Raw genomic sequence first — 57,316 nt, 5'->3', positions numbered from 1 at the left:
CTGGTCCACTGGACGCTGGTCGGGCACGCCCTCGAACGCCTGGAACCGGCCGAGGAGTTCAGGACCCCGCGGCACGACTGCGGTGTCTGGGCGCCCTCGCTCCGGCACCACGACGACCGTTTCTGGATCTTCTGGGGCGACCCCGACCAGGGCATCTTCCAGGTCAACGCGCCCGAGATCAGGGGCTCTTGGAGCCGTCCGCACCTGGTGAAGGCGGGCAAGGGGCTCATCGACCCCTGCCCGCTGTGGGACGAGGAGAGCGGCGAGGCCTACCTGGTGCACGCCTGGGCGAAGTCCCGGGCCGGCGTCAAGAACCGGCTCACCGGGCACCGGATGCACCCGGAGGGAACGGCCGTCCTCGACGAGGGCAAGCTGATCGTCGAAGGCGACCGGATCCCCGGCTGGTTCACCCTCGAAGGGCCGAAGCTCTACCGCCACGACGGCTGGTACTGGATCCTCGCGCCCGCCGGGGGAGTGGAGACCGGCTGGCAGGGCGCGCTGCGCGCACGGGACTTCTTCGGCCCCTACGAGGAGCGGATCGTCCTGGCACAGAAGGACACCGAGGTCAACGGCCCCCACCAGGGCGGCTGGGTGCGCACCGCGTCCGGCGAGGACTGGTTCGTGCACTTCCAGCAGCGCGGCGCCTACGGCCGGGTCGTCCACCTCCAGCCCATGCGCTGGGGGACGGACAGCTGGCCGGTCATCGGCGACGAGGGCGCCCCCGTCCTGGCGCACCGGCGGCCCGACCTGCCCGCCGCGCCGCCGGTGGCGCCCGCGACCGACGACGACTTCCCCGGTGGACGCTTCGGCCGCCAGTGGTCGTGGACGGCCAATCCGCAGGACGGCTGGGCCACCCAGCACTCCGCCGACGGACTGCGCCTGACCTGCGTACGGACGGCCGACGCGCACGATCTGCGCACCCTGCCGAACGTCCTCACCCAGCGCCTGCCCGGGCTGCCGTCCGCCGTCGAGGTGGAGCTGCGGCTGCACAGCGAGGAGCCGGGAGCACGCGCCGGTCTTGCGGTCCTCGGGGACGCCTTCGGCTGGATCGGCCTCCAGCGGGGAGCCGACGGCGCCGTCCACCTCGTGCATCGCTTTGCGGAACCGGTTGCGGAAACGGAGCGGGACGCGGCCCATCCACGGCTCGCCCCCGAGGGCCGGGCGCGACTGCGCATAGAAATCGGTTCCGGAGCCCGTTGCCGATTCGCCTACGACGTCGGCGACGGCGAGGGCCTGCGCTATTCAGGTCCCGTCTTCGCCGCGACCCCGTGGCGCTGGGTCGGCGCCCTGCTCGGCCTCTTCGCCCTCGCGCCCGTCGGGATGGGCCACGCCGGGGCGGCCTCGTTCGACGCGTTCCGGATCAGACCTCTCTGACTCACTTTCCCTGTACGCCTGTTGGGAGCCGCAATGTCGCACTTCCCTAGCAAGCGCTTGCCGAGACCGGGTGCGGTCCTGGCGGCCGTCGTCGGCCTGGTGGCGGCTCTGTGCCTGGGCGCCGTCGGCGAGACCGAAGCCACCGCCGCGCCGAACGCTGTTGCCGTGCCGAACACCGCCGCTGCGCCGCATGCCGCCGACGGGGCGGAGGCCGCCGATGGGGCGGAAGCCGCTGGCGGGGCGGAGGCCGGGGTGGCTTCCGCCGGTGCGGCGGACCGTTGGACCGACCGGGCCCATGGCTTCGCCTCGCTCGCCGGCGGCACCACCGGAGGCGCCGGCGGCAAGGTCGTCACGGTCGCCGACCAGGCCTCGCTGGCGCGGTACGCGGCCGCCGAGGAGCCGTACGTCATCCGGGTCAAGGGCGCGGTGGCCGTCGAGCCCTTCGGCTCCGACATCGTCGTGACCTCGAACAAGACGATCATCGGCGTCGGCGACACCGGCGAGATCGTGCACGGCGAACTGCATCTGAACCCCGGCACGCACAACGTGATCATCCGCAACCTGACGATCCGCGACTCCTACGTCGAGGGCGACTGGGACGGCAAGACGACCGACTTCGACGCGATCCAGCTGGACACCGTCGACCACGTCTGGATCGATCACAACCGCTTCACGCACATGGGCGACGGACTGCTCGACATCCGCAAGGACAGTCAGTACGTCACCGTTTCCTACAACCGGTTCACGAACCACAACAAGGCGTTCGGCATCGGCTGGACGACCAATGCCCTCACCCAGATCACCATCGACCACAACTGGTTCACCGGCACCAAGCAGCGCAATCCCTCGGCGGACAACTGCGCCTACGCCCACCTGTACAACAACTACGTCTCCGCGCAGGTCGTCGACGGGGACCCGGTGTGGACGTACGGGAACTGGTCGCGGGGCCGCACGAAGATGGTCATCGAGAACGGTTACTACGACGGTGTCCAGCACCCCTACCAGGCGGACGCGACCGCCGAGCTGGTGCAGCGCGGGTCGATCCTGAAGAACACCAGTGGACGCACCGACGCATGGGGCGCGGCCTTCGATCCGCGGGAGTTCTACGCCTACCGGCTGGATCCCGCGGCCGCGGTTCCCGCGCTGGTCACCCGCTACTCCGGACCGCAGAAGCGGATCGGCGCCGCCGTGACGCTGCACGTTCCGGCCGATTACCCGACCGTCCAGTCCGCCGTCGACGCCGTGCCCGAGGGCAACGCCGACGCCGTGACCGTGGCCGTCGCGCCGGGCACGTACCGCGAGAAGGTCCTCGTCCCGGCGACCAAGCCGAACCTCCTGCTCCTGGGGACCGGCCGCGATCGCTCGGACACCGTCATCGTCCACGACACGCCCGCCGCGTACGGGGGCTCGACGGGAAGCGCCACCGTCCGGATCGCCGCGAACGACGTCACCGCCCGCAACCTGACCTTCAGCAACGACTTCGACGAGGCCGCGGTCGAGCTGAACGGCGAGCAGGCGCTCGCGATGAAGACGACCGGCGACCGGATCGTCTTCGAGAACACCGCCTTCCTGGGCAACCAGGACACGCTGATGACCGACAGCCCCAAGCTGACCACCGTCAGCCGGGTCTACCTCCGCGACTCCTACATCGAGGGCGACGTCGACTTCGTCTACGGGCGGGCCACGACCGTGATCGACCGCTCGGTCATCCGGCTGCTGAGCCGCGGATCGACCACCAACAACGGTTACCTGACGGCGGCTTCGACCTGGACCGGCAACCCCTACGGGTTCCTGATCACCCGGTCGAAGGTCGTCAGCGACGCCCCGGCCGACTCCTTCCATCTGGGACGGCCGTGGCATCCGGGCGGGGAGCCGGCGGCGGTCGCGCAGGTGCTGATCCGGGACACCGTGCTGCCGGCGGCGGTCAAGTCCACGCCGTGGACCGACATGAGCGGGTTCTCGTGGCGCGACGCGCGGTTCGCCGAGTACCGCAACCACGGGCCCGGCGCGACCGCCTCGGCCGACCGGCCGCAGCTGACCGACGCCGACGCGAAGGCGTACACCGTCGCGAACTACCTCAAGGGCACGGACGGCTGGGCGCCGTACGCCCGCACCGGCACCGCCGCCCACTGACCCCGGTCCCCGGGGGCGCCACTCACCGACCCCCCACAACTTCATATCTCCGTCGGGATCCAGAAGAAGAGAGCCGATCACATGAAGAGCAGCATCCGCAGAAGCAGGCGCGCCGCCCTGGCCGTCGCCCTGGGCTCCGTGCTCGCGCTGACCGCCACCGCCTGCGGCGACGACGGCAGCGGCGCGGCGGGGGACAAGGGGGGCGACGGCTCCGGCAAGGGCGAGATCACGTTCTGGGACAACAACGGCGGTGTCCGCACCGACATCTGGAAGGAGATCATCGCCGACTTCGAGAAGGCGAACCCGGACATCAAGGTCAAGTACGTCGGGGTGCCCGCCGACAGCGTCCAGTCCAAGTACGACACCGCCATCCAGGGCGGCGGACTGCCCGACGTCGGCGGCGTGGGCACCGCCATGCTCGCCGAGGTCGCCGCCCAGGGCGCGCTCGAACCGCTGGACGACCGGATCGCGAAGAGCCCGCTGAACAGCCAGCTCAACGCCAAGTTCCTCGACGGCGTCAAGGCGGCCGGCATCGACGGCAAGGCGTACACCGTGCCGACCTCCGCCAACAACGGCACCCTGTGGTACCGCACCGACCTGTTCCAGACGGCGGGTCTGGACGCGCCGACCACCTGGACGAATTTCTACGCGGCCGCCGACAAGCTGACGAACAAGGACAAGAACGCGTTCGGCTACACCATCCGCGGCGGCGCCGGATCCATTGCCCAGGCGCTCGACGCCACCTACGGGCAGAGCGGCATCACCACGTTCTGGAACGGCGACAAGACCACGCTCAACGACCCCAAGAACGTGGCCGCGCTGGAGAAGTACGTCGGTCTGTACAAGAAGGACACCCCGTCCGCCGACGTCAACAACGACTTCACCAAGATGGTCGCCCAGTGGGACTCCGGCACCATCGGCATGCTGAGCCACAACCTCGGCTCCTACGGCGACCACCAGAAGGCGCTGGCCGGCAAGTTCAAGGGCATTCCCGCGCCGACGCAGGACGACGGCACGCGCGTGCAGGTCTCCAACCCGGTCGACGGACTCGGGCTGTTCAAGTCCAGCAAGAACAAGACGGCCGCCTGGAAGTTCATCGAGTTCGCCGCGTCGCACGAGTCGAACAGCAAGTGGAACAAGACCGCGGGACAGGTGCCGGCGAACCTGGAGGCGGCGCAGGACAGCTGGGTGCAGGAGTCCGAGCCGACGAAGCTGGCCGCCGAGGCGCTGGCGGGCACCACCACGAAGATCGTGCAGCTGCCCTACTACCTGCCCGACTGGAACACGATCTCGAAGGCCGACAACGAGCCGAACTTCCAGAAGGTGCTGCTCGGGAAGATGAGCGCGAAGGACTTCCTGGACACGGTGGCCGAGCAGTTGAACACGGCGCAGGCCGACTGGAAGAAGAACCACGCGTAGTCGCACGGCTTCGATCGCGGGGGGCTGCGGGTCCGTTGTGGCCGGTCGCGCAGCCCCCCGCGCCCCAGGGAATTTCACCGAACCCTCGTCGAGAGGTGCACCCTCGTGTCTCTTACCCGCAGGCAGGTCACCTCGGCGGCGCTTGCCGCCCTCCCTCTCGGTGCGGTCGCCGCCGCACCTGCCCGGGCCGGCGCCGATCGGCCGCGCACGCTCTACATCGCCGGTGACTCCACCGCCGCCCAGAAGTACGCCGACGCCGCGCCCGAGACCGGGTGGGGCATGGCGCTGCCCTTCTTCCTCCGGGCCGACCGGCCCGTCGCCAACCATGCGGTGAACGGGCGCAGTTCCAAGAGCTTCGTCGACGAAGGCCGGCTGGACGCCGTCCTCGCGGCCATCCGGCCGGGGGACTTCCTGCTGATCCAGTTCGCGCACAATGACGAGAAGACCACCGATCCGACCCGCTACACCGAGCCCTGGACGACGTACCAGGACTACCTGCGCCGCTATATCGGCGGCGCCCGTGCCAAGGGCGCGCGGCCGGTGCTCGCGACGCCCGTCGAGCGGCGCAGGTTCGACGCGGACGGGAACGCCCTGCCGACGCACGGCGAGTACCCCGCCGCCATGCGCGCGCTCGCCGCGGCGGAAGGCGTGGCGCTGCTGGACGTCCAGGCCCTGTCCCTCGCGCTGTGGCAGGAGCTCGGGGTCGAGGAGACCAAGACGTACTTCAACTGGACCGCGACCGAGCAGGACAACACGCACTTCAATCCGCCGGGCGCGATCGCCGTGGCGCGGCTCGTCACACGGGAGTTGCTGCGGACGCGGGTGCTCGCGCCGTGTGACGTCCGCAGGCTGCACGACGAGATCCCCACGTCCTGGATCAGCTGGCCCGAGTCGCTGTCGTAACCGCTTCCGCAACCGTTCGCACCACCGCTGTCGTAACCGTTCTCGCAACAAAGAGGAGACCCGCACAGTGCGTACACAGATATGTCATGCACGCGTCATTGGTGCGCTGGTGGGGTGCACCGCGCTGGTGCTGTCCGTCACCGGCACGGCGTCCGCCGCCCAGGTGGAATCCACCTCCCGCTCCGCCTCCGCCTCCCCCTCCGCCGTCCGCGACCTCGGCCGGCAGGTCCTCGCCGCGAACGACGGCTGGGCGGCGTACGGGACCGGGACCACCGGCGGCTCGGCCGCCGACGCCGACCACGTCTACACCGTCACCACCTGGGCCGAGTTCAAGGCGGCCCTCGCCGCCGCCGGCTCGGCCCCGAAGATCATCAAGGTGAAGGGCGTCATCGACGCCGTCGCGGAGGGCTGTGACGCCTTCGCCGCAACCGGTTACGACTTCGACGCCTACCTCGCCCGGTACTCGCCCGAGGCCTGGGGCCTGGACACCGACCTCAGCGCCGAGCCCGACGACAGCCCCGAGGGGCTGCGGCGCGCCTCCGCCGCCGCCCAGGACAAGGCCATCAAGGCGAACATCCCCGCCAACACCACCATCGTCGGCGTCGGGAGAAACGCCGGGTTCAAGGGTGTCAGCCTGCAGATCAAGGCCGTCGACAACGTGATCATCCGGAACCTCGCCTTCGAGTCGCCCCTCGACTGCTTCCCGCAGTGGGACCCGACCGACGGGGCCACCGGCAACTGGAACTCCGAGTACGACACCGCCGTCGTCTACGGCTCCACGCATGTGTGGCTGGACCACAACACGTTCACCGACGGCTCGCACCCGGACAGCGCCGCGCCCACCTACTTCGGGATGCTCTACCAGCAGCACGACGGCGAGCTGGACGTGGTGCGGGGCGCCGACTACGTAACCGCTTCCTGGAACGTCTTCACCGAGCACGACAAGACGATCCTCGTCGGCAACAGCGACAGCGAGTCCACGGCCGTCGGCGACCGGGGGCATCTGAAGGTGACCTTCCACCACAACCTGTTCTCGAACCTGGTCGAGCGCGCGCCCCGGGTCCGCTTCGGACAGGTCGACTCCTACAACAACCACTTCGTCGCGAACGGCGACTTCGCCTACAGCTTCGGCATCGGCAAGGAGTCCCAGCTCGTCGCCGAGCACAACGCGTTCACGCTGCCGACCGGGGTCAGCGCGGCCAAGGTGCTGAAGCGGTGGAACGTGGCGCCGCTCACCGCCGCCGACAACTACGTCAACGGCACGCTCACCGACCTCATCGCCGTGCACAACGCGGAGATCCCCGCCGAGACCCTCGAGTCCGGCGCGGGCTGGACGCCGACCCTGCGCACCAAGGTCGACCCCGCCAGGTCGGTCCCCGGCATCGTCGACTGCGGCGCGGGCGCGGGACGCCTGGGCTGATCCGCCGGGCCGATCCCCGTCCCCCACGGCTGCCGGGGCGGCGCCTCGCTCCGCCCCGGCCACCTCAAGCCCGCCACCAAGGAGCACCCGCATGCATCCCGTTTCAAGAAGGCGGTTCCTCGCCGCATCCGCGGGGGCGGCCGCCGCGCTCGGCCTCGCCGCACCGCCAGCCGGGGCCGCCGGGGCCGCTGGGGCCGCTGGGGCCGCCGGGGCCGCCGGGGCCGCGACGACCGCCGCCGGCAGGCGCCCGTTCGGCCGCTACGGTTCCCCGGCCGCCCGCCGCACCCCGCAGACCCTGTACGTCGACCCGCTCGGCCGGGGCGACTTCACCGGCGTCAAGGACGCCGTCGCCGCCACCACCGGCAGCGGCTGGACCCTCGTCCTCGCGCCGGGCGTGTACCGCGAGACGGTCGCCCTCGACGTCACCCGCCCCGAAGCCACCTGGATCGGCGCCGCCGAGAACGCGAAAGACGTAGTAATCGTCTACGACAACGCCGCCGGCACGCCCAAGCCGGGCGGCGGCACCTACGGCACCACCGGGTCGGCCACCACGACCGTGCAGGCCGACGGCTTCAGCGCCCGCTGGATCACCTTCGCCAACGACTGGCTGCGCGCCGACCACCCCGACATCGCCGGCACCCAGGCCGTCGCCATCAAGGTCCAGGGCGACCGCTCCGCCTTCCACCATTGCCGCTTCCTCGGCCACCAGGACACCCTGTACGCCGACTCCCGCGCCCTGACCGTCTTCGCCCGCCAGTACTTCCACCGCTGCTACATCGAGGGCGACGTCGACTTCGTCTTCGGCCGGGCGACCGCGGTGTACGAGGACTGCCACTTCCGCACCCTGAACCGCACCGACCTGACGGCCGCCCCGTACGGGTTCGTCTTCGCCCCCTCCACGGCGGGCGCCAACCCGCTCGGCCACCTGGTGACGCGCAGCCGGGTGAGCAGCGCCGCCCCCGACGCCTTCTACAAGCTGGCCCGCCCCTGGGTGCCCAGCTCCGACACCACCGCCCGACCCGCACTCACTGTGCGGGACACCCACCTCGGCCCCGGCATCGACGCGATCGCCCCCTACACCAACATGTCGGACGCCTTCCCCTGGCAGAGCCAGCGCTTCGCCGAGTACCGCAACACCGGCCCGGGCGCGATCGTCACCGTCCCCGAGAACCGGCCCCAACTCACCCGGGAGCAAGCTGAGTCGGCGACCCGCGAAACCTACCTCGGCGACTGGCGACCGTGGAAGGACGTGTGCTGACATGCGCCGACGCACCCTGCTCACGAACATGGCCGGGATGGCCGGCATGGCCGCGACGGCCGGGGGCCTGATCGCCGCCGGGGCGGCCCCCGCCCTCGCCACCGGATCCCGCCGTGTCCTGCACGTCCGCCGCGGCGACTCCCTCCAGCGGGCCGTCGACGCGGTCACCGGCCCCGGCTGGACGATCGTCGTCCACCCCGGCACTTACCGCGAGGTCGTCAACATCCCTGCGAGCAAAGCAGAGTTGACCCTGCGCGGCGCCGACCGCGACCCCCGGGCCGCCGTTCTCGTCCACGACAACGCCAACGGGACGCAGAAGCCAGACGGTTCGGGCACCTACGGCACCGCGGGCTCCGCCACCTTCACCTCCGCCGCGCCCGGACTCACCGTCCGCGACCTCACCCTCGCCAACGACTGGCTGCGCGCCGACCACCCCGAGATCACCGGCACCCAGGCGGTGGCCGCCTATGTCACCGGCGACCGCACGCACTTCGACAACGTCCGCCTCCTCGCCCACCAGGACACCCTCTTCGCGGACACCACCGCGCTGGACGCCTTCGACCGGCAGTACTTCCACCGCTGCTACATCGAGGGCGACGTCGACTTCGTCTTCGGGCGGGGCCGGGCGGTCTTCGACGCCTGCCACTTCCACACGCTCCAGCGGGACGTGGCCTTCACCCCCAAGGGCATGGTCTTCGCCCCGGCCACCGCCCGCGCCAACCCCTACGGGTTTCTCGCCCTGCGCGGCCGGATCACCTCCGGTGCCGAGGACGCGGCATACAAGATCGCCCGGCCCTGGGTGCCGTCGTACGAGACGACCGCCTGGCCCTCGCTGGTCGTGCGGGACACCTGGATCGGCCCCGGGATCGACGCCGTAACCCCTTACGTCAACATGCGCGACGCCTACCCCTGGCAGACCATGCGATTCAGGGAGTACGCCAACTCCGGGCCGGGCGCGGTGACAACGGTTCCCGAAAACCGTCCGCAACTGACCGCCGCGGAGGCGGCCACGCACACCCGGCGCACCTATCTCGGGGACTGGAAGCCCTATGGGCGCCCGTGACCCGGCGGCGCTGGGGCGCAGGGCGTTCGTGGCGGGGACCGGGGCCACGCTGCTGACAGGAGGAGCGGCAGCCACACCCGCGCAGGCCACCACACCCGCGCAGGCCGCCGCCACGCCCGTACAGGAGGCTGCCACAGCCGCCGCCGTCGTGGACGGGCCTCTGCCCGACTTCCACCCCGCCCTCAAAGCCGCGCTGACCTTCCCCCTGGCCTGGGGAAACTCCCCGATCCGCGACTTCCGCAGCTGGCGCCGGACCGCCCGCGCCAAGGTCGAGGAACTGCTGATCGTCGGCAGGGAGGACCCGGACCGGACCCCGTACGCCCCCGAGTTCAGCGATCGACATCAACAGGACGGCTACAGCGGCGAGTTGGTGACCGTCTCCCTCACCCGCCACGAACGCGTCCGTGCCGTGCTCCTCACCCCGGACGGCCCCGGCCCCTTCCCGGCCGTGCTCCTGCTGCACGACCACGGGGCGAAGTTCGACATCGGCAAGGAGAAGTTGGTCCGGCCCTGGTACGACGACACCCGGCTCGCCTCGGCGCAAGCCTGGTCGCAGCGTTACTTCAGCGGACGGTTCGTCGGCGACGAACTGGCCCGGCGCGGATACGTCGTGCTCTGCGCGGACGCCCTCGGCTGGGGCGATCGCGGCCCCCTCGGCTACGACCAACAGCAGTCCCTCGCCTCCAACTTCTTCAACCTCGGCTCCTCGCTCGCCGGACTCATGGCCCGCGAGGACGTCAGCGCCGCCGGATTCCTGGCCGGCCTCGACCGGGTCGACCCGGGCAGGATCGCGGCCGTCGGGTTCTCGATGGGCGCCTTCCGCGCCTGGCAGACGGCCGCGCTCAGCGACGACCTCGCCGCCGCGGCGGCCGTCTGCTGGATGACCGGCCTCAAGGAAATGATGGTGCTCGGCAACAACACCCTGCGCGGGCAGTCCTCTTACTACCTGCTCCACCCCGGGCTTCCCCGGTACCTCGACTTCCCCGACGTGGCGAGCATCGCCGCACCCGGGCCGATGCTGTTCTTCGACGGCGGACTCGATCCGCTGTTCCCCGCCGACGGCGTCCGTGTCGCCCACGAGAAGCTGCGCGCCGTCTGGCGCTCCCGCCACGCCGAGGAGCGGTTGCACCTGAAGACCTGGCCCGATCTCGGCCATGTCTTCGTCGACCGCATGCAGGACGAGGTCTTCACATGGCTCGACTCCGTCCTGTCGTGAACCACCGTCATCACCTTCACCACCGTCACCACCCTCACCACCGTCACCACCCTCCCCATCCGCACGAGAAAGGACCGCACTCCATGTCTCGTCGTACCGCTCTCAGCGCCCTCGCCGCCCTCACCCTGGGCGCCGGGCTCGCCGTCGTCCTGCCCACCCAGGCCCAGGCCGCGACCGTGGTCGTCAGCAACTCGACCGACCTGTCCAACGCCATCAAGAACGCCACCGCCGGCACCGTCATCCAGGTCCGCGCCGGCACCTACTACCCGACGGCCACCCTCCAGTCCACGGCCAACGGCACCTCCTCCGCGCCGATCACGCTCACCGCGTACGGCTCGGAGACGGTGAAGATCGACGGCTCGTCGCTCCCCGACGGCGACTGGATCTTCAAGCTGACCGCCGACTACTGGAACGTCTCCAACCTGACCTTCCAGAACTCCCCGGACAGCGCGGTCGTCTGCCAGTCCTGCACCGGCACCAACTGGAACAACATCAAGACCATCAACGGCGGCGACTCCGGCTTCACCCTCACCGGAGACGGGACCGTGAACAACACGGTCAAGAACATCGACTCCTACGGTCACTACGACGCCGCGAACCACGGCGAGAACGCCGACGGCATCGCCGTGAAGTACGGCTCCGGCTCCGGCAACCTCATCACCGGCGCCCGCCTCTACAACAACTCGGACGACGGACTGGACTTCTGGTCCTTCTCGTCGCCCGTCACCGTCGAGCACACCTGGGCCTTCGGAAACGGCGTCAACCGCTGGTCGGACTCGGCCTTCGCGGGCGACGGCAACGGCTACAAACTGGGCGGCGACGGCGAGGTCGTCGCGCACGTCGTCAACAATTCGGCCGCCTGGGGCAACGCCGGAAACGGTTTCACCGAGAACTCCAACACCGGGGCGATCGTCATCAACCGCACCACCGCCTACGCCAACAGCAAGTGGGGCTACTACTTCGCCACCGGCTCCGCCAAGCTCGGCAAGAACCTGGCGGTGAGCAACGGCGGCGGCTCGGTCAACAAGGGCTCGGCCGTCACCTCGGCCGGCAACAACTGGGACTCCGGCATCGCGACGCCCGCATTCAGGTCCACGGACGCGAGCACCACGTACAACGCCCGCAGTTCCAGCGGCACTCTGCCCGCGACCACGTTCCTCACGACCGGCTCGACGACCATCGGCGCAACGATGAACTGATCGTCGAGACGTCGAGGGCGTCTCTCTAGGAGTCGCCCTCGTCGCTCTCGTCGCTCTCGTGGGAGGCGAAGTCGCCGCCCACGGACCCCTGTTGCTTCTGCGATGCGCCGGTGACCGCGTAGGTGTCGTCCTTCGCGTCGCGACCGCCGCGGTCGTGGTCGTACTGCCCGGCGAACACCCACTCGCCCACGGGGACCGTACGGCCGTCCTTGAGCACCCAGGTGTAGACCAGGAAGCCGTCCCGCTCGGCCGCCGTGAACGTGAAGTCGCCCTCGGGCAGCGAACGCCAGGCGCCGGCCGACGAGACGCCGCCGGTCTGCGCGACCTTCAATTGCACGGTCAGCTCGGTGAGCACCTCGGACGACTTCAGCGTGATGTTGCTCTGCGCCCAGAAGTCGTTGCTGTGCGGGTCGACCGAGCCGTCCGACCACAGCGGGCCGTCCTCCTCGTCGCCCGTGCCCGGCAGCAGCGTGGCCGCGGGCGCGGAGGGCGTCGCGGCGGGGCTCTTCGGCGCGGAGCCGCTCGGCCGCACCGGGTCCTGCACGCCCGTGCCGGCGCTCGGCGTGGCCTTCGGCGAGGCCGGCGGGCGGCTCGTCGCGTCCGGCGACTCGATCGGCGGCGAGGAGACGGACACCGTCTGCTGCGCCGGGGCGGTGTCGTCCTTCACCGCGGAGGCCACCGCGTAGCCGCCGATCGCCAGCATGCCCGCGACCGCCGCCGTGGCGCCGACGATCCGCGTCCAGCCCCACAGGGCCGGGCGGGTGGCCCGGTGATCGAACCGCTCCTGCTCCTGTGTCTGCCCCGCCATGCCGCGCTCGACCCGGGCCAGGATGCGCGCCCGGTCGGGCTCGTGCGCCTCGGCCGCCTCGTGCAGCCGGGCGCGCAGTTCGTCGTGCACGTCCCGCTGCATCGTCATCGGTTCCTTCCTCCGATCTGGCCGGTGCGCACCATCGCAGGCACCTTGAGCGGAGTTCCCTTGGCGCCGAGCAGCTTCTGCAACTCGGCCATCCCCTTCGAGGTCTGGCTCTTCACCGTACCGACCGAGACCCCCAGGGCGAGCGCGGTGTCCTTCTCCGAGAGGTCGAAGGCGTGCCGGAGCACCACGCAGGCGCGTTTGCGGAACGGAAGTCTACGCAGCGCCGACTGCACGTCCACCACGCCCGCGACGTCCGGGTTCTCGGTCTTCTCCTCGCGCTGCGACCAGAACAGCGCGATCCTGCGGCGCTCCCGGACGGCGCTGCGGATGCGGGTGCGGGCGAGGTTGGCGACGACCCCGCGGGCGTACGCCACCGGATGGTCGGCGGCCCGCACCCGGTCCCAGCGGTTCCACAGGGCGAGGAGCGCGTCCGCGGCCAGGTCGTCGGCGGCGTCGGCCTCACCGGTCAGCAGATGGGCGAGCCGGGAGAGTTCGGCGTAGTGGCGGTCGAAGAAGGCATGGAACTCCACGGAGGCGGCGTCGTCGACGACTGTGCCCACGGGTGACCTCTTCTCGCGTGACTGTGCATGTCATGTGGATGACCTGCAGACTTCCCGGGGAGGAGCCGGGGGAGATCCGGAAGCGTAGCAGTGACACAACTCCTGGATTGGTACGGGGGTTCGAACATCATGTGACCTCGGGAAGCCGCGCGGGGGCCCGATTCCGTAACACGGCGAAAACCTGAGCACGGTTCAACGAGGGAACAATCCAGCCAGCATCCGCACCCGATCATGCACGCAGCAGGGGAGTTGCACGTGAACAGCGTCGACCGGTTCTTCAGGATCTCCGAGCGGGGATCCACCTTCGGCCGTGAGATACGCGGCGGTTTCGCCACGTTCTTCACCATGGCCTACATCCTTGTCCTGAACCCCATCATCCTGGGCAGCGCAAAGGACAAGTTCGGGCATCAGCTCGACGCCGTCCAACTCACCACCGCCACCGCCCTGGTGGCCGCGGTCATGACGATCATCATGGGCGTCGCCGGCAACCTGCCCCTCGCGCTCGCCGCCGGCCTCGGCCTCAACGCGGTCGTCGCCTTCCAGATCGCCCCGCTGATGAGCTGGGACGACGCGATGGGCCTCATCGTGCTGGAGGGTCTGCTGATCTGCGTGCTGGTGGTGACCGGTTTGCGCGAGGCCGTCATGCACGCCATCCCGCAGGCGCTGAAGCAGGCGATCAGCGTCGGCATCGGCCTGTTCATCGCCTTCATCGGCTTCGTCGACGCCGGCTTCGTCACCCGGATCCCCGACATCGCGGGCACCACCGTCCCCGTGCAGCTCGGCGGCACCGGCACCCTCTCGGGCTGGCCGGTCCTGGTCTTCTGCCTCGGCGTGCTGCTGACCGTCGGCCTGCTCGCCCGCAAGGTCAAGGGCGCGATCCTGATCAGCATCGTCACCATGACGGTGCTCGCGATCGTCATCGACTCGCTCGCCGACATCAAGTCCTGGGGCCTGACGACGCCGTCCTGGCCGGACGAGATCGTCGACACCCCGGACTTCGGGCTCCTCGGCCACTTCAGCCTGTTCGGCGCGTTCGGCGAGGCCGGCGCCGTCACCGTCGTCCTGCTGATCTTCACGCTCGTGCTGTCCGACTTCTTCGACACCATGGGCACTGTCGTCGGCATCAGCGCGGAGGCCGGACTCCTCGACGAGCAGGGGCAGGTGCCCCACCTCGGCCGCGTGCTGCTCATCGACGGCGCTGCGGCGGTCGCGGGCGGCGCGGCCTCCTCGTCCTCCGCGACCTCCTACATCGAGTCGGCGGCCGGTGTCGGCGAGGGTTCGCGCACCGGCTTCTCCAACCTGGTCACCGGCGGTCTGTTCGCCCTCGCCCTGTTCCTGACGCCGATCCTCACCATCGTCCCGCTCCAGGCGGCCGCCCCGGCCCTGGTCGCCGTCGGCTTCCTGATGATGACCCAGGTCAAGAACATCGACTGGGACAAGTACGAGATCGCCATCCCGGCGTTCCTGACCATCGCCGTGATGCCGTTCACGTACTCCATCACCAACGGCATCGGCGCGGGCTTCGTCGCGTACGTGCTGATCAAGACGGTGCTCGGCAAGGCGAAGGACGTGCACTGGCTGTTGTGGGGGGCTTCGGTGCTGTTCGTCGTGTACTTCGCGATCGACCCGATCGAGCAGGTTCTGGGCGTGAAGTAATACGGTTCGCTGCGCGACCAGCTCGGGCCCGTTGTGGCTGGTCGCGCAGTTCCTCGCGCCCCTAGGGGGTGCGCCCCAGGGGGTTACTTCAGAGCCGCCTCCATCATTGCCCTCGCCACCGGGGCCGCCAGGCCGTTGCCGCTGACCTCGGAGCGGGCCGCGTCCGACTGTTCGACCACGACCGCCACGGCCACCTGCTTGCCGGAGGAGTCGGACTTCCCGTAGGACGTGAACCAGGCGTACGGCGCCTTGCTGTTGTTCTCGCCGTTCTGGGCCGTGCCCGTCTTCCCGCCCACGGTGACGCCGTCGATGAGCGCGTTCGTGCCCGTGCCCTTCTCGACGACCGTCTGCATCGCCGACTGCAACTGCTCGGCGGTGTCGGAGCTGACGATCTGCGTGGACGACGCGTCGTCGTCGTAGTCCGTCAGGACATCGCCGCTGCCGTCGGTGATCTGCGCGACCATGTGCGGCGAGACCAGCTTGCCGCCGTTGGCTATGGCGGCCGACACCATCGCCATCTGCAGCGGGGTCGCCGTCACGTCGAACTGGCCGATGCCGGTCAGGGCCGTGGACGACTCGTCCATGTCGGACGGGTACACGCTCGGGTACGCGCGCACCGGCACGTCCTGGCTCTGGTCGTTGAAGCCGAACTTCTCGGCCGTCGCCTTCAGTTTGTCCTGCCCGAGCTCGACGGCCATGTGCGCGAACACGTTGTTGCAGGAGTACTGCAGCGCGACCCGGATCGTGGCGTTCTCACAGGGCGCGGACGTGTTCTCGTTCGCCAGGACCGTCCGCGTGCCCGGCAGGGTGTACGGGTCCTCGCTGTCGGTCTTCTCGTCCACCGACGAGTACAGCCCGTCCTCCAGCGCGGCAGCCGCCACCACCAGCTTGAACGTCGAGCCCGGGGCCAGCGGCTGGCGCAGCGCCCGGTTGGTGAGCGGTTTGTCGGAGTCCGCGTTCAGTGACTTCCAGGCCGTCCCCGCGGTGTTGGCGTCGGTGAGCGACGAGGGGTCGTACGACGGCGTCGACACGACCGCGAGGATCCGGCCGGTCGTCGGGTCGATCGCGACGGCCGCGCCCTTCTTGTCCCCGAGCGCGTCGTACGCGGCCTTCTGCACGGCCGGATCGATCGTGGTGATCACGTTGCCCGGGTCGGCCCGCTTGTTCGTGACCGTGTCCAGCACGGTCTTCAGCCGGGTGTCCGTGCCGTTGAGCAGGTCCGCGTAGATGCCCTCCAGCTGGGTCGGGGCGTAGCTCTGCGAGGCGTAGCCCGTCACCGCCGCGTACAGCTCGCCGTCCGTGTACGTGCGCTTGTATCTGAGGTCGCCGCTGGTCGTGACGGCCGAGCCGGTGATCGCCTTTCCGGCCACGACGATGTTCCCCAGCGGCTCCGAGTACGTCTCGATCGCGTTGCGCCGGTTGTCCGTGTCGTCCGCGAGCGCCTGTGCCTCGTAGAACTGCACCCAGGTCGCCCGCAGCAGCAGGGCGAACACCAGCAGCAGCGCGAAGACCGAGGCGCGCCTGATCGTTTTGTTCATGGCGAACAGAAAGACGAACGGGCGGGAACGGTTCGTTCCCGCCCGCCCGTTTTCTCATCGTCCGTTCATCTCACAGCTGACACCTGACAGCTGACGGCTGACATCCGGCACCTGGTACCTGGTACCCGACGCCCGACACCGCGTTCAGCGCTCCAGGCGCAGCACGATCTCCTCGATCTCCGCGCCGCGCGCGTTCGCGAATCCGGCGGCCCGCGCGGTGGCGCGGAAGCCGCACTTCTCCAGGACGCGCAGCGAACCCGCGTTGTCGGCGGCCGCCCGCGCGAACAGCGGACGCTCCGGGACCTCGGCGACCAGCGCCGACAGCGCCGCCGTGGCGATGCCCTGGCCCCAGTACGCCCGGTCCACCCAGTACGTCACCTCGCGCTCGCCCGGCTCCCCGTACACCGCCGCGCTGCCGACGACGTCCCCGTCGGCCAGGATCGTGCGCAGCACGGCGGACGAGGCGCGGATCTTCTCCCAGTGGGCGTCGAAGGCGTCCCGGTCGGCCGGGTCCTGCGGGGTGAAGGCGGCCATCCGCAGGGCCTCGGGGTCGTTCTGCTGGCGGTAGAACACCGGCAGGTCGCTGTCGTGTACTCGGCGCAGATCGATCAGCATGCCTCAGAGCCTACGGGTCGCCAGTGTCAGCCGGTCGCGTGCGTCGAACAGGGCGTCCTTGACCAGCTGCTCGTGCGCCGGGGTCAGCCGGGCCACCGGCACCGAGCAGCTGATCGCGTCCCGGGCCGGGGTGCGGTACGGGATCGCCACCCCGAAGCAGCGCAGGCCCAGGGTGTTCTCCTCGCGGTCCACCGCGAAGCCCTGTTCCCGCACCTGGTGCAGCTCCTCGATGAGCTTCTCCCGGTCGGTGATCGTGTGCTCGGTCAGCGCCGGCAACGTCTCCGGGAGCAGCTTGCGGACCTGCTCGTCGGGATACGTGCTCAGCAGCGCCTTGCCGAGGGAGGTGGAGTGCGCGGGGAGCCGGCGGCCGACCCGGGTGAACGGACGCAGATAGTGCTGGGACTGGCGGGTGGCGAGGTACACGACGTTCGTGCCGTCGAGCCGCGCCAGGTGGATCGTCTCCGTCGTGTCGTCCGAGAGCCGGTCCAGCGTCGGCCGGGCCGCCGCGACCACCTCGTCGCCGTCGATGTACGACGTGCCGACGAGCAGCGCCCGGACGCCGATGCCGTACCGCGTGCCCGTCGCGTCCGTCTCGACCCAGCCGAGTTCGACGAGCGTGCGCAGCAACATGTAGAGACTGGACTTCGGATATCCGACGGCCTCCTGGACCGACGCGAGGGAATGCATTCCGGGGCGGCCGGCGAAGTATTCCAGCAGCTCAACCGTCCGCACCGCGGACTTGACCTGCGCTCCGCCCCCCGTCTCGCCAGCCGACATCGCCCTTGACCCCTTCGTTCGACGGGAAATACGCTCCGACAGCATATTCATCATCAGAGACAGTGTTCAGTATATCGAACGACCCTGGTGAATGAACCAGTACCAAATTGTGAAGGGACCCGCGGTGGCAGCAGCACCAGTCTGGAGTGTCGACCCCCGAACCGGGAAGCAGCGTGAACAGGTTGCGGTGGAGGCAACGGCCCAGGAGGTCGACACCGTGGTCCGCGCCGCGCACGCAGCGCGCGCCTCCCTCGCCGACCGCACCGTCCGCGCCGCGTTCCTGCGCTCCGCCGCGGACCGGCTGCAGGCGGCCAAGGACACGCTCGTCGAGGTGGCCGACGCCGAGACCGCGCTCGGCCCGGTCCGGCTGAACGGCGAACTCGCCCGCACCTGCTACCAGCTGCGCGCGTTCGCCGACATCGTCGACGAGGGCGCCTTCCTCGACGTCGTCGTCAACCACCCGGACGGCGCCGCCACCCCGCCCATCCCCGACCTGCGCCGCTACAAGGTGCCGCTCGGCGTGGTCGCCGTGTACTCGGCGTCCAACTTCCCCTTCGCCTTCTCCGTCGCGGGCGGCGACACCGCGAGCGCGCTGGCGGCCGGCAACCCGGTCGTCGTCAAGTCCCACCCCGACCACCCGGCGCTGTCCGAGCTGGTCGCGAAGGTGGTGCGCACGGCCGCCGCCGAGCACGGCATCCCGGAGGACGTGCTCGGTCTGGTGCACGGCTTCGAGGCCGGCGTCGAGCTGATCAAGCACCCGCTGGTCGCCGCGGCCGGCTTCACCGGCTCGATCCGGGGCGGCCGCGCGCTGTTCGACGCGGCGGCGGCCCGTCCGGCGCCGATCCCGTTCCACGGCGAGCTGGGCTCGCTGAACCCGGTCGTGGTGACCGAGGCGGCCGCCGTCGAGCGCGCCGAGGACATCGGCGCCGGCCTCGCCGGGTCCATGACCATGGGCGTCGGCCAGTTCTGCGTCAAGCCGGGCCTGGTGCTGGTGCCCTCCGGCGCGGCCGGCGACGGACTGGTCAAGTCGCTGACGGACGCGGTCAGCGACACCGACGCGGGCGTGCTGCTCGACCACCGGATGCGGGACAACTTCATCGCCGGGGTCGCCGAGCGCGCGGAGCTGGCCGACGTGGAGTCGCCGGTGACGCCCGGCGCGGGCGGCGAGCACACCGTCAGCGCGGGGTTCCTGACCGTGCCCGCGTCCCGGCTCGCCGCCGAGGGCGCGCACGACCTGCTGCTGGAGGAGTGCTTCGGGCCGGTCACCGTGGTGGCCCGCTACGAGGACGAGGGTGAGGTCAAGGCGGTGCTGTCGCGGCTGCCGGGCAACCTCACGGCGACCGTGCAGCTCTCCGACGGGGAGGCCGCCGGCCAGGGGCAGGGCGCGGAGATCCTCGCCGAGCTCACCCCGCTGGCCGGGCGGGTGCTGGTCAACGCGTGGCCCACGGGTGTCGCCGTGGCGGCGGCCCAGCACCACGGCGGGCCGTACCCGGCGACGACGTCGACGTCCACGTCGGTGGGCGGTACGGCGATCGAGCGGTGGCTGCGGCCGGTGGCGTACCAGAACACGCCTGCGGCGCTGCTGCCGGTGGAGCTTCGGGACGAGAACGAGCTGGGGCTTCCGCGGCGGTTCAACGGTCGCCTGGAGCGGTAGCGCTCCGCGGGACGCCGTTGCGGGTGCGCCGTTGGGGTGCGGTTGTTCGCGGGCTGCGGGCCGGTGGGGGGCCGGTCGCGCAGTTCCCCGCGCCCCCAAGCGAGTGGGCGTCCTCCCCCTGGATAATCGGTGCATGGACGTCACGCTGCCCGAACTGCCTTTCCCCCTCCGTACCTATGGACCCGATGGGCATTGGTCCCATGAGGACGGGGTGTTGACCGGATGGGCCGGGGCCCGGCAGGACCGGTTCGTGCCGCCCACCGGGGAGGCCTTGGACCCCGCCGCCGACGCGCCCCGGCTGCTCGGCGCGCCCGAGGGGGACTTCCAGTTGATCGCCCGCGTCACCGTGGGGTTCAACTGGGCGTTCGACGCGGGGGCGTTGTACGTCCAGGTCGGCGAGCGGGCCTGGGCCAAGCTGTGCCTGGAGTACTCCCCGGATGTGGCGACCGTCTGCACGGTGGTCACCCGGGGGCACTCCGACGACGCCAACTCCTTCACCGTGGAGGGGAGTTCGGTCTGGCTGCGGGTGAGCCGCACCGGTCGTGCCTTCGCCTTCCACGCCTCCAGGGACGGCAAGCGCTGGACCTTCGTCCGGCTGTTCACGCTCGGTGACGAGAAGGAGACCGGCGCCGCCCTGGTCGGCTTCATGACCCAGGCGCCGATGGGCGAGGGGTGCGTCGTGACCTACGACCACCTCGAATTCCGTACCGACTGGCCGGACGACCTGAGGGACGGAAGCTGAGGGGCGGAAGCCGAGGGACGGAAGCCGAGGGAATGAAACCGGCTGATTGAAGGTTCACTCAGTGGGCGGAGGGAGTCTCCGTGCCACCGGTACGACCTGAAGAGAGCCGAGACATGCGCGTCGAGATCTGGAGCGACATCGCCTGCCCCTGGTGCTACGTGGGCAAGGCCCGCTTCGAGAAGGCGCTCGAGGCCTTCCCGCACCGCGACCAGGTCGAGGTGGTGCACCGCTCCTTCGAACTGGACCCCGACCGCGCCAAGAGCGATGTCCAGCCCGTGATCAAGATGCTCACCAAGAAGTACGGCATGAGCGAGGCGCAGGCGCAGGCCGGCGAGGAGAACCTCGGCACCCAGGCCGCCGCCGAGGGCCTCGACTACCGCACCCGTGACCGCGACCACGGCAACACCTTCGACATGCACCGGCTGCTCCACCTCGCCAAGGAACAGGGCCGGCAGGACCAGCTGATCCAGATCTTCTACCGGGCGAACTTCGCCGAGGAGCGGTCCGTCTTCTCCGAGGGCGACGAGCGGCTCGTGGAGCTGGCCGTCGAGGCCGGGCTCGACGCCGAGGCCGTCCGCACGGTGCTCGCCGACCCGACCGCCTACGCCGACGAGGTCCGCGCCGACGAGCGCGAGGCCGCCCAGCTCGGTGCGAACGGAGTGCCCTTCTTCGTCCTCGACCGCGCCTACGGCGTGTCCGGCGCCCAGCCCGCCGAAGTCTTCGCCCAGGCGCTGACCCAGGCCTGGGGCGACCGCTCCCCGCTCAAGCTGCTCGACGACGGCGGCGCGCAGGCCTGCGGCCCGGACGGCTGCGCCGTGCCCCAGCACTGAGAAGCGCAGGTGGGAGCGGAGCCATAAGCGTTGCTTAGGGATTCCCCGTAGGGATTCGTGATGGACGGGCACTTCTCCCGGCCGCACAGTGGAGCCATGGAGACGTTCGAGACCCTCGTCCGCGCCGAGTTCGCCCCCCAGCACACCTATCTGAACACCGCGAGCAGCGGCCTGCTGCCGGCCCGCACCGTCGCCGCCCTGCACGAGGCGGCGCAGTTGCGGGCCGAGGGCCGGCCGCTGACCGCGCTGTACGAGGACGTGGAGGCCTGCCGCGCCGCGTACGCCCGGCTGGCCGGCGTCCCGGCCGACCGCGTCGCGCTCGGCGCGTCGGTCGCCGCGCACACCGGTCTGATCGCCGCCTCGCTCCCCGCGGGCGCGGAAGTCCTCACCGCCGAGGACGACTTCACCTCCGTGCTGAACCCGTTCCACGTCCGCGGCGACCTCAAGGTCCGCGCCGTCCCGCTGGAGCGGATCGCCGAGTCGGTCCGGCCCGGCACCGCGCTGGTCGCCGTCAGCGCCGCCCAGTCCGCCGACGGCCGTATCGCCGACCTGCCCGCACTGCGCGAGGCGGCCCATGCGCACGGGGCCCGCACCTACGTCGACTTCTCCCAGGCCGCCGGCTGGCTGCCGATGGACGCCGAGGCGTACGACTTCACCGCCGCGGTCTCCTTCAAGTGGCTGCTCGGCCCGCATGGAGCGGCGTTCCTCGTCGTCCCGGAGGACTTCGGCGAGCTGACGCCGGTGCTGGCGGGCTGGGTCGCGGGGGAGAACCCGTGGGACAGCTGCTACGGCCCCGTCGCCGAACTCGCCCACTCCGCACGGCGGTTCGACCTCAGCCCCGCCCTGTTCACCTACGCCGGTCTGCGGCGCTCCCTCGACCTCGTCGAGGAACTCGGCGTGGCCGCCGTCCAGGCCCATGACCTCGCCCTGGCCGACCGCTTCCGCGCCGGCCTGGCCGACCTCGGCCACCGACCGGTGCCCGCGCCCGGCTCCGCGATCGTCTCCGTGCCCGGACTCGGCGTCCGGCAGCCCGAGTTGAGCGCCGCGGGCATCGAGGTCTCCAACCGCGCGGGCAACCTGCGCGCCGCCTTCCACCTGTACAACACGCCCGCGGACGTCGACCGCCTGCTGGACGTGCTCGCGGGCTGACCCCCTCGGCCGGCAGCCGGGGGGCCGAGGCCCGCCGCGATGGGCAGTGGTCAGCGGACCGGGGTGAAGTCCCGGGCCCCGATGAACTCCGGCCGCCGGACCGGCGCCGCGAAGGGCTCCACGGCCGCGTTCTCCACGCTGTTGAACACGAGGAACACATTGCTGCGCGGGAACGGCGTGATGTTGTCGCCGGACCCGTGCATGCAGTTGCAGTCGAACCAGGTCGCGGAACCGGCCTGGCCCGTGAAGAGCTTGATGCCGTACTCGCTCGCCAGCTCGGTCAGCGCCTCGTCCGACGGCGTGCCCGCGTCCTGCATCTGCAGCGACTTCTTGTAGTTGTCCTCGGGGGTGGCCCCGGCGCAGCCGAGGAACGTCCGGTGCGAGCCCGGCATGATCATCAGCCCGCCGTTGGTGTCGAGGTTCTCGGTCAGCGCGATCGAGACGGACACCGTCCGCATGTTCGGCAGCCCGTCCTCGGCGTGCCAGGTCTCGAAGTCGGAGTGCCAGTAGAAGCCGCCGGCCCCGAAGCCCGGCTTGACGTTGATCCGCGACTGATGGACGTACACGTCCGAGCCGAGGATCTGCCGGGCCCGCCCGGCGACCCGCTCGTCACGGGCCAGGGCGGCGAAGACGGGGCTCAGCTTGTGCACCTCGAAGACGGACCGGATCTCCTTGGACCGCGGCTCGACGATCGACCGCTCGTCCGCCCGGATCGCCGGATCGGCGACGAGTCGCTCCAACTCCCGTCGACAGACGGTCACTTCGTCGTCGCTGATCAGCTTCTCGACGGCGAGGAAGCCGTCGCGCTCGTAGCGCTGGAGGCCGTCCGACGGGATCGGACCCGGAGTGTCGGGGGAGCCCCAGACGACGGGGTCCTGACGGGGGACGGACACCTCGGCGGCGCCACGGGTGGGATACAGATCGGTGAGCGTGGCAGTCACGGCGCTCACACCTCCTCGGGCTCGGTCAGCAGGGGATAGACGCCGTTCTCGTCGTGGTCCTCCCGTCCGGTCACGGGCGGATTGAACACGCAGAGGCAGTGGAAGTCCTCCTTGACGCGGAGCGTGTGCCGCTCGTGGCCGTCGAGGAGGTACATGGTGCCGGGCGTGATGCGGTGCGTCCGCCCGGTCTCGTGGTCGGTCAGCTCGGCCTCGCCCGCCGTGCAGACGACGGCCTCGATGTGGTTCGCGTACCACATCGACGTCTCGGTGCCGGCGTACAGAATCGTTTCGTGCAGCGAGAATCCGACGCGTTCCCGGGCCAGCACGATGCGCTTGCTCTCCCAGGTGCCGGACGCCGCCCGCACATGCCGGTCGGTGCCTTCGATGTCCTCGAACGAACGGACGATCATGACGCCCCTCTCTGTCAGACGGTCTCGACGGTCTCGCGGACGGCCCGGGCCACGACGCTCAGGCCCTCGTCCAGCTCCTCGGGGGTGATGGTCAGGGCCGGCAGCAGCTTGACGACCTCGCCCTCCGGGCCGGACGTCTCGATCAGCAGCCCGAGCTCGAAGGCCCGCTTCGCGACCCGCCCGGCCCGCGCCTTCTCATGGAACTCGAGCCCCCACACCAGCCCCCGCCCCCGGTACTCCTTCACATCGGCGAGGTTCTCCTCGGTGATCGAGATGAGCCCCTGCTCCAGCTGCTCGCCGCGCGCCCGGGTCTGCTTCTCCATCGCGGACCCGTCCGCCCAGTACGTCTCCAGGGCGGCGGTGGCGGTGACGAACGCCGGGTTGTTGCCGCGGAACGTGCCGTTGTGCTCGCCCGGCTCCCACACGTCCAGCTCCGGCCGGAACAGGCAGAGCGACATGGGCAGTCCATAGCCGCTGATCGACTTGGACACGGTGACGATGTCCGGGACGATCCCGGCCTCCTCGAAGGAGAAGAAGGCCCCGGTGCGCCCGCAGCCCATCTGGATGTCGTCGACGATCAGCAGCATGTCCTGCCGCTCGCACAGCTCCTTGAGCGCGCGCAGCCACTTCGGACGCGCGACGTTGATGCCGCCCTCGCCCTGCACGGTCTCGACGATCACGGCGGCGGGCTTGTTCAGCCCGGACCCCTGGTCCTCCAACAGCCGCTCGAACCACAGGAAGTCGGGGATCCGGCCGTCGAAGTAGTTGTCGAACGGCATGGGCGTGCCGTGCACCAGCGGGATCCCGGCGCCGGCCCGCTTGAATGCGTTGCCGGTCACGGCGAGCGAGCCCAGCGACATCCCGTGGAAGGCGTTGGTGAACGACACGATGGCCTCGCGCCCCTTCACCTTCCGCGCCAGCTTCAGCGCGGACTCCACGGCGTTGGTGCCGGTCGGGCCCGGGAACATGACCTTGTAGGGCAGGTCGCGCGGGCGCAGCACCAGATCCTGGAAGGTCTCCAGGAACGACCGCTTGGCGACGGTCGACATGTCGAGCCCGTGCGTGACGCCGTCCCGCAGCAGATAGTCGATCAACGCCCGTTTGAGCACGGGGTTGTTGTGGCCGTAGTTGAGTGACCCGGCGCCGGCGAAGAAGTCCAGGTACCGATGACCGTCCTCGTCGTACATGCGGCTGCCCTGCGCCCGGTCGAACACTGCGGGCCAGCTGCGGCAGTAGCTGCGCACCTCGGACTCGAGGGTCTCGAAAACGCTGAGGTCGGGCTGGGTGATGCTCACGACGAAACACTCCTCTGGGTGGGGGGGCGGCTCAGCGGGACAGGGGGCCGATCCGGTACATGACCTCGGGGTCGTGCGGACCGTCCGGGAACAGTTCCTCGCCGAACAGCACCTCGCGGCTGACGGGCGCGTCATGCCGGGCCGCGTACGAGGCGAACAGCCGCTCGGAGGCGGTGTTGCCCGGGGTGATCGTGGTCTCGACGACGGTGACGAGCGGGCGGTCGGCGACGAGCCGCGCGGTGAGCCCGTCGAGCAGGGCCGCGGCGAGACCGCGCCCGCGGTGCGCGGCGGCCACGGCCACCTGCCAGATCAGCAGGGTGCGCGGGTCCTCTGGCCGTACGTAGCCGGTGACGAAGCCGACCGGCTCGCCGGCCTCGGTCCGTGCCACCGCGGTGGTGGCGGCGAAGTCCCGGCACCACAGCAGATAGCTGTAGGAGGAGTTCAGATCGAGCGTTCCGGATTCCTTGGCGATACGCCAGAGTGCGGCTCCGTCCGCAATGGTCGGGCGGTCGATAATAAGGTCGGCGGGTGCGGTGGTCATGCGGATTGAACTTACCCAGGGAAATTCAATAACGCATGGAGGGGCGGTGGGGATTCCGTGATGCAGGAGAGGCAAGGGTTCGCTATGCGGCGATTTGCCCGCTGCAAAAGCGGGCAAATCGCACAGCCTGTGCAATGCGTCACGCCGACGCGAAATCCTCTCGGAATCCCCGGAATATCCCTGTGTTTAATGTAGGGAATCCGGGGCAGAAGAACCTGGAGTTCCCATTATCGAATTCAGGTTCCGGTGGTCCCGTCAATACGCTCGCGAAGAATGTCGGCGTGACCGTTGTGCCGGGCGTACTCCTCGACCATGTGGATGAGCACCCAGCGCAGGCTGACCTCGACGCCGGTCATCGGCCCGTCGACGATCCGCCCGGTGTCGTCCAGTGACCGCCCGGCGATCAGCTCACGCCCCCGCGCGATCTCCCGCCGCCAGACGGCCAACGCCTCGTCGAGCCCCCGCCCGGCGTCCAGCGCGTACCCGCTCGCGTCCTCGAAGACCGCGGGCACGTCGAGTCCGGCGAACGCCCGCTGGAACCAGTTCCGTTCGACCTCGGCCATGTGCTGCACCAGCCCGAGCAGCGTCAACGCGGACGGCTCGGCGGAAGCCCGCCGCACCTGCCCGTCGTCCAGCCCCGCGCACTTCAGCGCGAGCGTGCTCCGATGAAACTCCAACCAGCTCTCCAGCATGGGGAGTTCAGCACCGGTCAGAAACGGCACGGGCCGGCCGTCGGGGAGGGTGTGGGGTGTGTCGGTGGTCATACGGGCAGGATGGCACGAGGCACTGACATCACTCACCGACGACGGGAGCGGACATGCAGACAGCGGGGCTTGTCATCTCGGTCGTCGCCCTGCTCGTGAGCGGTCTCGCCGTTGTCTACGCGACCCGGACGGACGAACGCGATGTGTTCCTGAGGCTGCACGAAACGCTCATCTCGCCAGAGTTGCAGCGAGGGCGGAAGGTGCTGTTCGACCTCTACCGTCGGGCAGGCGCGGTCGAGGACCTCGGCTCGCTCGAGCATCGGGACGGCATGTTTCCAGGGATCCCCGTCCGGCCGCGCTACAAGCGACTGGCAAGTCGGGCGGAGGCGCGGCTCATCGCCTCGGGTGTGGACGCCTCGGTCCTCTCCGATCGAAGCCTGTAGGGAGAAGCGAGGGGGCGGGCAGGCGGATATTCAGTGGAGACCTGGTCGTGCCGGTGGCACGGTGAGGTCCATGCCGTCGCCCGTAGTCGAACGACTGCTTCTTGAACTGCACACCTCGCTCAGCCTGCGTAAGCGTCCGGAAGACGTCGCCCGGCTCGTCCAGGACCTCTACGCCGCACAGGAGACCGACCTCGACACCGCGACCGAGGCGGCGCTCGCCAAGGCCGCCGAGCACTCGCTGCGCAACCTCTGGCACGGCTATACCTCCATGCGGGAGGAGTTCGCCCGCCCCGTCGGCGCGCAACGCCAACTCCACCGAGCGGCCACCCTGTTCACGAACGTGCCGGAACTCCCGGGCGGTGCCGGGGACGATCCGGCCCGCATCGAGGCGGTGATCCGACAGGCAGGCGAGGAGATCGGCCGCTCGTACGGACAGAACGACTTCGGCATGGACCGCCTCGACCGGGCGGAGCGCACGGCCGCCGGCCTCGGCGAGATCTCCAAGCGCCAGTACAACAAGCGCTTCCGGCTGCTGCGCAGGATGGAAGCCAAACTGGCCCGGGTCATTCACGAGCAGCGCCGCCGCGAAGTGACCCTGACCGGCAAAGGCGCACTCGCCCATGTCCTGCCGTACGAACTGTTCGCCGCCGACCCGGACACGGCTGCCTTCATCGCGTACTTCACGGCGCGTGGTCACATGCGCAGCGTCTTCACCAACGGCCGGCAGCGTCAGGTCTACGACGAGGTCGCCGAGGCCCTGTTCCAGCGGCTGCGGAGCTCCCCCGAGCGGACGTGCTGGTACGCCGTCGCGCATGTGCACCCCACGGCCGAAGTGCTGGCCCAGGTGTCCGACCAGGACCTCACGCACCTGCTGGTGCGGTGGAACGGATTCCTGCGCCAGGTGGCCGACCTGCTGGAGGACGCCTGGAACCGGCACCCGCTCGAACGGGACACGATGATCGTGCGCCGTGGCGACGATTCGTCCACGTGGAACCAGGCCGCACAAGCGTGGAACACGGCGCGGGCCCACTGGTTCGCGCTGCTGAGCGAGTTGGGCCAGGACGAGCTCCTCGACCGGTTCTGTCCCGGCAAGGTGCCCCGCCTGATGGCGGCCGACGTGGCGTACTGGCACCGGATGAGCGGCGGGGGGCTGCACCCGGACACCTACGTCTGGGCAGCGCTTCCGCTGCCCTGGGAAGTGCTCAGAGGCGAGAAGGAATGCCCACGCTCACTCGTCGAAGCAGCCTGCGCCCGGTATCGGGTGGATCCGGTGTCCGGCGCCTGGACCGCCCCCAGACCGGCAGCCGAAGCCGTTGTGTTCCGACGGACGCCCGAACTCGTCCACGGAGTCGCGGTCGCCGACCCGCTCACGGCCAGTGCGCTGCGGTCGGCCGGGATCTTCTCCGGCAAGCACAAACGTGCTGCCGCCCAGGAATGGTGGTGATCGACAGCAACGCACGCAGGGGTCCGGGACGGTAAAGCAGTTGCCCCGTGCGGCAGGCACGGCGATGATCGCACCGGCGACGAGGAAGCTCTGCGGAGGAGCGCCCGGCTCTGTTCCCGGGTGGACGCAGGTTCGAATCCTGCCCTCGTCGTCTTCACGCTCTCCCGAACAGCCTGCGGTCTTTACCGCCCGCCCTCCGCTGCCACCACCGCCCGCAGTGCCCCCGGCAGGTCCACGGTCAGGCCCTGCTCCGTCAGGGCGGTGGCCAGGGCGGTCAGGCAGGACCGGACGACGGCCGCGGTTGCGTCGCTGCCGTAGTGGTTGACGCGGATCATCTCCTTGGCCAGGGCGCCGCCGCCCGCGGCCAGCGGCAGGGTGGGGTCGTCGGCCAGGGCGCGGGTCACCAGCTCCGATGCCAGCACGCCGGGCGGGGTGCGCAGCGTCGTGGCGACCGGGGCCGCGTCCGCCGCGTCGTGGACGTACGGCTCCAGACCGCCGCCCAGGGCGGCGGCGCCCGCACGGGTCGCCGCCGCGGCGGACGCGTGCCGGGCCATCACCGTCTCCAGCCCCTCCGTCTCGATCCGCTCGACGCACGCCTCCAGCGCCAGCATCTCCAGCTGGGCCGGCGCGTGCAGCAGCGTCTTGCGGCCGCCGTCGACCCAGCGCTCCTTCCAGTCGAGGAGGGAGAGGTACGAGCGGCGCGGGGCCGTCGGGTTCGCGGCCATCCGGGCCCACGCCCGCTCGCTCACCGACACCGCCGACACCCCCGCCGGGCCGCCCATCGCCTTCTGCGCCCCGATCACGCACAGGTCCACGCCCCACGCGTCCGGCAGCACCGGCTCCGCGCCGATCGAGGCGACCGCGTCCAGGTAGAACAGCGCGCCGTGCTCCCGCACCGCCGCGCCGATCTCGGCGACCGGGTTGGTGTTGCCGGTCGCCGCCTCCGCGTGCACCAGCGACACGAAGTCGATCTCCGGGTGCTCGGCGAAGGCCGCCCGGATCTGCGCGGCCGTGACGGCCGTGTGGAAGGGCACCGCGAGATCGATCACCTTCGCGCCGCAGTCCCGCAGCCAGTCGCCGAAGGTCTGCCCGTACGGACCGGTGATCACGTTCAGCGCGGTCGTGCCCGGACCGGCCGTGCCGCGGATCGCGCCCTCCAGCGGCAACAGCGCCTCGCCCTGCATGATCACGACGTCCTGTCGGGTGTCCAGCAGCCGGGCCACGCGGTCCTCGATCGCGGCGAAGTGGGCGGCGCTCAGCGGGGACAGATCGAGGAACGGGTGTGTCACGGCGGTGCTCTCTTTGCTCACGGGGTATGGGTGACGAGAGTAACCGCCCTTGTACCCGCCTTCCGGATCGATGACTTCGCAGGCCGAACCGCCTCGCAGCCATCGGTTTGGTTTGAGGGCCTCAAACTTATCCTTATAATCGGAACCCATAGTTCCCTTAGGTTCCCTTAGCTCCCTTACAGGAAGGCCCGCCGTGAACACCCTCTCCGGGCGCCGGACCCGAGTTCTGGCCGCCACCACCGCGACGGCCGGGCTGCTGCTCGTGTCCGCCTGTACCTCCAGCGACGACGGTGGCAGCGGCTCCAAGACCGCCGCGGGCGGGGTCGAGCTCGTCAAGGCGGGCCAGCTCACCACCTGCACCCACCTGCCCTACCCGCCCTTCCAGTCGGAGATCGACGGCAAGGTGCAGGGCTTCGACGTGTCGCTCATCGACCTCGTCGCCGAGGACCTGGGTGTGAAGCAGGTGATCCTCGACACCCCGTTCGAGAACTTCAAGACCGGCGCCTTCCTCAACTCGGGCGAGTGCGACGTGGCCGCGGCCGGTATGACCATCACCGACGAGCGCAAGAAGAACGTCGACTTCTCCGACCCGTACTTCGAGGCCACCCAGGCCCTCCTGGTCGACAAGAAGGCCGGCCTCACCTCACTCGCCGACGTGAAGTCCAAGAACGCCAAGCTCGGCACCCAGGCGCAGACCACCGGCGAGGACTACGCGAAGAAGGAGGGCTTCGACCCGGTCTCCTTCGAGTCCTCCGACGCCGTCCTCAACGGACTGCGCTCCGGCCAGGTCAAGGCCGTCGTCATCGACTACCCGGTGGTCCAGGGCTGGCTGAAGGACAAGGCGAACGCGGCCGCCTTCGAGGTCGGCGAGCAGATCAACACCGGTGAGCAGTACGGCTTCACGGTGAAGAAGGGCAACGCCAAGCTGCTCGCCGCGATCGACAAGGCGCTCGGCGAGGCCAAGGCGGACGGCACGTACAAGACGCTGTACGAGAAGTGGATCGGCCCGTACGACGAGTCGGCCGCCTCGCCCGCCGCGTCATGACCTCCCCGGACGTACCACTCCAGCCCAGGAGAAAGGGGCTGACGCGACGTCAGAAGCGTCGGCTCTCGCGCGGCGCGCAGTACGTCGCCTTCGTCGCCGCCGTGATCGCCTTCGCGGCCTCGGCGGACTGGGGCAGGCTGAAGAACCAGTTCGCCCAGTGGAGCATCGCGAAGGAGATGTTCCCGGACGTCATCACGCTGGCGCTGAAGAACACCGTGCTGTACACGGTGTCCGGCTTCGCCGTCGGACTGGCGCTCGGCATGGTCATCGCACTGATGCGGCTCTCCTCGGTCGGCCCGTACCGCTGGCTGGCCGGGATCTACATCGAGATCTTCCGCGGACTGCCCGCCCTGCTGATCTTCATCTTCATCGGCGTGGCCGTCCCGCTGGCCTTCCCGGGCACGGAGATCATCGGCGGCACCTACGGCAAGGTCGCCCTCGCCCTCGGTCTGGTCGCCGCGGCCTACATGGCGGAGACGATCCGCGCGGGCATCCAGGCCGTCCCCAAGGGACAGCTGGAGGCGGCCCGTTCGCTGGGCTTCTCGCCGGCCCGGGCGATGATCTCGATCATCATCCCGCAGGCGTTCCGGATCATCCTCCCGCCCCTCACCAACGAACTGGTCCTGCTCTTCAAGGACTCCTCGCTGGTCCTCTTCCTGGGCGTCACCCTGGAAGAACGCGAACTGTCCAAGTACGGCCGCGACCTGGCCAGCACGACCGCCAACTCCACGCCCATCCTGGTCGCCGGCCTGTGCTACCTGCTGGTGACCATCCCGCTCGGCTTCGTCGTGCGCCGTATGGAGGCCAAGGCCCAGGAGGCCACCAAGTGAGCAGCACCGCACCGACTGCAGAGATCCAAGTACGCGGACTGCACAAGTCCTTCGGCGCCAACGAGGTGCTGCGGGGCATCGACCTGGAGATCGGCCGGGGCGAGGTCGTGTGCGTGATCGGCCCGTCCGGCTCGGGCAAGTCGACGCTGCTGCGCTGTGTGAACCTCCTCGAAGAGCCCACCGAAGGCCAGGTCTTCGTCGGCGGCGCCGAACTCACCGACCCCGACGTCGACATCGACGCCGTCCGCCGCCGTATCGGCATGGTCTTCCAGCAGTTCAACCTCTTCCCGCACCTGTCGGTGACCGAGAACCTCACGCTGCCGCAGCGCCGGGTGCTCAAGCGCGGCAAAGCGGAAGCGGCGAAGGCGGCCGCCGAGAACCTCGCACGCGTCGGCCTGGCGGAGAAGGCGGACGCCTACCCCGCCTCCCTCTCCGGCGGCCAGCAGCAGCGCGTCGCGATCGCCCGGGCCCTCGCCATGGGCCCCGAGGTCATGCTGTTCGACGAGCCGACGTCGGCCCTCGACCCGGAGCTGGTCGGGGACGTCCTGGCCGTCATGCGGATGCTCGCCAACGAGGGCATGACGATGATGGTCGTCACCCACGAGATGACCTTCGCCCGCGAGGTCGCCGACCGGGTCGTCTTCATGGACGGCGGAGTGATCGTCGAGGACGGCACCCCCGCCCAGGTCATCGGTGCCCCCAGCCACGAGCGCACCCGCCACTTCCTCTCCCGCCTCCTCGACCCGGCGATGGCCGAGGTGGAGGAGGAGACCTCGGACCAGGTGGGCAGGAAGGAATAGCCGGCCGCTGCGGTTCGGCGGCGCCCTGAAGGGGCGCGGGGCGCTCACATTTTGCGGCTCCGCCGCGTGGGCGCGACCAGCCACGACGGCGCCGCAGCCAAATGACGGCACATCGCGGCCCTTCCAGCGGAGCGCCTAGTGTGCGGTGCATGAGCGTTCACGCGGTGCTGCATGTGAAGGGCCGGGTGCTGGCCGGGCCCGACGACGTCCGCGACGAGCTGTGGGTCGTCGACGGGCGGATCTCCTACGACCGTCCCGTCGGCGCCCGCGACATCCGGACCGTCGCGGGCTGGGCGCTGCCCGGCCTGGTCGACGCCCACTGCCATGTGGGACTCGGGCCGCACGGCCCGGTCGAGCCGGGCGTCGCCGAGAAGCAGGCGCTGACCGACCGCGAGGCGGGCACCCTGCTGATCCGGGACGCCGGCTCGCCCTCGGACACCCGCTGGGTCGACGACCGCGCGGACCTCCCGAAGATCATCAGGGCGGGCCGGCACATCGCGCGCACCCGCCGCTACATCCGCGGCTACGCGCACGAGATCGAGCCCGACGACCTCATCGCCTACGTCGCCCGGGAAGCCGCCCGCGGTGACGGCTGGGTGAAGCTGGTCGGCGACTGGATCGACCGCGAGGCCGGCGACCTCACCCCCAGCTGGCCCCGGGAGGCGGCCGCGGCGGCCATCGCCGAGGCCCACCGCCTCGGCGCGCGCGTCACCGCCCACTGCTTCGCCGAGAACTCGCTGCGCGACCTGGTCGAGTCCGGCATCGACTGCATCGAACACGCCACGGGCCTGACCGAGGACCTGATCCCGCTGTTCGTCGAGCGCGGCGTCGCGATCGTCCCCACCCTCGTCAACATCGCGACGTTCCCGCAGCTCGCGGCGGGCGGCGAGGCCAAGTTCCCGAACTGGTCGGCCCATATGCGCCGGCTCCACGAGCGCCGCTACGACACCGTCCGCGCCGCCTACGACGCCGGCATCCCGGTCTTCGTCGGCACGGACGCCGGCGGCACGCTGCCGCACGGCCTGGTCGCCGCGGAGGTCGCCGAACTGGTCACGGCGGGCATCCCGCCACTGGAGGCGCTCTCGGCGACCACCTGGGGCGCACGCGAGTGGCTCGGACGCCCCGGTCTCGACGAGGGCGCCCCGGCGGACCTCGTCGTCTACGAGACGGACCCCCGCGCGGACGTCGGCGTGCTGGCGGCACCCCGCCGGGTGGTGCTCAACGGGCGAGTGGTGGGCTGACGCCACCGGGGCACGGGGCACGGGGGCATGGAGGCATGGGGGCGCGGGGGAATGTGGAGAACGTACGCGCTGTGAGATTCGAAGACGTGCACGGAAAACTTACGTTTGGGTGAACTCGCGTCAGCCTGCTGACCGTTCACCCTTCGTACGCGAGTCGTGAGGGGTCCCGAAGCGTCTCTTCTGGGGGTCCCACCCTTGAACGGCAACACCTTCCGCATGCCCGCACGCGCCCACGCCCGGCGCGTCGCCGCCGTGGCAGCGGCCACGGCCCTGGCCGGCGCGGGCACCGCCCACGCGACCGACGGCCAGGGCCGCCCGAGCGCGGTATCCCGGGCCGGGGGATGGCGGTTCCTCAGGTTCGGGTCAGGGTCAGGGCCTGGTCCAGGGCCTGGAGGAAGCGGTTTGCCGTTGGTCGGTTGCGGACCGCCAGGCGGAGCCACTCCTCGTCCAGCCCCGGGAAGGTGTCCCCGCGTCGGACCGCGAACCCCAGGTTGCGCAGGTGCCGGCGGACCTCGGCGGCCCGGGGCAACCGGACGAGGACGAAGGGGCCCTCGGCCGGTCCCACGACCCGCAGCCCGTCGGCGGCGAACTCCTCCAGGCCGGCGACGAGATGCGCCCGGTCGGCGGCGACCCGGTGCGCCGCGTGCGCGGCCTCCGCCAGCGCCCGCGGCCCCACGCACGCCTCCGCCGCCGCCAGCGCCGGCGTGGACACCGGCCACAGCGGCTGCGCCCGCTCCAGTTCCTCGATCGTCTCCGGCGCGGCGAGGACATAGCCGATCCGCAGCCCCGCCAGCCCCCAGGTCTTCGTCAGGCTGCGCAGCACCACCAGACCGGGCACGTCCGTCCGCCCGGCCAGGGCCTCCCGCTCGCCCGGCACCGCGTCCATGAACGCCTCGTCGACCACCAGGGTCCGCCCGACCCGGGCCAGCCGCCGGATCGTCTCCGCCGGGTGGAGGACCGACGTCGGGTTCGTCGGGTTGCCGACGACGACCAGGTCCGCTTCCTCGGGAACGGCCGCCGGGTCGAGCCGAAAGCCGTCCTCCTCCCGCAGCAGCACCCGGTCCACCGTGTGGCCGGCATCGCGCAGCGCCGCCTCCGGCTCGGTGAACTGCGGGTGCACCACGACCGGCTGACGGATCTTCAGGGCTCGGGCGAGCAGGACGAACGCCTCGGCCGCACCCGCCGTCAACAGCACCCGCTCCACCGGGAGTCCGTGCCGCGCCGCGACCGCCGCCCGCGCGGCCCGCCCGTCCGGGTAGGCCGCCAGCGAGCCGAGCGAGCCCGCGATGTGCTCGCGCAGCCAGGACGGGGGCGTGTCCGCGCGGACGTTGACCGCGAGGTCGACCAACTCGGCGCCGTCGTCGCGGACTTCCGAGTCCCCGTGGTGACGCAGGTCGTGCCCGGTGGCGGGCCCGCAGGCGTCGTCAGTGGGCATGGGCGTGTCCGCCGGGGTGGTGGTGCCCGTGATGCCCGTGGCTCCCGTGGTGGTCATGGTGGCCGTCGTCGTCCGGGTGGAAGTGCGGCTGCTGCGGCAGCCCCACCTTGTCCTCGAAGCCCGGCAGCGCGATCCGGTACACGCACGAGTCGCAGTTCATCCGCAGATCGCCCTCGACGGCCTCCCGGTACCGCTCCATCACCAGGTCGAGCAGCTCCGGCTCGGGACCGATGACGTCCGCCGACCGCACCTCGACCTCCGGATGCGCGGCCGCCCACCCCTCGGTCTGCTGCCGCACCCGGTCCGGCAGGATCCCGGTGAACAGGAAGTACGGCAGGACGACGATCCGCCGCGCGCCCAGCTTCACGCACCGGTCGAGCCCGCTCGGCACGTCCGGCGCGGCCAGCGACACGAACGCCGTCTCCACGCCCGCGTAGCCGCGCCCCTCCCACAGCAGCCGGGCGGCCTTGTGGACCTCGGCGTTGGCGTCCGGGTCCGTCGAGCCGCGCCCGACCAGCAGCACGGTGACGTCGGCCAGGTCGTCCGGCGTGCGCCCGACGGTGCCCAGCGCCTCCTCCAGCCGCCGCTCCAGCACGTTCAGCAGCGCCGGGTGCGGGCCCAGCGGACGGCCGTAGGTGTAGGAGATCCCGGGGTGCCGCTCCTTCTCGCGGGCGAGGGCGGCCGGGATGTCCCCCTTGGCGTGCCCGGCGGACACCAGCATCAGCGGGACGGCGGCGAACCGCCGTACCCCGCGCTCCACGAGCTCCGTCACCGCGTCGCCCAGCGGCGGCGGGGACAGCTCGATGAAGCCGCCCGCCACGGGCAGTTCGGGGTGGCGGCGCCCGAGCTCCCGTACGAAGTCGCGGAACGCCTCGGCTCCGGCCTCGTCCCGGGTGCCATGGCCGGCGATGAGCAGGGCGGGCGGCGGCGGGGTGATCACGGTTTCTCCTCGGGGGGAACGGGGTGGTACAGCAGGGCGTTGAGCGCGGCGGCGGCGACCGCCGAGCCGCCCTTCTCGGACACGTTGCTCACGGCGGGCAGCCCGCTCTCGCGCAGCGCGGCCTTGGACTCGACCGCGCCGACGAAGCCGACGGGCAGGCCGATGACGAGTACGGGGGAGGCGTCGAGCGTCAGCAGCTCCTCCAGTGCGGTCGGCGCGTTGCCGATCACCCAGAGGGCGCCGGGGCCGACTTGTTCGTAGGCGAGCCGGATCGCGTGCGCCGACCGGGTCAGCCCCGGCCCGGCCACGGCGTCCCGGAGACGGCAGACGGTCTCCCGCCGGGTGATCCCGGCGCCCACCATCTCGACGTCCACGACCACGGGCGCCCCGGCGTGCAGCGCGGCGTGCGCCGCCGCCAACTCGCCCTCGTCCAGGACGAGATCGCTCGCATACTCCAGATCGGCGGCGGAGTGGACGACCCGCTCGACCACCGCCCGGGTCAGCGGCGGAAAGTGCGAGGTGTCCAGCCGGGCGCGCAGCCGCCGGTAGGACTCCTCCTCGATCGGATGCACCACACGGTTCACCGGGCCTCCTCGGAGTCGGTCTGCCAGCGGTAGCCGCGCGGGGTCACCATGCGTCCCGCGATGTCCCGGGTCGCCGTGTTGCCCACGGTCACGACTGTCATCATGTCGACCCACGCGGGGTCGAGCGCCGCGAGCGTGGTCAGCCGGCTGGTGCCGTCCGGCCGGGAGGCGTTGCGCACGACGCCCACCGGCGTCGTCGGCTCCCGGTGCTCGGCGAGGATCGACAGCGCCTTGGGGAGCTGCCAGTCGCGGCCCCGGGAGCGGGGGTTGTAGAAGGTGACGACGATGTCCGCCTCGGCCGCCGCCCGCACCCGCCGCTCGATGACCTCCCACGGCGTGTGCAGGTCGGACAGGCTGATGGACACATGGTCGTGGCCCAGCGGCGCACCGAGGATCGCGCCGGCCGCGAGCGCGGCGGTCACGCCCGGCACACCGACCACGTCGATGTCGTCGGACGCCTCGGCGAGCGCGGGGGAGGCCATCGCGTACACGCCCGCGTCCCCGCTGCCGATCAGCGCGACGGCCTGTCCGCGCCGGGCCTCGGCGACGGCCGTGCGGGCCCGCTCCTCCTCGGCCCCGAGCCCCGACTCCAGGATCCGGGTGCCGGGCCGCAGCAGATCGCGGATCTGGTCCACGTACTGGTCGAGCCCGACGAGCACCGCGGCCCGCTCCAGCTCCGCCTTGGCGCGCGGGGTGAGCAGGTCCCGCGCGCCGGGCCCGAGCCCGACCACCGCGAGCCGCCCGCGCCCCGGCCGCCGTACGACGGCACAGGTCGCCATCGCCGGCCGCCCGTCGGCCCGCTCCGACTTCCGCTTGGGGACGAGGAGTTCACCGCCCCGGGCGAGTGCGGAGGCCTCGGCGACGGACGGCGTGCCGACGGCGGCGAGCGGCGCGTCGGACGGGTTCGGCACCTCGATGCCGGCCAACTCCTCGGCGGAGTACGTCACCACGGGCACGCCGAGCCGCGCGGCGGCCTCGACGATGCCGGGCTCGTCGCGCTTGGCGTCCACGGTGGCCAGCTCGGCGAGACTGCGGACGGACAGTCCGGCGTCCCGCAATGCGCCCTCGACCAGAGCGAGCACCTCCTCGACCGGAGCGCCCTTGGACGCGCCGACGCCCACGACCAGCGACGGCGGCCGCAGCAACACCTCCCGCGCACCGGGCTCGACGGCCCGGTCCGTCAACCGGACGGTGTACTCCCCGTGCTCCCCGTACTCCCCGTACTCCCTGTACTCCCCGCGTTCCGCGAACGGCACCGGCGGCAGCGGCCACGGCACCTCCGCGTCCAGCGCGACCGGCTCCCCGTCCAGCAGGGCCCGGGTCACGCCGGCCACCGCGCCCTCCACCGGAAGGCCGAGGGTGTCCAGGCCGGGGATGCCGACGGCGTCCGTGGCCGTGGTCACCACGGGCTCCGCGCCCAGCAACTCACCGACCGCCAGCGCGAGTTCATTGGCACCGCCCTCGTGCCCGCCGACCAGCGAGACGGCGAACCGCCCGGCCTCGTCGACGCACACCACACCCGGGTCGGCACGCTTGTCGGACAGCAGCGGCGCGACGAGCCGTACGACGGCCCCCGTCGCCAGGAAGCACACGAGCTGCTCGCACTCCGCGAACGCCCGCCGCACGGCGTCCCCGACGCCGTCGTGGGCGCGGCCGTCGTACACGCGGGTGCGGTCCGGCCACGCCGCGGCCAGCCGGTCGCGTGCCGCCGCCCCCGCCGCGGTGGCGGAAATCAGGCCGATCACTGAGCAACTCCTTCTCGATCAACGGGTGATGTGCCGACGGGGCTTCTGACGCCCCACAGCAGGAACACGGGATTGGTCGCCGCGAGCCGGGTCACGTCCCCGGGCAGCGGCGCGAGCCGCGAGGACTGCAGCAGCACCCCGTCGCAGTCGAACCCGGCGTCGGCGAGCGCACCGCGCACCGCGGGCACCCGGTCCAGCGCGGCCATCGCGACCACCACCGTCCGCCGGGCCCGCCGGGCGCACGCGGCGACGATGTCGGGCAGCTCGCGCCCCCCGCCCCCGACGAACACGGCGTCGGGATCGTCGAGTTCGGCGAGCGCGTCCGGCGCGGCGCCATGGACGACCTGCACGTCGACGCCGTGGGCCAGGGCGTTGGCGTGGATCCGGCCGACCCCGTCCGCCGTCTTCTCGACCGCGCTGACGGCCGCGCCGAGCCGCGCGCACTCCACGGCCACGGACCCCGAACCCGAGCCCACGTCCCAGACCAGGTCGCCGGCGCGCGGCCCGAGCCGGGCCAGGGCCAGCGCCCGCACCTCGAACTTGGTGATCATCGAGTCGCGGTGCGCGAACTCGCCCTCGGCCAGCGCCCACCCGGCCGGCCGGGCGCCGTCACCGACACCGGCCAGCGTCCGCACGGGACCGAGCACGCGCGTCTCGTCCAGGCACAGGACCACGCTCACCGCCGTCCCCCAGTCGCGGTCCGCCGCCTCGGCGGGGGAGACCCGCTCGACGCGCTCGCGCCCCGGGTCGCCGAGCGCCGAGGCGACCACGAGCACCCGTCCGGGCGCGCTGCGCGCGAGGGCGGCCCCCAGCTCGGCGGGTCCGGCGCCCGGCCCGGTGAGGACGGCGACCTTCGGATGCGCCCGGCAGACGTTGACGGCCGTCCGCGGATCCCGCCCGTGCGCGCTGACGACGACCGCGTCCTCCCAGGTCAGCCCGAGCCGCGCGAAGGCGGCGGCCACGGAGGAGACCCCCGGCCGCACCTCCAGCCGCGCCGACCCGAACCGCTCGGCCAGCGCCCGCACGATCCCGAAGAACCCGGGGTCGCCCGAGGCCAGCACGACCACGGCCCGGTCCTTCGCGTCGTACTCCTCGATCGCGTCCAGGGCGGGAGCGAGCGGACCGAGGACGATCCGCTCGGCGCCCTCGGGGATCCGGACGGCGTCCAGATGCCGCCGTCCGCCGACGACGAGCTCGGCGCCCGCCACCGCGTCGGAGGGAGTCGCGGCCCCCGTGCCGGTCCCGATGACCGTGATCACGTACTGGCACCCCGTTCGCGCAGCGCCCGGCGGGCCTCCGGGTCGGCCTTGCGATAGCCGTGGAAGTGACCGGGGTGGTAGAGGTGCGAGCGGGTGCCGTGCGCGTCGAGGGCCGGGCCGACCAGGAAGAGGGTGTGCTTCCAGAGCTTGTGCTCCTTCACCGTCTCCTCCAGCGTCTCGATCGTGCACTTCACGATCAGCTCCTCCGGCCAGGTCGCCTGGTAGGCGACGACGACCGGGGTCGCGGTCGGATAGCCGCCCTCCAGCAGTTCCCGCACCAGCTGCCCGCTGCGGGCGGCCGACAGGAAGATCGCCATGGTGGTGCCGTGCTTGGCGAACTCCCGCACCTCCTCGCCGGGCGGCATCGGCGTCTTGCCGCCGCCGAGCCGGGTCAGGACGACGGACTGCGCGACCTCGGGGATCGTCAGCTCCCGCCGGGCGAGCGCGGCGACGGCCGAGAAGGAGGAGACGCCGGGCACGATCTCGGTCTCGACGCCGATCTCCTCGCACCGGTCGAGCTGCTCCTGGGTGCCGCCCCACAGGGCGGGGTCGCCGGAGTGGATCCGGGCGACCCTGAGCCCCTCCCGCCGGGCCCGCCCGTACACGTCGACGACGTCCTCCAGGGACATGGTCGCCGAGTCGAGGACCTCCGCACCCTCGCGCGCGTGTTCGAGAACCTCCGCCTGGACCAGGCTCGCGGCCCAGATCACCACGTCGGCCTCCGCGATGGCACGCGCGGCACGGAACGTCAGCAGGTCGGCGGCGCCGGGGCCGGCGCCGACGAAGGTCACCTTGCCGGTGGAGGCATCGGCCATGGGTTCGGATCCTCTCATAGCGAGTCGCAACGGGTCTTGACGGTTCATGACGGGTTGCAGCGGGTCGTAATGGGTTGTGACGGGTGTCAGGGCCGGGGCCGGATGTGCGCGATCGGGGGTTGATCGGATAGCAAGGGCCTATGGCCGTCTTCGTCGCGCTCGGCGCGTTCCTCATGACGCTCGCCGGCGGCTGGACGGCACAACGCGTGACCGACCGCCGCCACCTGGTGCTGGGCCTGGCCGGCGGCCTGATGCTGGGCGTGGTCGGACTGGACCTGCTGCCGGAGGCACTGGAGGCCGCCGGCACGGAGGTCTTCGGCGTCCCGGCCGCACTGCTGCTCTTCGTGGCCGGCTTCCTGCTGGCCCATCTGGTGGAACGCCTGCTGGCGGTGCGCCAGGCCGCCCACGGCGCCGAGGAATACGACGGCCGGACCCCCGAGGTGGGGCTGACGGCGGCTGCGGCGATGGTCGGCCACAGCGCCATGGACGGCGTCGCGATCGGCGCGGCCTTCCAGGTGGGCGACGGCATGGGCGCCGCCGTCGCGGTCGCGGTCATCGCCCACGACTTCGCCGACGGCTTCAACACCTACACGATCACGAGCCTCTACGGGAACGCCCGCCGCAAGGCCCAGGCCATGCTGGTCGCGGACGCGGCCGCCCCGGTCGTCGGCGCGGCCTCCACGGCCTTCGTCACCATCCCGGAGCAACTGCTCGGCGGCTATCTGGGCTTCTTCGGCGGCGCGCTGCTCTATCTGGCGGCCGCCGAGATCCTCCCCGAGGCCCACCACGAACACCCCGCCCGCTCGACCGTGCTGTGCACGATCGCGGGCGCGGCCTTCATCTGGCTGGTGGTGGGCCTGGCGGCCTGAACCCCGGGCCCTCGCCTTCCCCGCTCTCACAGCTTGCCGCCCCGGCCGCCGCCGCGCCGCGCGGGCGCGATGAGCGTCGAGAGATAGGGCAGTGGCTGCCCGTCCAACTCCTCGGCGGCCCGGATCGACTCGTCCGGCAGCCCGAGCGCCGACCCCCACACGGCGTCCCCGAGCCGCCCGGTCTCCCGCAGCGCCTCGGCGACCTCGGCGGCCTGCCGCCCGAACTTGTACGCGACGACCGTCCCCGGCCCGGCGAGCGCGTCCTTCAGCACCGCCGACCCCGCCGTCACCGGCACCAGCGTCAACGGCTCGGTGCCCTCGGTCAGCACGGCGCCCGACCGCGCCGCGAGATCCTGCATCGCGGTGATGCCCGGGACGGTCTCGATCACGACCTCGGGCACCGCGTCCAGGACGGTCTGCGCGAGATAAGTGAACGTGGAGTACACGTTCGGATCCCCGATGGTCGCGAACGCGACGCTGCCGTGCTGCCGCAGCAACGCGGCGACCCGCTCCCCGGCGGCGTCCCAGGCGGCCTCCCGGCGCGCCCGGTCGGACCGCTCGTTCAACGCGAACACGACCCGAACGACCTTGTCCTCGGGCACGTAGTGCAGAACCGTCGCCTCGGCCCGCCCCCGCTCCCCGCTGTCCATCACAGGCACGACGACGACCTCGGCGGCCCGCAGCGCGTTCACGCCCTTGACGGTCACCAGCTCCGGATCCCCGGGCCCCACCCCGACCCCGACCAGCCTGCTGCTCACGCCGCTCATGCTGCTCATGACGTCCGGCACCTCTCCACGAACCGACGGGCCACACCGGGCTCGGACGCCCAGTGCGTGTGCAGATAACTTGCGTGCACACCTTGTTGTACGAAGCCTTCGACCCGCCGCTCGGGGGCACGCATCCCCCACGCGGGGGCCGCCCCCGCCCCCGGCTCGACGACCGTCCGGTGGAACTCGTGCCCCCGCATCCGCGTCCCGGCCGGCGCCAGCACACTGTCGCTCACGGCGACGGCGTCCCGGTAGCCGAGGGTGAGCCGCTCGGCCATCCGCGCGGTGGCGTCCAGCACCCCGCACATCGGCCGACCGTCCAGCTCACGGCACAGATACAGCAGGCCGGCGCACTCGGCGGCCACGGGAGCGCCGGACTCCGCGAGGGCGGCGACGGACTTGCGCAAAGGCTCGTTGGCGGACAGCTCGGCGGCGTACACCTCGGGGAACCCGCCCCCGAGGACGAGCCCGGCGGTGCCGTCGGGCAGCCGCTCGTCCCGCAGCGGATCGAAGGGGACGACTTCGGCGCCGGCGGCGGTGAGGAGTTCGGTGTGCTCGGCGTAGGAGAACGTGAACGCGGAGCCACCGGCAACGGCAACGAGGGGCCGAGCCCTCTCAGCCAACCGAGACGGGTGGTTGTGGGTGGGCGGGGCGGGGGTCCAGGGGGCGGAGCCCCCTGGGACGGCACCGGCAGCACGGGCAAGGGCTTCCAACGCGGCGAGGTCACACCCGGCGGCGACCTGCGCAGCCATCGCCGCGACGGAGTCCACCGCAGCCCCCCGCCGTTCGGCGACAGGAACCAACCCGAGGTGCCGAGAAGGCGTGGACACCTGCGGCGCACGCCGCAACGCGCCCAGCACCGGCACCCCGGCCGACTCCAACGCCTCCCGCAGCAACTCCTCGTGCCGGTCCGAGGCGACCTTGTTGAGGATCACGCCCCCGACCCGCACCTGCGGATCCCAGGACACGAACCCGTGCACCAGCGCCGCCACCGACCGCGACTGCGACGAGGCGTCCACGACAAGCACCACCGGCGCCCCCAGCAGCTTCGCCACATGAGCCGTGGACGCCAGCTCACCCTGCCCGGCCGCCCCGTCGAACATCCCCATCACCCCCTCGACGACGGCGATGTCACACCCCCGAGCGCCATGCAGGAACAACGGCCCGACCAACTCCGGCCCGCACAGATAGGCGTCGAGGTTCCGCCCCACCCGCCCGGTCGCGAGCGAGTGATACCCGGGGTCGATGTAGTCCGGCCCGACCTTGTGCGGGGACACGGCGAGCCCCCGCGCGGCGAACGCGGCCATCAGCCCCGTGGCAACGGTCGTCTTGCCGCTGCCGGACGACGGCGCGGCAACGACCAACCGAGGGACGGCGGAAGAGGACGAGGACGTCACCACGGAGTCACCACTCGATCCCCCGCTGCCCCTTCTGCCCGGCGTCCATCGGATGCTTGACCTTGGACATGTCGGTGACGAGATCCGCGAACTCGACCAGCTTCTCGGGCGCGTTCCGCCCGGTGATCACGACATGCTGATTCCCGGGCCGCTCCCGCAACACGCCCACGACCTCATCCGTGTCCACCCACCCCCAGTGCATCGGGTAGGCGAACTCGTCGAGCACGTACAGCTTGTACGTCTTGGCGGCGAGATCCCGCTTGACCTGCTCCCAGCCCTCGCGAGCCTTCTCCTCGTTGTCCATCTGGGAGTCCCGCTGCACCCAGGACCACCCCTCGCCCATCTTGTGCCAGTCGACGGACCCGCCCTCACCGCTCGCGCCCAGCACCCGCAGCGCGTTCTCTTCGCCGACCTTCCACTTCGCCGACTTGACGAACTGGAACACCCCGATCGGCCATCCCTGGTTCCAGGCACGCAATGCCAGCCCGAAGGCCGCGGTCGACTTGCCCTTCCCGATCCCGGTGTGCACGACGACCAACGGCCGGTTGCGTCGCTGACGCGTGGTCAGTCCGTCGTCCGGCACCACACTCGGCTGTCCCTGCGGCACTACGCGGCCCTCCTCGAACGACCCTGAACGTCCTTCACCAACCCGGCGATCGAGTCCGCCCGCAACTCGTCCAGCGTCACCGCCGTACCGCCCAGCTCACCCGCGAGCTGCCCCGCGAGCCCCAGCCGCACGGGCCCCGACTCGCAGTCGACGACCACCGAGGCGACCCCCTCGGCCGCGAACAGCCGAGCCGCCCGCCCGGCCAGCGCGACCGGCTCGGGGCCACCGGTGGCCCGGCCGTCCGTCACCACGACCACGAGCGCCCGCCGCGCGGGATCCCGCAGCCGCTCCACCCGCAGCACGTCGTGCGCCTTCAACAACCCGGCCGCGAGCGGCGTACGCCCCCCGGTCGGCAACGACTCCAGCCGGACGGCGGCGGCGTCGACGGACGAGGTCGGCGGCAACGCGACATCGGCCGCCGCCCCCCGGAACGTCACCAGCCCCACCTTGTCCCGCCGCTGATACGCGTCGAGCAGCAGCGACAGCACCGCCCCCTTCACCGCGCTCATCCGCTGCCGGGCCGCCATCGACCCGGACGCGTCCACGACGAACAGCACGAGGTTGCCCTCACGCCCCTCCCGGGTCGCCTGCCGCAGATCGTCCCGCCGGATCACCAGCCCGCGCCCGGACCGGCCCCGCGCCCGCTGATGCGGGGCGGCGGCCTGCACGGTCGCCGCGAGGTGCAGCTTTGTCAGGGCGCCCCGGGGCCGGCGCGCCCCCGTCGTCCGCCCGTGCTCCGTCCGCGCCCGGGACCGCCGCCCGGCGGCCCCCTCGCCGAGGCCGGGCACGCTCAGCACCTTCGTGCGGAACGGCTCGGACGCGCGCGCGGCGGACTGCTCCCCGCCGCCGGCGGAGGTCTGCGGCTCGCCGTCCTCACCGGCCTCGGGCCGCGCACCGGAGTCCCCGCCCTGCGGACCGTCGTCCGGAGCCGGCTGCCCGCCCCCGCCGCCGGGCCCGTCCGGATCGGAGTCGGGATCGGGGTTGGAGTCGTCCTCGCCGGAGAACTCCTCCAGCGTCTCGTCGAGCTTGCTCTCGTCGAGTCCCGGCGCGTCAAAGGGATTCCGCCGCCGACGGTGCGGCAGCGCCAGCAGCGCGGCCTGCCGGACGTCCTCCGCGAGCACCTCGGTCCGCCCCGCCCAGGCGGCCAGCGCGGTGGCCGTGCGCGCCATGACGATGTCGGCCCGCATGCCGTCGACCTCGAACGCCGCGCAGGTCGCCGCGATCTGCCGCAGCGGCCCGTCGCCCAGCCGCACGGACGGCAGCAACGCCCGCGCCGCGACGATCCGGGCGCGGACGGCGTGCTCCTCGTCCGCCCACCGCTCGGCGAACGCGTCGGGATCGTCGTCGTGCGCGAGCCGCCGCCGGACGACCTCCACCCGCTGGTCGGGCTCGCGCGAGGCGGCCACCTCCACCGTGAGCCCGAACCGGTCGAGCAACTGCGGCCGCAGCTCGCCCTCTTCGGGATTCATGGTCCCCACGAGCAGGAACTTCGAGGCGTGCCGCACGGAGACGCCCTCGCGCTCCACGTACGAGGCGCCCATCGCGGCCGCGTCGAGCAGCAGGTCGACCAGATGGTCGTGGAGCAGGTTGACCTCGTCGACGTAGAGGATCCCGCGGTGCGCGTCCGCGAGCAGCCCCGGCTCGAACGCCTTGACGCCCTCGGCGAGCGCCCGCTCGATGTCGAGAGCGCCGACGAGCCGGTCCTCGGAGGCGCCGACGGGCAGTTCGACGAGACGGGCGGGCCGCGTCTCGAACGCGGGCTCGTGCGGCCCGTCCGGGCACCCGGGATCGGGGGAGGCGGGATCGCAGGAGAACCGGCACCCGGCGACGACCTCCAGGTCAGGCAGCAGCACCGAGAGCGCCCGCACGGCCGTGCTCTTGGCCGTGCCCTTCTCGCCGCGCACCAGCACACCGCCCACCGCGGGCGACACCGCGTTCAGCAGCAGCGCGAGCCGCAGATCGTCCTGACCGACAACGGCCGTGAAAGGAAAGGGAGTTGTCACTGGTCGCCCTCCAAGTCGCCTTCCAGCTCCAGGTAGGTCGCCCGCAGCCGCTCGATGGTGTCGGCGTCCGGCTCGGCCCACAGCCCGCGGTCGGCGGCTTCCAGGAGGCGCTCCGTGATCCCGCGCAGCGCCCACGGGTTGGACTTCTTCATGAAGTCCCGGTTCTCCGCGTCGAAGACGTACTCCGCGCTGAGCTTCTCGTACATCCAGTCGTCCACGACCCCCGCCGTGGCGTCGTAGCCGAAGAGGTAGTCGACCGTCGCCGCCATCTCGAAGGCGCCCTTGTAGCCGTGCCTGCGCATGGCCGCCATCCAGCGCGGGTTGACCACCCGGGCGCGGAACACCCGGTGGGTCTCCTCGCCGAGGGTCCGCGTCTTCACCTGGTCCGGTACCGCGGAATCGCCCACGTACGCCTCGGGGCTCGCCCCGGTCAGGTGTCGGACCATGGCCACCATGCCGCCGTGGTACTGGAAGTAGTCGTCGGCGTCGACGAGATCGTGCTCACGCGTGTCAACGTTCTTCGCCGCCACCGCGATCCGCCGGAACGCCGTCTCCATGTCGCCGCGCGCCGCCCGCCCGTCGAGCCCGCGCCCGTAGGCGTAGCCGCCCCAGACCGCGTACACCTCGGCGAGGTCCGCGTCGGAGCGCCAGTTGCGGGCGTCGATCAGCGGCAGCAGCCCCGCCCCGTAGGCCCCCGGCTTCGAGCCGAAGACCCGGGCCGTCGCGCGCCGCCGGTCACCGTGCTCGGCGGTGTCCTCGTCCACGTGCGCGCGCACGAAGTTGGACTCGGCGGGCTCGGCCAACTCCGCCACCGCCCGCACCGCGTCGTCGATCAGAGCGACCACGTGCGGGAACGCGTCCCGGAAGAAGCCGGAGATCCGCACGGTCACGTCGATGCGCGGCCGGCCCAGCTCGTCCAGGGGCACGATCTCGAAGCCCGTCACCCGGCGCGAGGCGTCGTCCCACACCGGACGGCAGCCCAGCAGCGCCAGGATCTCGGCGATGTCGTCGCCCTGGGTGCGCATCGCGGACGTGCCCCACACCGTCAGGCCGACGGACTTCGGATAGTCGCCCGTGTCCTGCAGATACCGCTGCACGAGCGAGTCCGCGAGCGCCTGCCCGACCTCCCAACTCAGCCTGGACGGGATGGCCTTGGGGTCGACGGAGTAGAAGTTGCGCCCGGTCGGCAGGACGTTGACCAGCCCGCGCGTCGGGGAGCCCGACGGACCGGCGGGAACGTACCCGCCGTCGAGGGCCTTCAGGATGTGCCCGATCTCGTCGGTCGTCTTCTCCAGCCGCGGCACGACCTCGGTGCAGGCGAACTCCAACACCGCGACGGCGTCGGTGAGTTCGAAGCCCAGCGCCTCCCGCACCAGGCCACGGCTCTCGGCGACCGCCCAGCCCCGCTCCTCCATGCCCTCGGCGACCCGCCGGCACAGCTGCTCCAGCAGGTCGATCGCATCGGCGGCCGACCGCGCCGGCCCCTCGACGAGCTCCGACAGCTCGACCGGCACCTTCACCGGCGCGCCCGGCTCGGCGAGCAACTCCTTCTCGCTGAGCCCGAAATGGGCCGCGAAGGACGCCCTGAGCCCCGGCAGCGCGTTCGCCTGCCCGCCCCACACCTGCGAGGCGCGCAGCACGGCGAGCACCAGGTTCACCCGGGCCTCGCCGACCGGACCGCCGCCGAGGATGTGCAGACCGTCGCGGATCTGCACGTCCTTGATCTCGCACAGATAGCCGTCGATGTGCATGACGAACTCGTCGAAGGCGTCGTCGTCCGGCTGGTCGTCCACATGCAGGTCGTGGTGCAGCTCCGCCGCCTTGACCAGCGTCCAGATCTGCGCGCGCACGGCCGGCGCCTTCGTCGGGTCCAGATCGGACACGAGCGCGTACTCGTCGAGGAGCTGCTCCAGCTTGGCCAGGTCGCCGTAGGTGTCGGCCCGCGCCATCGGCGGGACGAGATGGTCGACCACGGTGGCGTGCCCGCGCCGCTTGGCCTGGGTGCCCTCACCGGGGTCGTTGACGATGAACGGGTACACGAGCGGCAGCTCCCCGAGCACGGCGTCCGGCCCGCAGCCCCTGGACAGCCCCAGCCCCTTGCCCGGCAGCCACTCCATCGTGCCGTGCTTGCCCATGTGCACGATGGCGTCGGCGCCGAAGGAGTGGTCCAGCCAGCGGTAGGCCGCCATGTAGTGGTGCGACGGCGGCATGTCCGGGTCGTGGTAGATCGCGATCGGGTTCTCGCCGAAGCCGCGCGGCGGCTGGATCATCACCACGACGTTCCCGAACTGCAGGGAGGCCAGCACGATGTCGTCCCCGTCGACGTACAGGCTGCCCGGCGGCTCGCCCCACGCGTCGAGCATGCCCTGGCGCAACTCGGGGTCCAGTTTGTCGAACCACGCCTGGTAGTCGGCGAGCGGCACGCGCGCGGGAGCGGCCGCCAACTGCTCCTCGGTGAGCCATTCGACGTCATGGCCACCGGCGTTGATGAGCCGGTGGATCAACTCGTCCCCGTTGTCCGGGTATTCGGTGAGCGAGTAACCGGCCGCCTTGAGCGCGTCCAGCACCCGGACCGCCGACGCGGGCGTGTCGAGACCGACCGCGTTGCCGACCCGCGAGTGCTTGGTCGGATAGGCCGTGAAGACGAGCGCGAGCTTCTTGTCGCCGTTCGCCTTGTGCCTCAACTGCGCGTGCCGTACGGCGATCCCGGCGACGCGTCCGGCCCGCTCGGGGTCGGCGACGTACACCGGGACGTCGTCCGGGCCCTGCTCCTTGAAGGAGAAGGGGACCGTGATCAGCCGTCCGTCGAACTCGGGGATCGCCACCTGCATCGCCGCGTCCATGGGGGACAGGGCCGCGTCGGACTCCTCCCAGGCGGCGTGCGAGGAGGTCAGGCAAAGTCCTTGCAGTACCGGCACGTTCAGGTCGGCGAGCGCCCCGATGTCCCAGGCCTCCTCGTCCCCGCCCGCCGAGGCCTGCGAGGCGTGCGTGCCGCCGGCGGCGAGGACGGTGGCCACGAGCGCGTCGGCCCGGCCGAGCAGCTCGTACAGTCCGGCGTCCGCACCGCGCAGCGAACCGCAGTACACGGCCAGCGCGTTGGCCCCCCGCGCCTCGATGGCGTCGCACAGCGTGTCCACGAAGGCGGTGTTGCCGCTCAGGTGGTGGGCCCGGTAGAAGAGGACGCCGACGGTCGGCCGGCCCTCGATGAACTCCCGCTCCCCGTGCATCCCGAACTCGGGCATCTTCTGCGGCTCGACGAACCCCTCGCCGGTCAGCAGCACGGTGTCGGAGAGGAACCGGGCCAGCTCGGTCAGGTTGGCCGGCCCGCCCTCGACGAGATACCGCAGCGCCTCCGCCACCACCCCGGCCGGCGCCGAGGACTCGGCCATCAGCTCGGCGTCCGGCACGGCCTCGCCGCCCAGCAGCACGGTCGGGATGCCGGACGCCTTCAGCGCGGCGAGCCCGTCCTCCCAGGCCCGCTTCCCGCCGAGCAGCCGTACGACGGCGAGGTCGGCGCCGTCCAGGAGGGCGGGCAGCTCCTCGGCGACGTCGACGCGGGTCGGGTTGCCGATCCGGTAGTCGGCGCCGGCAGCGGCCCGGGCCGCCAACAGATCGGTGTCGGCGGTGGACAACAACAACACTGTGCTCATGCGGGCGCTCCCGGTGGAATGAAAGGCAGTCCTTGCGGCGCGCCCGACTCGATGAGCCGCCAGAGCGCGTCGGTGTCCGCGTGCTGTTCGATCAGATCGCCGAGCCGGTCGAGCTGCTCCTCGCGCAGCCCGGCGAAAGAGGTGTCGGGGGCGGGCGTGAACCGGCGGCCCGCGGCGGCCGCGACCTCGCGCAGGAACGCCCGCCGGAATCCGTCCGACTCCAGCGAGCCGTGCCAGTGCGTGCCCCAGGTCTGCCCGACCCGGCAGCCGTCCAGGAAGGGGGTTCCGCCCAGGATCTCGGCGACCCCGTGGTGGATCTCGTAGCCCTCGACGGTCTCGCCGAGGGCTTCGCCCACCGGCCTGGTGAGGGTCTTCTCCCGGGCGAACCGCACCCGGACGGGCAGCAGTCCGAGTCCGTCGACCCGGCCCCGGCGGCTCTCGACCTCGTCCTCGATGCGCTCGCCGAGGAGCTGGAAGCCGCCGCAGATCCCGAGGATCGGCCGGCCCTCCGCCGCCCGGCGCAGCAGGGCCTCGGCCAGGCCGCGCTCGTGCAGCCACTCCAGGGCCCGGACCGTGCCTCGGGTGCCGGGCACGACGACGAGATCGGCGTCGGCCAGCTCCTCCGGCCGGTCCACGAACCGCACGACGACACCGGGCTCGGCGGCGAGCGCGTCCACGTCGGTGAAGTTGGACATGAGCGGCACGGCGCACACGGCGATCCGCAGCACGTCGTCCCCCACCGGCGGGGCGGTGTTCGACTCGCGCACGGTGCCGCGCAGCGAGACCCGGAGCCCGTCCTCCTCGTCGATCCCGAGCCCGTGCCGGAACGGCAGCACCCCGTAGGTGCGCCGTCCGGTGAGCCCGAGCAGCATGTCGAGCCCCGGCTCCAGCAGGGAGACGTCGCCGCGGAACTTGTTGACGAGGAACCCGGCGACGAGTGCCTGGTCCTCGGGGGACAGGAGCGCGACCGTCCCGAAGAAGGACGCGAAGACCCCGCCGCGATCGATGTCACCGACGACGAGCACGGGAAGCCCGGCGTTCCGGGCGATCCCCATGTTCACGATGTCGGTCCGCCGAAGATTGATCTCGGCGGGAGAACCGGCCCCCTCACAGATCACCGCGTCATACGTGCCCCGCAACTCGGCGAGACAGTCGAGAACGGTTCCCAGGAGTTTCTGCTGCCGGCCCCCGTGATACCCACGGGCGCTCAGCTCCCCGACGGGCTTGCCGAGCAGCACGACCTGGCTGCTCTGCTCGCCGCCCGGCTTCAGCAGCACGGGATTCATGAGCGCGGTCGGCTCGACCCGGCAGGCCTGGGCCTGCATGGCCTGAGCCCGGCCGATCTCGGCGCCTTCCTTCGTCACGAACGAATTCAGGGACATGTTCTGCGCTTTGAAGGGCGCGACCTTGACGCCCTGTCGCACCAGCCATCGGCAGATCCCGGCCGTCACGACACTCTTGCCGGCATCGGAGGTCGTGCCCGCGACCAGAAGACCGCCGCCGGTCATGAGGCACGCCCCTTCGCCTTGGCTTTCGCTTGCGCGTTCACGGTCGTGGCGAGGGCGCGCGCGGCGACGGTCACGCCGAGCGCGAGCAGACCGACCCGGCGCGAGAGCCGCGCGGCACGTTCGATGTCCTCGGCGACGACGGGCCGCCCGGCCGCCGCGTTGAGCACGGGCCGGTGCTCGACCCGGCCGCCGTACGACAGGGTCCCGCCCAGCCGCACCCCGAGCGCCCCGGCGAACGACGCCTCGACGGGCCCCGCGTTGGGGCTGGGATGCCGGCCCGCGTCCGCCCGCCAGGCCCGGACGGCCCCGCGCGGATCGTCCCCGGCCACGGCGGCGAGGACGGCGGTCAGCCGGGCCCCCGGCCATCCGGCGAGGTCGTCGAGCCGAGCGGAGGCCCACCCGAAGCGCAGGTATCTCGGCGAGCGGTGCCCGACCATGGCGTCGAGCGTGTTGACGGCGCGGAACCCGAGCAGCCCCGGCACCCCGCCGACGGCCCCCCACACCAGCGCCCCCACGACGGCGTCGGAGGTGTTCTCGGCGACGGACTCCACGACGGCCCGGGCGATCCCGTCCGCGTCCAGCGCCTGCGGATCGCGCCCGCACAGATGCGGCAGCCGCTCCCGCGCGGCATCGACGTCCCCCGCTTCGAGGGCCCGTCCGATGCCCCGCGCCTCGCGGACGAGAGAGGAGCCCCCGACGACGGCCCAGGTGGCGGCGGAGGTGAGGACGACGGAGACGGCGGCGGACGACCGTCCGCGGCGCGCGGCGGCAGCCCCCAGCGCTACGGCGCTCCCGGCGCACACGAGGGTGTGCAGGGCGCCCCATCCTCGGTGATCCCGCCACAGCACCCGCTCCACGTCACCCGCGGCCCGCCCGAACGCGGCGACCGGATGCCCACGGCGGGGATCGCCGAGCAGCAGATCGCCGAGGAGGCCGGCGGCGGCGCCGTACGCGAAGACGCGATCGGCACGCACGGGCTCAGCCGGCCGTGGGGTCGGGCAGCGAACCGGTGCGGTACCTCAACGGCCGAGCGAGCATGGCGATATGTCCTCACTCAGGGTGTCCGCGCCCTGGTTCGACTAGACCGGCGGTGAGAGTTCCTGGCTCCCGGGGGCTTACTACCCCGGTGACAGTGGCGGGACCGCGCCGGATTCGCACCGGCTTCCTCTCCTACCGCCGTTGATGGCTCCGGCAGTCCACCACGGGCCCGGAACGGCCGTCAACTTGCCGTTGACCTGCACAGGGAGAGTGTGCAGAACCCCACACCGCCACCACGACGGAGGTCACTCGCGCCCGGCTCGCAGCCGGCTCGCGGGGAGAAAACGGACCGCCCCGCGCGGCTCGTCGAAGAGCCGCACAGGGCGGTGAGTGCCGTCGGCCGGGCGTCAGACCACGATCAACGAGATCCCGTAGGCCACCGCGGCCGCGCAGGCGACGAAGCACGCGTACGCGCCCGTCACCGCGAGGGTGTCCGAGCCGCCCTCCGCCGCCGCGCGCTCCTGCCGCGACAGGCCCATGATGCCGAGGGTGAACAGGGCCACCAGGGCCACGGTGACCACGAGGCTGACGCCGAAGACGGAGCCCAGCGCCGCCCAGTCGATCTTCATGCTGCTTCTCTTCCTTCGTACCGGGTGCGCGGGCTCAGACGGCCGGGGCGGTGGGCTCGGTGGCGGCTGCTGCGGCGGCGGTCGCGGCGGTCGCGGCGGGGGACGGGATGGTGGCCGTCAGGCTGTCGGCGACCGGGGCCGGGATCGCCGTCGGCTCGTCCGTCCCGTTGACGTTCGACGCGTCGATGACCTCGCGCCGCGAGATCTTCCAGATCCACGCGCTGGAAGCCACCAGGAAGATCGCGACCAGCGCCGTGCCCCAGTCGCCCAGGTCGGTCACGGACTCCGCCAGCGCGCCCACCAGGGCCGCCGCCGGCAGCGTCAGACCCCAGGCGACGAACATCCGCGTCGCCGTCGACCAGCGGACCACTCCGCCCTTGCGGCCGAGGCCCGCGCCCATCACTGCGCCGGAGACCGAGTGCGTGGTGGAGAGGGAGAAGCCGAGGTGGGAGGAGGCCAGGATGACCGTGGCCGCGCTGGTCTGGGCGGCGAAGCCCTGCTGCGGCTGGAGGTCGGTCAGGCCCTTGCCCATCGTGCGGATGATGCGCCAGCCGCCGAGGTAGGTGCCGAGCGCGATGGCGAGGCCCGCGGAGAGGATGACCCAGGTGGGCGGGTCCGAGTCGGGGGCCACGGCGCCGCCGGCCACGAGCGCGAGGGTGATGATGCCCATCGTCTTCTGCGCGTCGTTCGTGCCGTGGGCGAGCGAGACCAGGCCGGCCGAGGCGATCTGGCCGGCGCGGTAGCCCTTCGCCGCGGCCTTGCCGTCGGCCTTCTTGCCGAGGGTGTAGGAGAGGCGGGTCGCCAGCAGCGCCGCGATGCCCGCCACGATCGGGGCCGCGATGGCCGGGATCAGGACCTTGGTGACCAGGGCGTCGCCGTGCACCGCGCCCATGCCGGCCGAGGCGATGGTGGCGCCGATCAGACCGCCCATGAGGGCGTGCGAGGAACTGGAGGGCAGGCCCACCAGCCAGGTCACGAGGTTCCAGAGGATGGCGCCGACCAGTGCGGCGAAGATGACCTCGGGCCGGATGCCGGTCTCGTCGACGAGCCCCTTGGAGATCGTGTTGGCGACCTCCACGGAGAGGAACGCGCCGACGAGGTTCAGCACGGCGGACATGGCCACCGCGACCTTCGGTCTGAGGGCGCCGGTCGAGATGGTCGTCGCCATCGCGTTGGCGGTGTCGTGGAAACCGTTCGTGAAATCGAACGCGAGTGCGGTTACCACCACAATCGCGAGGATCAGCGAGAAGCTTTCCATTTACCCAGGCAATCGTTCGAAGTGATCGGCCGGTTGAACGTAAGTAACCTAGGTGAACGGATGGTGAACTGAGGGGGGCTGCACGGTGTCCAATGGGGCGGGAGTGGGTCTGTGTTTCTTCGCTGTGCCGCCGACGGTTCAGGCGCCGCACGGCTAGTCCCCTTTTGCGAACCTCCGCAGCCGGTCGACGGAGCCGTTGAAGAGATTCTGGTCACCCGGCAGGCTGCCGCTGTCGGCGTACTGCCAGAAGGTCCACGCCGACCAGCCGCCCGGCAGGGCGCCCGCGTCGGCGGACCGGTAACGGGCGATCCACAGGGCGTGATCCGCGGCGAAGGCGCCGCTGCCGCCCGTGCAGAGGTTCCACCAGTGGGTCGTCGTGTAGATCACCGGGCGACGGCCGGTGAGCCGGTGCACCTCGTCGCTGAAGGCCCTGATCCAGGCGACCGTCTTCGCCTTCGTCAGGCCGTAGCAGGTGTTCGAGCCGCCGTAGGGGTTGTACTCCATGTCGAGGGCGGGCGGCAGGGTCCGGCCGTCCGCACTCCAGTCGCCGCCGTTGCCGACGAAGTGCGCCGCCTGCGCCTTGCCCGAGCCCTTGTCCGGCAACGCGAAGTGGTACGCGCCGCGCAGCAGCCCGACCGCGCCGGCGCCCGCGTACTGCGCGTCGAAGTACGGGTTGCGATAGGAGGTCGACTCGGTCGCCTTGACGTAGACGAACCCCGCCCCCGCGGCCTTCGCCCTCGGCCAGTCGACGGTCTTCTGGTGGGACGAGACGTCATGTCCCCTCGGCTGCTCCGCCGCGCGGGCGGGCGCCTGGGCGAGGCCGGTCCCCGCGGCGGCCAGCGCCACGGCCCAGGCCGCCCGGGCGAGACCGCCCCTGCGTCGGGACGCCGTGGACGCCGTGGACGGCCTGGATGGCCTGAATGGCCTGGACGACGGTGTGTGGGCGCGAGCCATGATTCCCCCGGAACGGCGGCGTGCACGAAACGAAAACGAACCAGAGGCTAGGGGAAGATCCACCGATATCGGCGGGTGTTCGTCGATCTCCGGCCACATCACGACAAGGGGAGGATCGCGGCATGGCTGAGCAGCGAGGGAGACGTGCGGTTCCCGAGGAGGCCCGCGCCTGGGAGGCGCTCGTGACGACGGCCCGCCGCACCGTGACCGACGGACTGGTCGTCGGCACCTCCGGCAACGTCTCCGTGCGCGTCGGCGACACCGTGCTGGTCACCCCGTCGGGCGTGCCCTACGACCGGCTCGCCCCCGGCGACGTCACCGGCGTCGACCTCACCGGCCGGCAGGTGCTCGGCGGCCTGATTCCGACCAGCGAACTGCCCATGCACCTCGCCGTCTACCGCGGCACCGACGCCGGGGCGGTCGTCCACACCCACGCCGTGCACGCCACGGCCGTCTCGACCCTCGTCGCCGAGCTTCCCCGCGTCCACTACATGGCGGCCGCGCTCGGCGGACCCGTCCGGGTCGCCCCCTACGCCACGTACGGCACCGAGGAGTTGGCCGAGAACATGCTCCAGGCCCTTGCGGACCGCACCGGCTGTCTGCTGCAGAACCACGGCACCCTCACCTACGGCGCCACCCTCGACCAGGCCTACGACCGCACGGCCCAACTGGAGTGGATGTGCCGCCTGTGGCTGACAGCCTCGTCCCTCCCCGACCACACCCCCACCCTCCTGACACCCGAACAACTGACCCAGGCAGCAGCCCGCCTACGCACCTACGGACAACGCCCCTGACCCGGCCCCCCACCAGGCCCGCGTCACTCCCACCACCGTGCCTACGCCCCACTCCCCACCCGGCCCCCAACACGCCGCCCACTGGCCCCGCCGCGCCCCTCCACCGGCCCGCGCCGCTCTCCCCAGCGGCCCCCGCCACGCCCCCCGCCACGCCCCCCGCCACGCCCCCCGCCGCGCCACCGCACCGGCCCCGTCACCCTTGTCGACTGCACCGCTGGCCGGTTGTGGGGATGGCCGGGAGACTGGGCGGGTGCGCACTGTCAGAGCGACGGCCGCCGCCGTCACCGCAGCCCTGGCCGCCGGCGCGGCCAGCGTCGCCGTCGGCCGGTTCGCCAGCGACGCCGCGCTGAAGGCGCCGCCCGGCCGGCCCCTGCCCACCGAGCCGCGGCTCACCGTGCACGGCACGGCCGCCGGCCGGATCACCCTCACCCGTGACCTGGCCGCCCTGCGTCCCGGCACCTACGGGCTCTCCGGGAACGGCTCCCACGCGGTCGTCGGCGCCGTGCTGCCCACCGCCCCGCACTCCGCGGACACCGTCGTACGCCGTCTGGAACGCGTCACGCACGGCACCCTGAACCCCGGGGACGCGGTCTGGCTCACCCCGAACCTGCACATCGGCAACCCCGGCACCGCCCTCGGCCTCGACCACGCCGACATCGACATCCCGGGCGAGCTGGGCAACCTGCCCGCCTGGTTCGTCCCCGGCGCCCGGCGCACCTGGGTGATCGCCGTGCACGGCCTGGGCACCACCCGCGAACACGCGCTGAACGTCATGGCCTTTCTGCACCGCCGCCGCTTCCCCGTGCTCGCCCTCGCCTACCGCGGCGACCTCGGGGCGCCCCGGTCCCCGGACGGTCTGAACCACCTCGGCGAGACCGAGTGGCGGGACCTGGACGCGGCGATGCGCTACGCCGTGCGCTACGGCGCCGAACGCGTCGTCCTGCTCGGCTGGTCCACCGGCGCGACCATGGCCCTGCGCGCCGCCGCCGACTCGGGACTGCGCGACCTCGTCACGGGGCTGGTGCTCGACTCCCCGGTCCTCGACTGGCGGGCGACGCTGCGGGCCCTCGCCGCCGCCCGGCACACCCCCGGCGCCCTGCTGCCGCTCGCCGTCCGCGCCGCCGAGGGCCGCACCAGCCTGCGCGGCAGCTACAGCGGCCCCCGCACCTCCGGCGGCTCCGGAGACCTCGGCGACACGGCCGCCGATCCGGCCCGGCTGAGGGTCCCGACGCTGATCCTGCACGGCCCCGACGACACCGTCGCCCCCTGGCGCGTCTCCCGTCGTCTCGCCGACCGCCGGCCCGACCTGGTCGCCCTGCACACCGTCCCGCACGCCCCGCACGGCGCCATGTGGAACGCGGACCCCGAGGCCTACGAGGAGGCCCTGCGCCGCTTCCTGACCCCACTGATGTGACCCCCGCCGGGACCGCTCATGTGAGCCCGCCGTTGACGCACCCGGAGCGGTCCCGGAGGTTCCGTTTAAGGCCGTACCACTGGCCGGAAGACGCCTCTTCAGCCCTCGCGGAACCCCGTGCGTTGGCCAGTCCCGTAGCCCGCCGTGACATTCCGTTTGGGTTTTCGGACCGTCAACCGGAAGACTGCACCCGTGACGTCCCGTATCCCGCGCGACTCCAGGCTTCGACTCGTCCGCCCGCGACCCCTGGCCGCCGCTCCCTCAGCCGTGAACGAGCGGCGCCCGCGCCGCCCCGCACCCCGCCC

At 71.7% G+C, this 57,316-nt stretch carries 51 protein-coding genes, 1 tRNA gene and 1 riboswitch (2 of these 53 cut by a window edge); of the genes, 25 read left to right on the top strand and 27 right to left on the bottom strand.

Going from position 1 to position 57,316, the window contains the following annotated elements:
* The 9 genes from ACWCPF_RS20715 to ACWCPF_RS20675 all read left to right on the top strand — a co-directional run.
* On the top strand, positions 1-1,374 hold the 3' portion of the coding sequence (locus tag ACWCPF_RS20715) for a family 43 glycosylhydrolase (protein WP_451046574.1). It extends 129 nt beyond the left edge of the window; the window shows 1,374 of its 1,503 coding nt (coding positions 130-1,503); its start codon lies beyond the left edge, outside the window; the stop codon is at positions 1,372-1,374.
* Positions 1,375-1,407: 33 nt separating this feature from the next.
* Complete coding sequence (locus ACWCPF_RS20710) at positions 1,408-3,507, top strand: pectinesterase family protein (protein WP_451046505.1); 2,100 nt, start codon at positions 1,408-1,410, stop codon at positions 3,505-3,507.
* 81 nt (positions 3,508-3,588) lie between these two features.
* The gene (locus ACWCPF_RS20705; protein WP_451046504.1) at positions 3,589-4,926 is read left to right on the top strand and encodes an ABC transporter substrate-binding protein; all 1,338 of its coding nucleotides are present in this window, start codon (positions 3,589-3,591) and stop codon (positions 4,924-4,926) included.
* Between the two features lie 105 nt (positions 4,927-5,031).
* Entirely contained in the window at positions 5,032-5,829 is a 798-nt protein-coding gene (locus ACWCPF_RS20700; RefSeq protein ID WP_451046503.1) for a rhamnogalacturonan acetylesterase, read from the top strand.
* 67 nt (positions 5,830-5,896) lie between these two features.
* A complete protein-coding gene (locus tag ACWCPF_RS20695) occupies positions 5,897-7,249 on the top strand; it encodes a pectate lyase family protein (protein ID WP_451046502.1) in 1,353 nt (450 codons plus the stop codon).
* Between the two features lie 91 nt (positions 7,250-7,340).
* The gene (locus tag ACWCPF_RS20690; RefSeq protein WP_451046501.1) at positions 7,341-8,507 is read left to right on the top strand and encodes a pectinesterase family protein; all 1,167 of its coding nucleotides are present in this window, start codon (positions 7,341-7,343) and stop codon (positions 8,505-8,507) included.
* Position 8,508: 1 nt separating this feature from the next.
* On the top strand, positions 8,509-9,570 hold the full coding sequence (locus tag ACWCPF_RS20685; protein ID WP_451046500.1) for a pectinesterase family protein: 1,062 nt from the start codon (positions 8,509-8,511) through the stop codon (positions 9,568-9,570).
* Positions 9,557-10,786 (top strand): dienelactone hydrolase family protein, encoded by a 1,230-nt coding sequence (locus tag ACWCPF_RS20680; RefSeq protein ID WP_451046499.1) that lies wholly within the window; start codon positions 9,557-9,559, stop codon positions 10,784-10,786. Before ACWCPF_RS20685 ends, ACWCPF_RS20680 begins: the two co-directional genes overlap by 14 nt.
* A gap of 83 nt (positions 10,787-10,869) precedes the next feature.
* On the top strand, positions 10,870-11,985 hold the full coding sequence (locus ACWCPF_RS20675; protein ID WP_451046498.1) for a right-handed parallel beta-helix repeat-containing protein: 1,116 nt from the start codon (positions 10,870-10,872) through the stop codon (positions 11,983-11,985).
* 25 nt (positions 11,986-12,010) lie between these two features.
* Here the strand turns inward: ACWCPF_RS20675 and ACWCPF_RS20670 are convergent, their stop codons facing one another.
* Complete coding sequence (locus ACWCPF_RS20670; protein WP_451046497.1) at positions 12,011-12,901, bottom strand: hypothetical protein; 891 nt, start codon at positions 12,899-12,901, stop codon at positions 12,011-12,013.
* On the bottom strand, positions 12,898-13,461 hold the full coding sequence (locus ACWCPF_RS20665) for a SigE family RNA polymerase sigma factor (RefSeq protein ID WP_451046496.1): 564 nt from the start codon (positions 13,459-13,461) through the stop codon (positions 12,898-12,900). Before ACWCPF_RS20665 ends, ACWCPF_RS20670 begins: the two co-directional genes overlap by 4 nt.
* A gap of 255 nt (positions 13,462-13,716) precedes the next feature.
* Here ACWCPF_RS20665 and ACWCPF_RS20660 point away from each other — a divergent pair, with 255 nt between their 5' ends.
* A complete protein-coding gene (locus ACWCPF_RS20660) occupies positions 13,717-15,117 on the top strand; it encodes an NCS2 family permease (protein WP_451046495.1) in 1,401 nt (466 codons plus the stop codon).
* A gap of 83 nt (positions 15,118-15,200) precedes the next feature.
* On the opposite strand, the gene ACWCPF_RS20655 is transcribed toward ACWCPF_RS20660, so the two are convergent.
* From ACWCPF_RS20655 to ACWCPF_RS20645, 3 genes are all read right to left on the bottom strand, one after another.
* The gene (locus tag ACWCPF_RS20655) at positions 15,201-16,655 is read right to left on the bottom strand and encodes a peptidoglycan D,D-transpeptidase FtsI family protein (protein ID WP_451046494.1); all 1,455 of its coding nucleotides are present in this window, start codon (positions 16,653-16,655) and stop codon (positions 15,201-15,203) included.
* A 144-nt stretch (positions 16,656-16,799) separates the two neighbouring features.
* Positions 16,800-17,270, bottom strand: a complete 471-nt coding sequence (locus ACWCPF_RS20650; RefSeq protein WP_451046493.1) for a GNAT family N-acetyltransferase — start codon at positions 17,268-17,270, stop codon at positions 16,800-16,802.
* Positions 17,271-17,273: 3 nt separating this feature from the next.
* A complete protein-coding gene (locus ACWCPF_RS20645) occupies positions 17,274-18,047 on the bottom strand; it encodes an IclR family transcriptional regulator (RefSeq protein WP_451046492.1) in 774 nt (257 codons plus the stop codon).
* 124 nt (positions 18,048-18,171) lie between these two features.
* Between ACWCPF_RS20645 and ACWCPF_RS20640 the strand changes: the two genes are divergently transcribed.
* The 4 genes from ACWCPF_RS20640 to ACWCPF_RS20625 all read left to right on the top strand — a co-directional run bounded on the left by ACWCPF_RS20640 (position 18,172) and on the right by ACWCPF_RS20625 (position 22,422).
* On the top strand, positions 18,172-19,701 hold the full coding sequence (locus ACWCPF_RS20640) for an aldehyde dehydrogenase (NADP(+)) (protein WP_451046491.1): 1,530 nt from the start codon (positions 18,172-18,174) through the stop codon (positions 19,699-19,701).
* A 133-nt stretch (positions 19,702-19,834) separates the two neighbouring features.
* Entirely contained in the window at positions 19,835-20,443 is a 609-nt protein-coding gene (locus tag ACWCPF_RS20635) for a DUF1349 domain-containing protein (protein WP_451046490.1), read from the top strand.
* A 113-nt stretch (positions 20,444-20,556) separates the two neighbouring features.
* A complete protein-coding gene (locus tag ACWCPF_RS20630; RefSeq protein WP_451046489.1) occupies positions 20,557-21,273 on the top strand; it encodes a DsbA family oxidoreductase in 717 nt (238 codons plus the stop codon).
* A gap of 96 nt (positions 21,274-21,369) precedes the next feature.
* On the top strand, positions 21,370-22,422 hold the full coding sequence (locus ACWCPF_RS20625) for an aminotransferase class V-fold PLP-dependent enzyme (RefSeq protein WP_451046488.1): 1,053 nt from the start codon (positions 21,370-21,372) through the stop codon (positions 22,420-22,422).
* Positions 22,423-22,472: 50 nt separating this feature from the next.
* Here ACWCPF_RS20625 and thpD read toward each other — a convergent pair whose 3' ends face one another.
* From thpD to ACWCPF_RS20600, 5 genes are all read right to left on the bottom strand, one after another.
* Complete coding sequence (gene thpD, locus ACWCPF_RS20620) at positions 22,473-23,363, bottom strand: ectoine hydroxylase (RefSeq protein ID WP_451046573.1); 891 nt, start codon at positions 23,361-23,363, stop codon at positions 22,473-22,475.
* A 5-nt stretch (positions 23,364-23,368) separates the two neighbouring features.
* Positions 23,369-23,773 carry an ectoine synthase gene (locus tag ACWCPF_RS20615; protein ID WP_451046487.1) on the bottom strand — a complete coding sequence of 135 codons (405 nt, stop codon included), beginning with the start codon at positions 23,771-23,773 and terminating at the stop codon, positions 23,369-23,371.
* Positions 23,774-23,787: 14 nt separating this feature from the next.
* Positions 23,788-25,068, bottom strand: coding sequence for a diaminobutyrate--2-oxoglutarate transaminase (ectB, locus tag ACWCPF_RS20610; protein WP_451046486.1), 1,281 nt, complete (start codon positions 25,066-25,068; stop codon positions 23,788-23,790).
* 31 nt (positions 25,069-25,099) lie between these two features.
* Positions 25,100-25,609 (bottom strand): diaminobutyrate acetyltransferase, encoded by a 510-nt coding sequence (gene ectA / locus ACWCPF_RS20605; RefSeq protein ID WP_451046485.1) that lies wholly within the window; start codon positions 25,607-25,609, stop codon positions 25,100-25,102.
* A gap of 236 nt (positions 25,610-25,845) precedes the next feature.
* Entirely contained in the window at positions 25,846-26,373 is a 528-nt protein-coding gene (locus ACWCPF_RS20600; RefSeq protein WP_451046484.1) for a DinB family protein, read from the bottom strand.
* A 53-nt stretch (positions 26,374-26,426) separates the two neighbouring features.
* Here ACWCPF_RS20600 and ACWCPF_RS20595 point away from each other — a divergent pair, with 53 nt between their 5' ends.
* The 3 genes from ACWCPF_RS20595 to ACWCPF_RS20585 all read left to right on the top strand — a co-directional run bounded on the left by ACWCPF_RS20595 (position 26,427) and on the right by ACWCPF_RS20585 (position 28,351).
* On the top strand, positions 26,427-26,756 hold the full coding sequence (locus tag ACWCPF_RS20595; protein ID WP_451046483.1) for a hypothetical protein: 330 nt from the start codon (positions 26,427-26,429) through the stop codon (positions 26,754-26,756).
* 70 nt (positions 26,757-26,826) lie between these two features.
* The gene (locus ACWCPF_RS20590; protein WP_451046482.1) at positions 26,827-28,200 is read left to right on the top strand and encodes a hypothetical protein; all 1,374 of its coding nucleotides are present in this window, start codon (positions 26,827-26,829) and stop codon (positions 28,198-28,200) included.
* A gap of 78 nt (positions 28,201-28,278) precedes the next feature.
* Positions 28,279-28,351, top strand: a tRNA-OTHER gene (locus tag ACWCPF_RS20585).
* Positions 28,352-28,382: 31 nt separating this feature from the next.
* On the opposite strand, the gene ACWCPF_RS20580 is transcribed toward ACWCPF_RS20585, so the two are convergent.
* A complete protein-coding gene (locus tag ACWCPF_RS20580) occupies positions 28,383-29,510 on the bottom strand; it encodes a pyridoxal-phosphate-dependent aminotransferase family protein (protein ID WP_451046481.1) in 1,128 nt (375 codons plus the stop codon).
* 172 nt (positions 29,511-29,682) lie between these two features.
* Here ACWCPF_RS20580 and ACWCPF_RS20575 point away from each other — a divergent pair, with 172 nt between their 5' ends.
* The 4 genes from ACWCPF_RS20575 to ACWCPF_RS20560 all read left to right on the top strand — a co-directional run bounded on the left by ACWCPF_RS20575 (position 29,683) and on the right by ACWCPF_RS20560 (position 33,405).
* Positions 29,683-30,534, top strand: a complete 852-nt coding sequence (locus tag ACWCPF_RS20575) for an ABC transporter substrate-binding protein (RefSeq protein WP_451046480.1) — start codon at positions 29,683-29,685, stop codon at positions 30,532-30,534.
* Entirely contained in the window at positions 30,531-31,364 is an 834-nt protein-coding gene (locus ACWCPF_RS20570) for an amino acid ABC transporter permease (RefSeq protein WP_451046479.1), read from the top strand. Before ACWCPF_RS20575 ends, ACWCPF_RS20570 begins: the two co-directional genes overlap by 4 nt.
* Complete coding sequence (locus tag ACWCPF_RS20565; RefSeq protein WP_451046478.1) at positions 31,361-32,164, top strand: amino acid ABC transporter ATP-binding protein; 804 nt, start codon at positions 31,361-31,363, stop codon at positions 32,162-32,164. The genes ACWCPF_RS20570 and ACWCPF_RS20565 overlap by 4 nt, the downstream gene beginning before the upstream one ends.
* Positions 32,165-32,313: 149 nt before the next feature.
* Complete coding sequence (locus ACWCPF_RS20560) at positions 32,314-33,405, top strand: amidohydrolase family protein (RefSeq protein ID WP_451046477.1); 1,092 nt, start codon at positions 32,314-32,316, stop codon at positions 33,403-33,405.
* A 352-nt stretch (positions 33,406-33,757) separates the two neighbouring features.
* Here ACWCPF_RS20560 and cobC read toward each other — a convergent pair whose 3' ends face one another.
* Genes cobC through cobM form a run of 6 tightly spaced genes read right to left on the bottom strand, consistent with a single transcriptional unit; the run spans position 33,758 to position 40,183 of the window.
* Entirely contained in the window at positions 33,758-34,840 is a 1,083-nt protein-coding gene (gene cobC / locus ACWCPF_RS20555) for an Rv2231c family pyridoxal phosphate-dependent protein CobC (RefSeq protein ID WP_451046572.1), read from the bottom strand.
* Positions 34,830-35,777, bottom strand: coding sequence for a sirohydrochlorin chelatase (locus tag ACWCPF_RS20550; protein WP_451046571.1), 948 nt, complete (start codon positions 35,775-35,777; stop codon positions 34,830-34,832). Before ACWCPF_RS20550 ends, cobC begins: the two co-directional genes overlap by 11 nt.
* Entirely contained in the window at positions 35,777-36,364 is a 588-nt protein-coding gene (locus tag ACWCPF_RS20545; protein ID WP_451046476.1) for a precorrin-8X methylmutase, read from the bottom strand. The genes ACWCPF_RS20550 and ACWCPF_RS20545 overlap by 1 nt, the downstream gene beginning before the upstream one ends.
* On the bottom strand, positions 36,361-38,109 hold the full coding sequence (gene cobJ, locus ACWCPF_RS20540) for a precorrin-3B C(17)-methyltransferase (RefSeq protein WP_451046475.1): 1,749 nt from the start codon (positions 38,107-38,109) through the stop codon (positions 36,361-36,363). Before cobJ ends, ACWCPF_RS20545 begins: the two co-directional genes overlap by 4 nt.
* Positions 38,106-39,368 carry a precorrin-6y C5,15-methyltransferase (decarboxylating) subunit CbiE gene (gene cbiE, locus ACWCPF_RS20535; RefSeq protein ID WP_451046474.1) on the bottom strand — a complete coding sequence of 421 codons (1,263 nt, stop codon included), beginning with the start codon at positions 39,366-39,368 and terminating at the stop codon, positions 38,106-38,108. Before cbiE ends, cobJ begins: the two co-directional genes overlap by 4 nt.
* A complete protein-coding gene (gene cobM, locus ACWCPF_RS20530) occupies positions 39,365-40,183 on the bottom strand; it encodes a precorrin-4 C(11)-methyltransferase (protein ID WP_451046473.1) in 819 nt (272 codons plus the stop codon). The genes cbiE and cobM overlap by 4 nt, the downstream gene beginning before the upstream one ends.
* A 140-nt stretch (positions 40,184-40,323) precedes the next feature.
* On the opposite strand from cobM, the gene ACWCPF_RS20525 reads away from it, so the two are divergent.
* Complete coding sequence (locus tag ACWCPF_RS20525) at positions 40,324-41,052, top strand: ZIP family metal transporter (RefSeq protein WP_451046472.1); 729 nt, start codon at positions 40,324-40,326, stop codon at positions 41,050-41,052.
* A 26-nt stretch (positions 41,053-41,078) separates the two neighbouring features.
* On the opposite strand, the gene cobI is transcribed toward ACWCPF_RS20525, so the two are convergent.
* The 10 genes from cobI to ACWCPF_RS20475 form a co-directional block, all read right to left on the bottom strand.
* Complete coding sequence (cobI, locus tag ACWCPF_RS20520; RefSeq protein WP_451046570.1) at positions 41,079-41,819, bottom strand: precorrin-2 C(20)-methyltransferase; 741 nt, start codon at positions 41,817-41,819, stop codon at positions 41,079-41,081.
* 5 nt (positions 41,820-41,824) lie between these two features.
* Positions 41,825-43,216 carry a cobyrinate a,c-diamide synthase gene (locus ACWCPF_RS20515; RefSeq protein ID WP_451046471.1) on the bottom strand — a complete coding sequence of 464 codons (1,392 nt, stop codon included), beginning with the start codon at positions 43,214-43,216 and terminating at the stop codon, positions 41,825-41,827.
* 7 nt (positions 43,217-43,223) lie between these two features.
* Positions 43,224-43,823, bottom strand: a complete 600-nt coding sequence (gene cobO / locus ACWCPF_RS20510) for a cob(I)yrinic acid a,c-diamide adenosyltransferase (protein WP_451046470.1) — start codon at positions 43,821-43,823, stop codon at positions 43,224-43,226.
* Positions 43,823-45,826 (bottom strand): putative cobaltochelatase, encoded by a 2,004-nt coding sequence (locus tag ACWCPF_RS20505; RefSeq protein ID WP_451046469.1) that lies wholly within the window; start codon positions 45,824-45,826, stop codon positions 43,823-43,825. The genes cobO and ACWCPF_RS20505 overlap by 1 nt, the downstream gene beginning before the upstream one ends.
* On the bottom strand, positions 45,823-49,476 hold the full coding sequence (gene cobN / locus ACWCPF_RS20500) for a cobaltochelatase subunit CobN (protein ID WP_451046468.1): 3,654 nt from the start codon (positions 49,474-49,476) through the stop codon (positions 45,823-45,825). The genes ACWCPF_RS20505 and cobN overlap by 4 nt, the downstream gene beginning before the upstream one ends.
* Positions 49,473-50,984, bottom strand: a complete 1,512-nt coding sequence (locus ACWCPF_RS20495) for a cobyric acid synthase (RefSeq protein WP_451046467.1) — start codon at positions 50,982-50,984, stop codon at positions 49,473-49,475. The genes cobN and ACWCPF_RS20495 overlap by 4 nt, the downstream gene beginning before the upstream one ends.
* Positions 50,981-51,958 (bottom strand): cobalamin biosynthesis protein, encoded by a 978-nt coding sequence (locus ACWCPF_RS20490; RefSeq protein ID WP_451046466.1) that lies wholly within the window; start codon positions 51,956-51,958, stop codon positions 50,981-50,983. The genes ACWCPF_RS20495 and ACWCPF_RS20490 overlap by 4 nt, the downstream gene beginning before the upstream one ends.
* 101 nt (positions 51,959-52,059) lie before the next feature.
* A riboswitch (cobalamin riboswitch) is annotated at positions 52,060-52,200 on the bottom strand.
* Between the two features lie 169 nt (positions 52,201-52,369).
* On the bottom strand, positions 52,370-52,591 hold the full coding sequence (locus ACWCPF_RS20485; RefSeq protein ID WP_451046465.1) for a hypothetical protein: 222 nt from the start codon (positions 52,589-52,591) through the stop codon (positions 52,370-52,372).
* 34 nt (positions 52,592-52,625) lie between these two features.
* Positions 52,626-53,849, bottom strand: coding sequence for an anion permease (locus ACWCPF_RS20480; protein ID WP_451046464.1), 1,224 nt, complete (start codon positions 53,847-53,849; stop codon positions 52,626-52,628).
* Between the two features lie 153 nt (positions 53,850-54,002).
* Entirely contained in the window at positions 54,003-54,803 is an 801-nt protein-coding gene (locus ACWCPF_RS20475; RefSeq protein WP_451046463.1) for a lysozyme, read from the bottom strand.
* A 122-nt stretch (positions 54,804-54,925) separates the two neighbouring features.
* Here ACWCPF_RS20475 and ACWCPF_RS20470 point away from each other — a divergent pair, with 122 nt between their 5' ends.
* The 3 genes from ACWCPF_RS20470 to ACWCPF_RS20460 all read left to right on the top strand — a co-directional run.
* A complete protein-coding gene (locus tag ACWCPF_RS20470; RefSeq protein ID WP_451046462.1) occupies positions 54,926-55,597 on the top strand; it encodes a class II aldolase/adducin family protein in 672 nt (223 codons plus the stop codon).
* A 250-nt stretch (positions 55,598-55,847) separates the two neighbouring features.
* Positions 55,848-57,011, top strand: a complete 1,164-nt coding sequence (locus ACWCPF_RS20465; RefSeq protein ID WP_451046461.1) for an alpha/beta hydrolase — start codon at positions 55,848-55,850, stop codon at positions 57,009-57,011.
* Positions 57,012-57,203: 192 nt separating this feature from the next.
* Positions 57,204-57,316, top strand: partial view of a hypothetical protein gene (locus ACWCPF_RS20460; protein WP_451046460.1) — the beginning only. 1,324 nt of this gene lie beyond the right edge of the window; only the first 113 of its 1,437 coding nucleotides appear in the window; its start codon is at positions 57,204-57,206; the stop codon falls past the right edge of the window.

The sequence above is a fragment of the Streptomyces sp. NPDC001858 genome (assembly GCF_053594615.1).
This window is presented reverse-complemented; position numbering and strand designations above follow the sequence as displayed.

What these genes read in the sequence shown, in the direction of transcription:
- ACWCPF_RS20690 (WP_451046501.1), top strand. Translation starts at nt 7,341, where the DNA reads ATGCATCCCGTTTCAAGAAGGCGGTTCCTCGCCGCATCCGCGGGGGCG.
- ACWCPF_RS20480 (WP_451046464.1), bottom strand. Translation starts at nt 53,849, where the DNA reads ATGGAAAGCTTCTCGCTGATCCTCGCGATTGTGGTGGTAACCGCACTC.
- ACWCPF_RS20680 (WP_451046499.1), top strand. Translation starts at nt 9,557, where the DNA reads ATGGGCGCCCGTGACCCGGCGGCGCTGGGGCGCAGGGCGTTCGTGGCG.
- ACWCPF_RS20655 (WP_451046494.1), bottom strand. Translation starts at nt 16,655, where the DNA reads ATGAACAAAACGATCAGGCGCGCCTCGGTCTTCGCGCTGCTGCTGGTG.
- ACWCPF_RS20495 (WP_451046467.1), bottom strand. Translation starts at nt 50,984, where the DNA reads ATGACCGGCGGCGGTCTTCTGGTCGCGGGCACGACCTCCGATGCCGGC.
- cobC (WP_451046572.1), bottom strand. Translation starts at nt 34,840, where the DNA reads ATGCCCACTGACGACGCCTGCGGGCCCGCCACCGGGCACGACCTGCGT.
- ACWCPF_RS20485 (WP_451046465.1), bottom strand. Translation starts at nt 52,591, where the DNA reads ATGAAGATCGACTGGGCGGCGCTGGGCTCCGTCTTCGGCGTCAGCCTC.
- ACWCPF_RS20615 (WP_451046487.1), bottom strand. Translation starts at nt 23,773, where the DNA reads ATGATCGTCCGTTCGTTCGAGGACATCGAAGGCACCGACCGGCATGTG.
- ACWCPF_RS20570 (WP_451046479.1), top strand. Translation starts at nt 30,531, where the DNA reads ATGACCTCCCCGGACGTACCACTCCAGCCCAGGAGAAAGGGGCTGACG.
- cobM (WP_451046473.1), bottom strand. Translation starts at nt 40,183, where the DNA reads ATGGCCGATGCCTCCACCGGCAAGGTGACCTTCGTCGGCGCCGGCCCC.
- ACWCPF_RS20625 (WP_451046488.1), top strand. Translation starts at nt 21,370, where the DNA reads ATGGAGACGTTCGAGACCCTCGTCCGCGCCGAGTTCGCCCCCCAGCAC.
- cobI (WP_451046570.1), bottom strand. Translation starts at nt 41,819, where the DNA reads ATGAGCGGCGTGAGCAGCAGGCTGGTCGGGGTCGGGGTGGGGCCCGGG.
- ACWCPF_RS20670 (WP_451046497.1), bottom strand. Translation starts at nt 12,901, where the DNA reads ATGACGATGCAGCGGGACGTGCACGACGAACTGCGCGCCCGGCTGCAC.
- ACWCPF_RS20470 (WP_451046462.1), top strand. Translation starts at nt 54,926, where the DNA reads ATGGCTGAGCAGCGAGGGAGACGTGCGGTTCCCGAGGAGGCCCGCGCC.
- ACWCPF_RS20595 (WP_451046483.1), top strand. Translation starts at nt 26,427, where the DNA reads ATGCAGACAGCGGGGCTTGTCATCTCGGTCGTCGCCCTGCTCGTGAGC.
- cobN (WP_451046468.1), bottom strand. Translation starts at nt 49,476, where the DNA reads ATGAGCACAGTGTTGTTGTTGTCCACCGCCGACACCGATCTGTTGGCG.
- ACWCPF_RS20645 (WP_451046492.1), bottom strand. Translation starts at nt 18,047, where the DNA reads ATGTCGGCTGGCGAGACGGGGGGCGGAGCGCAGGTCAAGTCCGCGGTG.
- ectA (WP_451046485.1), bottom strand. Translation starts at nt 25,609, where the DNA reads ATGACCACCGCACCCGCCGACCTTATTATCGACCGCCCGACCATTGCG.
- ACWCPF_RS20630 (WP_451046489.1), top strand. Translation starts at nt 20,557, where the DNA reads ATGCGCGTCGAGATCTGGAGCGACATCGCCTGCCCCTGGTGCTACGTG.
- ACWCPF_RS20635 (WP_451046490.1), top strand. Translation starts at nt 19,835, where the DNA reads ATGGACGTCACGCTGCCCGAACTGCCTTTCCCCCTCCGTACCTATGGA.
- ACWCPF_RS20600 (WP_451046484.1), bottom strand. Translation starts at nt 26,373, where the DNA reads ATGACCACCGACACACCCCACACCCTCCCCGACGGCCGGCCCGTGCCG.
- ACWCPF_RS20710 (WP_451046505.1), top strand. Translation starts at nt 1,408, where the DNA reads ATGTCGCACTTCCCTAGCAAGCGCTTGCCGAGACCGGGTGCGGTCCTG.
- ACWCPF_RS20560 (WP_451046477.1), top strand. Translation starts at nt 32,314, where the DNA reads ATGAGCGTTCACGCGGTGCTGCATGTGAAGGGCCGGGTGCTGGCCGGG.
- ACWCPF_RS20475 (WP_451046463.1), bottom strand. Translation starts at nt 54,803, where the DNA reads ATGGCTCGCGCCCACACACCGTCGTCCAGGCCATTCAGGCCATCCAGG.
- ACWCPF_RS20650 (WP_451046493.1), bottom strand. Translation starts at nt 17,270, where the DNA reads ATGCTGATCGATCTGCGCCGAGTACACGACAGCGACCTGCCGGTGTTC.
- ACWCPF_RS20525 (WP_451046472.1), top strand. Translation starts at nt 40,324, where the DNA reads ATGGCCGTCTTCGTCGCGCTCGGCGCGTTCCTCATGACGCTCGCCGGC.
- ACWCPF_RS20675 (WP_451046498.1), top strand. Translation starts at nt 10,870, where the DNA reads ATGTCTCGTCGTACCGCTCTCAGCGCCCTCGCCGCCCTCACCCTGGGC.
- ACWCPF_RS20705 (WP_451046504.1), top strand. Translation starts at nt 3,589, where the DNA reads ATGAAGAGCAGCATCCGCAGAAGCAGGCGCGCCGCCCTGGCCGTCGCC.
- ACWCPF_RS20685 (WP_451046500.1), top strand. Translation starts at nt 8,509, where the DNA reads ATGCGCCGACGCACCCTGCTCACGAACATGGCCGGGATGGCCGGCATG.
- ACWCPF_RS20590 (WP_451046482.1), top strand. Translation starts at nt 26,827, where the DNA reads ATGCCGTCGCCCGTAGTCGAACGACTGCTTCTTGAACTGCACACCTCG.